Genomic DNA, 56751 nt, shown 5'->3' with positions numbered 1-56751 from the left:
GGCACGCTCGACAACTTCGAGCCGGGCCTCGACTGGTTCCGCAAGCTGAAGGCCAACGCGCCGATCGTGCCGAAGCAGACGGCCTACGCACGCGTGATGTCGGGCGAAATTCCAATCCTGCTCGACTACGACTTCGACGCCTATCGCGCGAAATACAAGGATCATGCGAACGTCGAGTTCGTGATCCCGACGGAAGGCACGATCTCGGTGCCGTACGTGATGAGCCTCGTGAAGGGTGCGCCGCATGAAGCGAACGGCAAGAAGGTGCTGGATTTCGTGCTGTCCGACGAAGGCCAGAAACTGTGGGCCGAAGCGTATCTGCGTCCGGTTCGCGCCAATGCGATGAGCCCGGAAACCGCGGCGAAGTTCCTGCCGGCGAGCGACTATGCGCGCGCCAAACCGGTCGACTTCAACAAGATGGCGGAAAAACAGTCGAGCTTCGGCGAGCGTTATCTACAGGTGATGCATTGAACGACATCACGTTCCCGCTGCGCTGGCGCATCGCATTGATCGCGCCAGCGCTGGCGGTTTTCATCGCGTTCTGGCTGCTGCCGATGGGCACGCTCGCGCAGATCAGCGGCGACGGCCACGCGTTCGCCACGTACCGCGCGATGCTGACGAATCCGCGCTACATGTCGAGTCTCGGCGCGACCGTGCTGCTGTCGGCGGCGGTCACGGCGGCGACGCTGGTGCTGTCGGTGATCGCGGGTCTGCTGCTCGCGCGCCGCGAGTTTCCGTTAAAGCGCACGCTGCTCGCGTTGCTGACGTTCCCGCTCGCGTTCCCCGGCGTGGTGGTCGGCTTCATGGTCATCATGCTCGCGGGTCGTCAGGGGCTGATCGGCGCGTTGTCGCTCAAGCTCACCGGCGACCGCTGGGTCTTCGCGTACTCGATGAGCGGCCTGTTTCTCGGCTACCTGTACTTCTCGATTCCGCGCGTGATCGTCACCGTGATGGCGTCGGCGACCAAGCTCGATGCATCGCTCGAAGAAGCCGCGCGTTCGCTCGGCGCGTCGCCGTGGCGCATCACTCGCGACATCGTGTTGCCGGCGTTGTCGCCGGGATTGATCGCGGCGGGCGCAGTGTGCTTCGCCACCGCGATGGGCGCGTTCGGCACGGCGTTCACGCTCGCCACCGACATCGACGTGTTGCCGATGACCATCTACACCGAGTTCACGCTGAACGCGAACATGGTGACGGCTGCGGGTCTTTCGATCGTGCTCGGCATCGTCACGTGGCTCGTGCTGGCGCTCGCGCGCAGCGTGAGCGGCTCGGCGGTCGCGGCGAGCGCATGAGCGGGAGCATGGAAATGAACGGTGCTCCCCGAACGGATGAAGAAACATCAATGAACTCCCTCACGGCGCCTTCACAACAGCCCGCACAATCGCGCGCGCGCTTCGGCAAACTCGCGAGTTCGCGCGCGTGGCTCGCGGCCGGCCAATGGGCCGTCACGCTGCTGCTGTGCGCATTCCTGATCGTACCGGTCGTGATGTCGATCATGGCCGGGCTGACGGTCAACTATTTCAAGGGCGTGTCGAGCGGACTCACGCTGCGCTGGGTCGTCGAAGTGTGGACGCAGTATCACGACTCGGTGTTCCTGTCGCTCGAAGTGGCGGCGGCCACCTTGCTGATCACGCTGCTGACCGGTGTGCCCGCCGGTTATGTGCTTGCGCGCAGCAAGACGCGCGTGTCGCGCATCATCGAGGAATTCCTCGTGCTGCCGATCGCACTGCCCGGCCTCGCGTCCGCGCTTGCGCTGCTGGTCGTGTACGGTGGCTTCACCGCATTCCGGATGAGCGTCGCGTTCATCGTCGTCGGCCATGTGGTGTTCACACTGCCGTTCATGGTGCGCGCGGTGGCCGCGGTATGCGCGAGCAGCGATCTGCGCACGCTCGAAGAAGGCGCGGCAAGCCTCGGCGCAAGCTTCCTGCAACGCTTCATGACGATCGTGCTGCCGAATGCGCGGCCTGGGATCGTCGCGGGTGCGCTGGCGGTACTGACGCTGTCCATCGGCGAATTCAATCTCACGTGGATGCTGCACACGCCCGATACGAAGACGCTGCCCGTCGGTCTCGCCGACACCTACGCGTCGTTGCGTATCGAGATCGGCAGCGCGTACACGATTCTGTTTTTCATCATGACGATGCCGCTGCTCGTCGCGATGCAATGGCTCGGCGTCGATGCGACGGGCCAGCGCAGCGCCGCGAACCCACGCAAAGGCGCGTCGTCTTCGAAATCGCACAAGCCGAAAAAGCCGAAAACGTCGGAAGCCACACCATGAAACTCGTCTCCGTTCCCATCACGCTCACGCAGTGCGCGAAAACATTTCGCGGCACACGTGTGCTCGAACCGCTCGATCTGCAGATCGGCGCCGGTGAAACGCTGGTTCTGCTCGGGCCGTCCGGTTGCGGCAAGACCACCACGTTGCGCATGATCGCCGGCCTCGAAACGCCGGACGCGGGCGGACGCATCGCATTCGGCGACGAAGACGTCACCGCGCTGCCGATCGAAAAACGCCAGGTCGGCATGGTGTTCCAGAGCTACGCGCTGTTCCCGAATCTCACGGTGCGCGGCAACATCGGCTACGGGCTGAAGATCAAACGCGTGCCCACCGACACCGCACGGCAACGCGTCGACGAACTGCTCGCGATGATGCGTCTCACCCAGCACGCCGACAAACCGATCGATCAGTTGTCGGGCGGCCAGCGTCAGCGCGTCGCGCTCGCGCGCGCACTCGCCGTGCAACCGCGCGTGCTGCTGCTCGACGAACCGTTGACCGCGCTCGACGCGCGTTTGCGCGACACGTTGCGCAGCGAAATGAACACGCTGCTGCGCGAGCTCGGCATCACCACGGTGTACGTGACGCACGATCAGGCCGAAGCGATGGAACTCGGCGACCGCATCGTCGTGATGAGCGCGGGACGCATCGAGCAGATCGGCTCGCCGCGCGACATCTACTATCGCCCGGCGAACCGCACGGTCGCGCAGTTCGTCGGCACCATCAACCGGCTCGCGGGCGAACAGCGCGACGGCCTGCTGACAACCAGCGGCGGCGCCGTGCCGTTGCCGCTCGGGCGCGCGCGCACCGGTCATCTGCAGGAATTTTTCTTCCGCCCCGAAGACGCGTATCTCGCCGACCCAGCCGTCGCGCATCTGCACGGCACGATCGAAAGCACCGCGTTTCTCGGCGAACGCACACGTCTGACGATTGGCGGCGCCGCACCGGACGCGTTGCTGATCGACGTCGCCGGCCGCGTCGAACTCGCGCGCGGCACGCCGGTCGGCATCTCGCTCGCGCAGGACGCGCTGATTGCGCTATCGTAATAACGGCGCGCCGCCTCTCCCCGGGCAACAACGGCGCGCAACAAGAAAGGACCTCCCGATGCTGCTAGCTCAAATCAGCGATCTGCATATCAAACGGCCCGGCGCGCTGGCTTATCGCCGTGTCGACACCGGCGCCTATCTGGCCCGCACGATCGCCGCGCTCAACGCACTGGTGCCGCGGCCCGACGCCGTGATCATGACCGGCGATCTCGTCGATCAAGGCACGCCCAAACAGTACGAGCATCTGAAAACGTTGCTCGCGCCGCTGGAAATCCCCTACTTTCTGCTGGTCGGCAATCACGACGAACGCGCCGCGTTGCGCGCCGCGTTCCCGGATCGCGCGGAATTGCGAAGCGGCGGCGAATTCGTGCATTACGCGGTCGACGTCGGCCCGTTGCGCGTGATCGCGCTCGATTCGATGGTGCCGGGCCAAAGCCCCGGCAATCTCTGCGACGCGCGCCTGACGTGGCTCGCCGCACAGCTCGACGCGGCGCAAGGCAAACCCACGGTGGTCGCATTGCATCATCCGCCGTTCGTATGCGGGATCGGACACATGGACGAACTGCGCCTCGACCCGGCCGCTGCCGACAAACTCGCCGCGCTGATCGCACGTCATCCGAATGTGGAGCGGGTGATCTGCGGACACGTGCATCGGCCGATGTTCGTGCGCTTCGGCGGCACGATCGCGTCGGCGGTGCCCGCACCCGCGCATCAGGTCGCACTCGATCTGCGCGACGATGCGCCGTCCGCGTTCGTGATGGAGCCACCCGCGTATGCGCTGCATCGCTACGAGCCGGCGACGGGCATCGTCACGCATCACGCGTATGTCGATGCCGCCGACGGGCCGTATCCGTTTTACGAGCCCGAAGGCGCGCTGATCGATTGATGCAACACCGGCGTGTAAGCGCGTTAGCGTAAGCACATAGCGTTAGCGCGCTTCAGCGCGCGATAAACGTGTCGCGCACGCGCCGCGCGTAGCGGAAGTACGGTATCCCGAGCGACGCGGCGAGCAGCGCCTCGCCGAAGCCGCCGAACGGAATCGCGATGGCAACGCCGATCGCGTCGCTCAGGTAGTCGCCCATCAGATAAGCGACGGCTCGCATCACGAGAATCGCCAGCAGCCACGCCTGAATCTGCCGCGAAAAACGCGCTGAGCGCCGCTGTGCGAGCAGCAAAAACCACCCCGCCCCGCCGACGATAAACACGCCGATCGCCACATCGAGCCCGTTCAGCAACAACACGGTGCGATACCAGTTGTGTGTGTCGGGCCGCATGAAGACCGCGAGCAGTTCCCATTCGAGCATCAGTTTCAGCGGATCGCGCAACGCGAGCGCGGTCGACAGCGCCCATCCGGCGACACAGGACAAAGCGAGAAGCAAGCAGCCGCGAATGGGCGGAAAACGGGAAGCGGCAATAAGAGTCATGAAGTCGGTCACGTGATGGGTCGGGTAGCGCGCGACGATTCTACGAACACAAACCGCACGACCATCTCATTTTTATCGGCCGGCGTTCGACGGAGGCGTTCGACGGAGGCGTTCGACGGAGGCGTTCGACGGAAGCATTCGACGGAGTCGGCCGTCAGCACGATCCGCGCTGCTCCGGTATGATCGGCACGCTCAAGGACCTCGCATGGGCCGGTCCGCCGATAGCTCCCTTCACATGTCCACTTCAGACGCTACTCCCGCTGCCACTCCACGGTCGCTGCGCGGCCTGCTGCTCCTGCTCGCTACGATCGCGGGCGTCTCGGTCGCGAACATTTACTTCAACCAGCCTCTCCTCGACAATTTCCGCGAGTCGTTTCCGAAGAGCGGGTCGTGGGTCGGCGCGGTGCCGGCCGTCACGCAACTCGGCTACGCGGCCGGCATGCTGCTGCTTGCGCCGCTCGGCGATCGCTTCGACCGGCGCCGGCTGATCCTGCTGCAAATTGCGGGCATTTGCGTCGCGTTGCTGGTGGCGGCCACCGCGCCGACGCTCGTCGTGCTGATCGTCGCGAGTCTCGCGATCGGTGTACTGGCAACGATCGCGCAACAGGCGGTGCCGTTCGCGGCCGAACTGGCGCCGCCGGCGCAGCGCGGCCACGCCGTAGGCACGGTGATGAGCGGTTTGTTGCTGGGGATTCTGCTGGCGCGAACCGCCTCCGGCGTGATCGCCGAATATTTCGGCTGGCGCGCGGTCTTCGGCGTTTCGGTGGTCGCGCTGCTGGTGCTCGCGGTGGTGATCATCCAGCGTTTGCCGAAAAGCCAGCCGACCTCCGCGTTGCCTTACGGCAAGCTGCTGGTGTCGATGTGGCATCTGCTGGTCGAGCATCGTGCGCTGCGGGAAGCCACGTTGACCGGCGCCGCGATGTTCGCCGCGTTCAGCGTGTTCTGGTCGGTGCTGGCGCTGTTGCTGGCCGGCGCACCGTTTCATCTCGGACCGCAGGCGGCGGGTCTGTTCGGCATCGTCGGCGCTGCGGGCGCAATGGCCGCGCCGCTCGCCGGCCGGTTTGCCGACAAGCGCGGACCGCACGCGATCATCAGCGTATCGATCGCGTTCGTGGCCGTCTCGTTCGTCGTGTTCGGTTTGTCGGCGACCAGCATTGCCGGCCTCGTGGTGGGCGTGATCGTGCTCGATATCGGCGTGCAGGCCGCGCAGATTTCGAATCAGTCGCGTATCTATGCGCTGAAGCCCGACGCGCGCAGCCGCGTCAATACCGTGTACATGGTGGGCTATTTCATCGGCGGTGCGCTGGGCTCCGGCGTCGGCGCCGTGGTGTGGCCGGCGTTCGGCTGGACCGGCGTCAGCATCGCCGGCCTCGCGTTCGCGGCGCTCGGCGGATGGAACCACTCACGCGGCAGACGCCGCGCGGTCACGGCAGCCTGAGCGGAAGACGCGCTACAACGCAAACGTAAGCGGCGGCGCTGAATCGCTCAGCACCGCGCTCAGCGCGTCGACGCATAATCGTGCAGCGCGTCGATCACGCGATCGAACTCGAACGATTTGTCGTAGAAATGGCGGACGCCATACTGTTCGCAGCGCTCGCGATACGCCGGCAACGCATGATTGGTCAGCACCGCGGCGAACACCGAATCGATCAGGCCTTCGCGCTGCAAATAAGCGAGCACCGGCACGCCGGAGCCCTGCTTCAACTGGAGGTCGACGATCACCGCGTCGAACGACTCGTCGCCCAGCAGCGCGATCGCCTGGTCCGCGGAATCCGCGTAGGCGGCCACTCGCAGCAAACCGGACGCGTCGATCGCTTCGACCAGGCTGCGGCGAATCAGCGGCGAATCCTCGATCAGCAACACGCGCAACGGAGCGCGGCGGGCTGGCTCGGCAACAGTGTTCGATTCGCTGTTCATCGGGATATCTCGATCGTTCATTATTCGATCAGACCGTTCTTGATCGCGTAATAAGTCAGATCGGCATTGTTCGCCAGCCGCATCTTCTCCAGCACGCGAGCCCGGTAAGTACTCACCGTCTTCACCGACAAATGCAGTTCTTCCGCGATGTCGGTCGGGATCTGCCCGGCCGCGAGCTTGCAGAAGATCTGGAATTCACGCTCGGAGAGCGCTTCGTGCGGCCGGCCCGCGGCCGGCTTGTCGAGGTTGTCGGCGAGCGTATCGGCCACCGCCTCCGACAGATAACGATGACCCCGCGCCACCGCGCGGATCGCCCGCACGATCTCGTCGGGCTCGCAGTCCTTGTTCAGATAGCCGTTGGCGCCCGCGCGCAGCAGGTTGATCGCGTATTGACTCTCCGGATAGCCGGACAGGATCAGCACACCCTGCTCCGGGCGCACCTGCTTGATCACGCGTAACGTGTCGATGCCGTTCTTGTCCGGCATCGCGATGTCGAGCAGCACCACGTCGAACGCCTGCTCGCGCACGAGGCTAATGGTTTCGTCGCCGGTGGCGGCTTCTGCCGCGACGCACATGTCCGGCTCGTCGGCGACGAACTGCCTGAAACCCCCTCGGACGATCGCATGGTCGTCAGCTATCAGCACTCGAATCATCGGTTTCGTGTCCGTGCAGTGGAATCGCTCCAAAGCACATATTGTAAAGACCTCTGCGTGCGGCGCGACGGCGGCGTTATATCTGCGTCACTTCGGCAGCGGGCATGGCGGTACGCACGCGTCGCGCAGGCCGCCAGGCCCCAAGGCCGGCGCGGGAGACTGCCGAAGCAGCCAGACCCTCCCGCGTTCGCTTGCCGCGCCGCCCGCGCTCCGCTTCACCAGACCGCGCTTACTCCCGTCCTTCGAGCAGGTCGGCCATATCGTCCGCATGCTCTTCTTCAACTGCAAGAATTTCCTCGAACAGACGCCGCGTGGTGACATCCTTCTCGCCGAGATAACGCACGATCTCGCGATACGTATCGATCGCAATGCGCTCGGCGATCAGGTTCTCGCGAATCATGTCAGTCAGGCTGTCGCCTTCCTGATATTCCGAGTGCGAGCGCGTGGCCAGCCCGTCCGGCGCGAAATCCGGCTCGCCGCCGAGCTGCACGATCCGCTCGGCGATGCGGTCCGCGTGTTCCTGCTCTTCGGCCGCATGCTCCGCGAACTCGGCCGCCACGGCTTCGGAGTTGATCCCCTTGGCCATGAAGTGATGCCGCTTGTAGCGCAACGTGCAGACGATCTCGGTTGCGAGCGAGTCGTTGAGCAACTTCAGCACGGTCTCGCGATCGGCGCCGTAGGACTGCGTGACGGGACCATCGGACATATGCTTGCGCGCGTCGTCACGAATTTTCTTGAGGTCCATCACGAACGGATCGCTCGACTTCGAAGCGTGGGCCTGAGTGTTGGATGAATTCGCCATTGAATTTCTCCTTTATCCGGTATTGGGGGAATCTGGCATCCCGCACGAATCGCGCCTGATGCGCCGGCGCAGGAACGTGCGGGACGGATGGATTCGTCTACGTTCGGAATACGCCGAGCAGCAGCGTGACCACGAACACGACGAGGAAGATGTAGAACAGGATCTTCGCGATTTCGGCCGCACCGGCCGCGATCCCGGTAAAGCCGAACACCGCGGCAATGATCGCGATCACGAAAAAGACGACGGCATAGTGAAGCATGACGATTCTCCTTGCTGTTGGCTTCTACTGATTACTGCGGGGCAACACGCACATGGCGCGAGCCGCACCCTGTCAAAACGCGCAACGGGCTTGCAAAGAAGCGCGACTCGCTTTGCTAATCGACGATTTTCTTCGTCACCACGAAGCCGAGCACGAGGAACACCACGCACAGAATCACGAACACGACGAACAGGAACTTCGCGATCGCCGCCGCGCCGGCCGCCACGCCGGTAAAACCGAGAAGCCCGGCGATCACCGCCACGACGGCAAAGAACAGTGCCCATTTCAGCATGATGGTTTCCTCCGGAAACAAGATTGAACGATCGGGTCCATGCTATCCATCGGCGCGCGTGAGCGCATTCCGACGCGCGCCGGTTTTCGTGTGAGAATCCGCTTACATTGGATTACGGTGGCGTTACGCGAGGCGGACGGTACACTGATGCCCCCGCCCTGGAGCCGAATGTGCAGAATGTGCCGAACATGCCGAAGCGGTCGAATGCATCGAACCCGCCGAGTGGGACGAACCCGCGCGCCGCGGCGCGTCTGAGCGACTGGATGCGCAACCGCAGTTGGGCGATCGCGATGACCGTGGCGATCGCGATGACCGTGGCGATCGTGATCACCGTCGGCGGCCTCGTGATTCTCGAAACCGCGCGCGAACGGATTGCGGCCGAATACGAAACCGCGCTCGAAGCGCGCGACGTCACCGTGCAGCTCAGCACGCTCGCGAACCAGTTGTCGCGCCTGAGCGCCTATCAAAACGACTATCTTCTGACGAAGCACGAAGTGTCGGCTCAGGGCTTCTGCGCGACCGCCGTGCGCATCCGTCAGAGCGAGCAGCCGTTGAGCCGCTTTTATCGCGGCGGCAAAGCGGACAGCGCGGAGCTCGCCAGCTTTACGCAGATCGTCGCGCTGATCGACGCGCGCATCGGCGCGGGCGCGGCCCGGCTGCAAAGCGCGGCGCAGCAACCACTCGACCTCTCCGCGTGCGGCGTCACGCCGGTCGCCAACGAGACCAGCACCGCCGACGCCACGCTGATAGACAGCACGCTCTCGCTGCTGCGCGACAACGAGGAGCGCCGCGCGCAGCACGCACTCGACGCGAGCCGCGCCGACCAGCGCATTTCCACGCTGTGCGCCGCGGGTCTGTCGGCGTTGAACATCGTGTTGTTCATCCTGCTGTTTCGCAATCTCGGCATCCAGATCGATCGCCAGGCGCGTGTGCAACGTCAGTTGATCACCCAGCAGGAAGAACTCGACCAGCTCGTCACCGAACGCACGCGCCAGCTCGAAGCGCTCGGCTGGCATTTGCAGGCGGTCAGCGAAAACGAGAAGACCCAGCTCGCGCGCGAACTGCACGACGAACTCGGCGCGATTCTGACCGCCAGCAAGATGGACGTGGCGTGGGCACGGCGCAAACTGAAGGACAGCGAGCCGGATATCTCGGAGAAGCTCAAGCGCGCGCTGGACAACCTCGATCAGGGCATCGCGCTGAAGCGCCGCATCATCGAGGACATGCGTCCTACGGTGCTGGCGAACTTCGGGCTCGTCACCGCGCTGCGCACGCTCGCCGACGAAGCCGCGCAACGCAACAACTGGACGCTCGACCTGCATCTGCCCGCCGACGACATCCAACTCGACGAGCAAACCGAGATCGCGCTGTTCCGCGTCGCGCAGGAATCGCTGACGAACGCGGCGAAATATGCGCGCGCATCGAAAGTGTCGATCGGCTTGCAGGTCGGCGACGATCAGGTCGCACTGCATATCGCCGACAACGGCGTCGGCATCATGCCGGCCGATCTGAAGCGCACGCACACGCACGGGCTGCTCGGCATGCGCCAGCGCGTCGCCGCTCACGGCGGGCGCTTCGACATCCGGCGCGGCACGCCGAACGGCACCGACATCCACGTCGTGATGCCGAGCGTGAGCACCGCCACGCCTTCGGTGGATCTGCCGTCCGCGACACGCTTGTAGGACTGCGCCGACGCAAACACCGGTGCGCGCCTACAACAAAATCGCGGCGCAGCCGACAGCGCAGCCCGCGCCCTTTTTTTAACATGCAATCAGACCGGTCGACTGGCGCAAGCCCCGGTCGGACGATAGCTAGCGCGTGCCCGCACCTTGCGGCACGTCAATCGATGCATTCTCGACAAGGAGAACTTTCATGAAACGACTGATCGCTTTGCTTCTCATTGCGGGGACGGCCATTGCAGGCACGGCTGCACTCTCAGGTTGCAACACGGTGGCAGGCGCAGGCCAGGACATTTCGAAGGGCGGCGACGCGATCTCGAACTCGGCGGAAAAAGCCAAGTAACTCGCCGGCGTTCATCGAAGCAGGATCTCCACAGCCCGTCGCGGGAAACCGCGGCGGGCTTTTTTTGCGTCGGCATGTTAGCGATCCTTCGGATCCCAAACAAAACGGCGATCCACTCGCGTGGATCGCCGCTCCGTCCTCCCCAGGACTGTTGCTTTTATCGATTGGCCTGATCGATCAGCCGCGCTCGAACCGTGCCGCCGCTTACTGCCCCGTCAGCGTATTCGTCAGTTCGATGCTCGGCGTACCCGTGTTGCCGTTCTGCGCGATCAGCAGATGAATTTGCCCCGGCAGGAGCTGGCTCAGCACGCCGCCGATCGGCACCGTCGTGACGATCCAGTCCGCGTTATTCGACAACGTGAACGCAGCCGACTGGAAGATCGGCGTCTTGCTGCCCGCAGCCGTCGCGATCAGCACGTAGTCGCCGCCGGACACATAGATCGAATCCTGGCCGCTTGCCGGCACCGCGTTCTTGAAGCTCACACCGGCCATCGTCGGACTGACGGCGCTAATGTTCGTGTTGCCCGACTGCACCAGATAAAGGTCGACGTTGCTCGCATTCGCCGACGCATTGAACGCACGCAGACGCGCGCTATTGGACAGCAGGCCCTTGTCGAACGGATCGTCGATCAGGCCGATGTCCGGCGCGGTCAGGCCGGGCAATGCCAGCACCGTGTATTCGTGGCCCTTCGCGACATCGGGAAAGCTGCCGCTTGCGAGCGCCGTCGTCGTGCCGGTTGCCGCATACGCGACCGTGGTCGCGCCCGTGTTGATATTGGTGAGGTTGGTCACGCCTTTATAACTGATGTTCGTCTGCCCCGACGGCGCAGCGCCGTTCACGAGGAAGTCGACGGCCGGGCCGCTCGGAATCGCGTGGATGAAATGGATTTCCGGATTGGTCAGCCCCAGTTCCTTGCCGACGTCGTCGGAGCCGCCGCCGCAAGCGGTCAGCACGGACGCCACGCCAATCACAGCCGCCATGGTTCGGATCATTTTCATTGTGTTCACCTATATCGATGTTGGGCACTCGGCCCATTGATTTCGAGCGTTCCGCTTCGGAGATCTCGCCGTCTGAAACCGGGTTCGTCGTCAGTCGAATGGTTTTAAATCGGCTCTCCGAAACGGCACGCACCCTCCTATCCCTGCCGCACATCGCGCCTTCTGGAAAAGCGGCGCGGTCCGTGTCGGTGGACGCTCGCATTCAGCAATGCGTGTGCCGCACGGGTGCAGTGGCCGCCATCGACTTGAAAAAGACTTATGGAGCAACGAGTTGCAGGGATTAGAATTTTTCCTCTGAGGGTTGGCACGTTTGGCGGTGTATTGTTCGAGCGCGCCCAATACTTACACGGTCCCCTCCATGTCTTACCAACACTTACTCGCCGAACTCGACCTCGGCTTCACCCGCTTGCGCAACCGCGTGGTGATGGGCTCGATGCACACCGGCATGGAAGATCGTTTCTGGAATTACCCGAAGCTCGCCGCGTATTTTCGTGAGCGGGCGCGAGGCGGCGTCGGCCTGATCGTCACGGGCGGCATTTCGCCGAACCGGCAAGGCTGGCTGTTGCCGTTCGGCGGCACGCTGAACTCGGTGTTCGACCTGCGCAATCACCGGCAACTGACCGCCGCCGTGCACGCGGAAGGCGGCAAGATTGCGTTGCAGATCCTGCATGCGGGCCGTTACGGCTATCAACCGTTCGTCGTGTCCGCTTCGGCGCTCAAGTCGCCGATCTCGAAGTTCAAACCACGCGCGCTCAGCGAGGCCGGCATCGCGAAGACCGTGCGCGACTACGCGCGTTGCGCACGTCTCGCGCAGCGTGCCGGTTACGACGGCATCGAGATCATGGGCAGCGAAGGCTATCTGCTCAACCAGTTTCTCTGCCCGCGCACCAATCGGCGCACCGACCGTTACGGCGGCAGCATCGAAAACCGTATGCGCATTGCGCGTGAGATCGTCGAACGCGTACGGGCAGTGTGCGGCGAGCGCTTCATCGTGATCTACCGTCTGTCGCTGATCGATCTGGTCGAAGGCGGCAACACGTGGGATGAAACCGTACAGGTCGCTCAGGCACTCGAGGCTGCCGGCGTGACGATGTTCAACACCGGCATCGGCTGGCACGAGGCGCGCGTGCCGACCATCGTGACCTCGGTGCCGCGCGCGGCGTTCGCGTCGTTGAGCGCGCGGCTGAAAGCAGCCGTCGACGTCCCGGTGATCGTATCGAACCGGATCAATACGCCCGAGGTGGCCGAACAGTTGCTCGCGGATGGAGCGGGCGATCTGGTTTCGATGGCGCGCCCCTTGCTCGCCGATCCCGAATTCGTGCTGAAGACCGTCGAAGGCCGCACACACGAAATCAACACCTGTATCGCCTGCAATCAGGCCTGCCTCGATCACACGTTCAAGAACCAGCGCGCGAGCTGCCTCGTCAATCCGCGCGCCGGGCGCGAAACCGAACTGCTGTACCGACCGGTGACGGCCCCCCAGGCGGCTCGCTCGGTCGCGGTGGTGGGCGCGGGTCCGGCCGGACTGTCCGCGGCGACGGTCGCCGCGTCGCGCGGCCATCGCGTGACGTTGTTCGATGCGAACGCAACGATCGGCGGCCAGTTCAATCTCGCGATGCGCGTGCCCGGCAAGGAAGAGTTCAGCGAAACGATCCGTTATTTTCAGAGCCAGTTGCTGCGCCATCGCGTCGACGTGCGGCTCGACACGCGCGTCGACCCGGCGCTGCTCGCCGCAGGTGCCTATGACGACGTGATCGTCGCGACCGGTATCGTGCCGCGCCGCCCGGCGATCGCGGGCATCGACGGGCCGAACGTGCTCTCGTATGTCGACGTGTTGCGCGGCGCGCCGGTCGGTCCGCGGGTCGCCGTGATCGGCGCGGGCGGGATCGGCTTCGACGTCAGCGAGTTCCTGCTGCATCGCGCGGGCGATCCGCTGCCGCAGCCGCGCGACGCGTGGCTCGACGAATGGGGCGTCGATCTGACAGTGCGAGATCGCGGCGGCCTGAAAGCGCCGGCGCCCGCGCAGCCGGTTCGCGAAATCTGGCTGCTGCAACGCAAGGCCGGCAAGCTCGGCACGGGTCTCGGCAAGACTTCGGGCTGGGTGCATCGCGCCACACTTGCGCGTAACGGCGTGACGATGCTGGGCGGCGTGTCGTACAAGGAGATCAGCGCACGGGGGCTGAAGATCGCGCGCGACGGTGTCGACGAATGGCTCGAAGTGGATACGATCGTCGTGTGCGCGGGGCAGGAATCGTTGCGCGATCTGCTTCCGGCCGATGCCGCTCACGCGGCGCAAAGAGACACAGCGGCCGATGGTCCGCGCTATCACGTGATCGGCGGCGCCAAGGTCGCGACCGAACTGGATGCGAAACGCGCGATCCGCGAAGGCGCGGAGCTGGCGGCGGCGCTTTGACGCCGCAGGCTCGCCAGCGAATTCAGGCGAGCCCCTTCTTCCGGTAATCGAACCAGAAAGACAGCCCCACGCTCGCGAGAATCACGACGGTCGCGATCACGGTGGAATGCGTGACCGGCTCGCCCAGCAGCAATGCGCCGAGCGCCACCGCGACCACCGGATTCACGTACATGCAACTGCTCGCGATGATCGGACTCGTGTGCCGGATCAGAAAACCGTACGCGACATAAGCGGCCATCGTGCCGATCAGCATCAGATAGAAGAACGCGAGCATCGGCAGGACATGCACTTCCATCATCCGCTCGCCCGACACCCACGCGACCATCGTCGACATCGCGCCGCCGAGTCCGATCTGCAACGAAGTCGACAGAAACAGATCGGACGGCAGCTTCAGACGTCCGGCCAGATGCGCGCCGCCGGCCCAGAAAAGCGCGCCGCACAGAATCGCGAGACTGCCGCCCGCGGACCCTGGCGCGCTGTCGCCATGACTCAGGATCGCGATCCCGACCAGCCCGAGCCCGACCGCGAACCACTCGCCACGGCCGATCTTGCGCCCCGCCACTGCGGCAATCACGGTTGCGAACAGCGGCACGGTCGCGACCATCACCGCCGCGGTGCCGGTGCCCACGGTGCGCATCCCGTAGGCCAGCATCCCGCTCGACAGCCCGACCAGCATCGTGCCGACCAGCCCGGCATTGCGGATTTCCGCGGCGCTCGGCCAGACCGGATTGCGGCGCGCCGCGAAGATGAAAAGCCCGATGCCGGCGAACAGATTGCGCAGCCCCGACATCAGCAACGGCGGAAACGAGCCGAGCGCGACGTGCACCGCCAGGTAGGTGGAGCCCCATACGATATAGACGACGGCAAGCGCGAGCGCTATCTGGCCGTTGCGCGACTGCGGCAAACGAATGGAGAAACCGCGGGAGAAACTGCGGGGAAAACCCAGAGGAAAGCCGCGCGGGAAAACCCGCGAAACGATCTGGGCCAGGCGGCTGGAAAGTTGCGACGACATGTGTTCAACCCGCCCACGCCGCTCGAAGTGATCGAGGTGCCGCAGCCCCGCTGAAAACCCGGTAGCGGGACGGCGGACACCGCATCGGCGATGCGGTCTGACGGGCGAGGCTGGCGGACATGTTGGTGGAACGGAAGGACGATAGATGGCCAATGGGGCCACAAAGCCGCGGCGCTCGAAGGAGATCGGTCCACGGCTGACACACGTCAAATGTTTGGCGCGCATCGCATTATGCAGTAAGCGCCCACCGCGTCGTCTGAAAGAATCGTAACTTTTTAGCGTGAGTGCAACAAAAATAGCCGGGACAGTGCCCGGCTTTCCGATTCACGCCTGAGCCGGCGCGCAAGCTATGCGGCCGGCATCGGTGGAAGCGTCAGTTAGCCATTGCGCCGGACGCTTCGTGCTTCATGCCCATCGCGTCGCCGCTCTTCTTCATCTTGTCGTGCTTCATTGCGTCTTTCTTCATGCTGTCCTTCGACATGCTGTCTTTCGACATCGAATCCTTGGACATCGAATCCTTCGACATCGCGTCGTTGGACATCGCGCCGCTAGCCTGCGCGAATGCGGCGCCGCCGCTGGTCAGGAGAGCGACGGCGACTGCTGCGATTGCGAACTTTTTCATGGGTAAACTCCGTTTCGTTATAGATAAAGCAGAACCGGCTCGTGATGTGTGCCGGGGTTATTCCGAAGCTTCTGCCGCCCGGGGCCGCGCATCCCGTCGCCGGAATGCGCCGGCCCACGCGCGTCAGGAGCCTCCGAACCAGTTGTAGCCCTGGTCGACCCAATAGCCGCCGGGATACGTGTTGGTGACGAACATCTCGACGATGTGTTTCGGATTCTTGTAGCCGAGCTTGGTCGGCATGCGCAGCTTCATCGGGAAGCCGTATTTCGCGGGCAGCCGCTCGCCGTCGAACGAGAACGTGAGCAGCGTCTGCGGATGCAGCGCGGTCTGCATGTCGATGCTTTCGTAGTAGTCGTCCGCGCATTTGAAGCCGACGTATTTCGCGCTGGTGTCCGCGCCGATGCGGCGCAGAAAATCCGCGAACGGCGTGCCGCCCCAGCGGCCGATCGCGCTCCAGCCTTCCACGCAGATATGCCGGGTGATCTGTTCGGCGTGCGGCAGCGCGTATAACTCGGGTAAGGTCCAGACGCGCTGGCCGGTCACGAGACCGCCGATCTTGAGCTTGTAATCGGAGCCGTCGACCGCCGGCACGTCATCGATCCCGTAGAACGCGTTGAACGGGAACGGCCGCGTGATCTGCGCTTCGGTGTAAGTCGGTGCGAGTTGCTTCGGATCGAACAACGCGGCCTGCGCACGGTCGTTCAGTCGCGACACCGCGGTCAGAAACGCGTTGACCGAGTCGTTGTCGGTGAGCGAGCAGCCGGTCAGCATCGACAAACCGCCCAGCGTCAACAGCCGTTTGCCGAACAGGCGCCGCGACGGCATCGCGAGTTCGCGCCGGGCATCGATCAGAATCGATTCACGGTCGAGCGTCTGGCCAGGGTTGCGCCCGGGTTTGGCGTTGGGCTTGTACATGATTCGAGATCCTTACTGTTCGTGTATCCGTATCGGGGCGCTTGAGTTCAGCGGCCGCGCAACATCGCCAGCAGCGAGCGCGGCACGAGCGCCACCATCGCCAGATGCACGACGATGAACGCCGCCATCAGCGACATCGCGCAGAAGTGGACGATGCGCGCGTTGTCGTAGCCGCCCATCAGTTCGCGCAGCAGTGGAAACTGCACCGACTTCCAGATCGCGAGCCCCGACAGCACCAGCACGATCAGATCGCAGACCACGAACAGGTACGCGAATTTCTGCACCGCGTTGTACACGCGCAGATCGGCGTGCGACAGCTTGCCGGTCAACGCGGCGATGAAATCGCGCAGCACCGCGCGCGGCGTCACCGGCAGAAATTTGCGCCGGAAGCGGCCGCTCGCCAGATTCAGCCCGAGATAGACGAGGCCGTTGAAAACCAGCAGCCACATCGCCGCAAAATGCCATTGCAGCGCGCCGCCGAGCCAGCCGCCGAGCGTGATCGCGGGCGCGAACCTGAAGCCGCTGAAGATCGGCGACGCGTCATAGATGCGCCAGCCCGACAGCATCATCAGGATCGCGGCGAGCGCGTTGAGCCAATGCGTGACGCGCACCCACACCGGATGAACGTTGCCGTTTCCGGGCGGAACGGGCGTAACCGGTGCGACCGGCGCGACGGGTTTGACAGGCGCCGCGGTATCGCGAAGTGCATGAGGCATTGCCATGAGAGTCTCCGGTGGATGACAGCGCGTTGTGCTCAACGGCAGGCGGCCAGTTCGGCCGCTTGCAGCACTTCGCCGGTCGCGTCGTTTTCGACGAAAGCGACCACGCCGAAGTTGTCGGCGGGCGCGTTGGCCGCAGCGGCATCGTCGAGATGGATCGCGCGGCGGATTTGCGCGCTGCCTGCGGTGAGCGGAACCGGGCCGATCCATTGCCGCACCACGCGTTCGTGATGCAGCGTCGCGCCGCGGTTTTCGCCCGCGCCGACCTGCGAGCTCAGCGCGTTTTCGTAGACGGCGAGATAGGCGCTCAGCGGGTGGGAAGCGTCGGCGGCCTGACTGGCGAACTGCGCGTCGACGGCGAATGCACCCGGTGCTTGCGGGCGCAATTCGAGCGCCACGTTCGCTTGCGCCGGTTCGGCGACGATCTGGCCAATGCGGCTCTGGAAGCTGTCGCGCTGCGACCAGCCGCGCAGTTCGCGGCCCGACACGAAGATCTCAGGCGTGTAGATCGTATGGCCGCCGGCCAGGTCGGTCAGCGTCTGCTGACGCTCGGTAAAGCGATGTTGCGAGAAGCGGTCGGTCCAGCCGAGGCTGTTCCAGTAATCGACGTGGAGCGCCAATGGGACGATGCCTTGCGCGCCGCCGCTGTTTTTCCATTGACTGAGCCAGTTGTCGGCAGGCGGGCAACTGTTGCAGCCCTCACTGCTGTAGAGCTCGACAAGCGCCACGCGATGGGCCGGGCTGTGCGACGTGCAAACGGCGGTGGCCGCCGCGGCGACGCCGCTCGCGGAAAGCGTGGCGAGCGCGAGTGCTAATGCGAGCGCTCTTGTGGCGGTGCGATAGTACGGCGCGTTGTGCGGCCGGTTGTGAGGCCGGTTGTGGCACCGGTCAGCTCGGTGATTCGGGGTGGTTCGCATGGCGTGCTCCGTCTGGATCTGCACGTTTGTCGAACCACCACGGCCGTTATGACAGCCGACGGCAAAATATTTTTTTATTCGCGCAACGCCGCACGAATAACCGCTGGCCCACCTGCGCAAGCAGCCCGCAAACCAAAGTCAGTCGAAATTCACGACCACCACCACCGGCGGGGTCGCGCTGGATGCATCGGCACGCGGCGACACCGCCAGCACGCCGCCATCCGCGCCGACGTGAAAGCTGCCATCCCGTGCCGCACCGACGAGCCGGCCCCGGCTATCCCGGAAGCGCGCATCCACGGCGCGCTGCATATCGGCGCCGTCCGCCGCCCGCAACGCAACATCGGCACCCGACGCCACCCCGGCCGGCGCGTTGAATGCCACCTGCACCGCAGACCCGGTACGGGTGACGCGGGCGCCGGGCGTACCGGCAGCCGCGGCGACCGGCGCCTGAATCTCCAGTTGCGGCGCGACGATCATGCCCGAAAAAGTGATCGTTCCGCCGCTCGCCGCCATCGCCGGAATCGACATGACGAACAACGCCGAGGATGCAACCACTGCGCAGTGCGTTCCGAACCTTCGTGTTCCCGTTGCCATTGCACTTCTCCTTTACGCGTCGAAAACCGCATCTCGCGGCAAGCAGCGTTGAGCAGGCGACGACGTCATTCACGCCGCAGCACAGCCCACCACCATGACAGCAATAACGGCATAAGCGAACGGAGCCTTGAACCAGCTAAAGGGAAGCGCGACCCGGCAAGCAACAACAGCAGAAGCGACACGACCGGCACACGGGCGCGACCCATCGGCGCAGCAAAAAGCCGACGTTCACCCCGTGCTAACATAGATCTTTCGATTTCAAACGATCAGCTAACACAAAGCTTTCTATTGCATCGATCCGGCTTCGTTCCGACGCTCGCCCCAACCCTTTTTTATATTTGCCGCCCACCCATGCGCGTTCCGCCATCCCGTGCTCATACCCGTTTGCGCCCACGCCGCGCAACCGGATGCACGCGCGCGGACCGGATAGCGCACGAGACCGGCCAGCTGTTCCGAACGCTCCCGCTCCTCGCCGCCCGGCGCCCGATCTGAACGTTGCCTCCTGTATCACCGGAGCCACGTCGTCGGGCTCCGGGCCGATCTCGTTCGCGCGCGTTGCCCTTATATGCAGATCCACTGGAGAAGCCGTCATGAAAAAGACGAAACCGTGTTACCTCACTGAACTCGACGTTGCCCGTCTCGAGAAACATGCGGCCGCGCCCGGCGCCGACGCGAAACTGCAGGACATGCTCGACGACGTGCTGGAGCGCGCCGTGATAGTCGAATCGCGTGAGATTCCCGCCAATATCGTCACGATGAATTCGCAAGCCACGCTCATCGACGAAGCGAGCGGTGAGCAGATGACGTGGACCGTGGTCTATCCGCCGAATGCGGACTTCGCGCACGGTCGTCTGAATGTGTTCTCGCCGGTCGGCCTCGCGCTGCTCGGCGCGAAGCGCGGCGAACGCATCCGCTTCACGCCGCCGAGCGGCACCGAGAAAGTGTTGAAGCTGGAAAAGATTCTGTTTCAGCCGGAAGCCGCCGACGACTTCACGCTGTAACCCCGCGTTGTAACCCCCAGCTGTCAATCCAGTCTCGCGCGCAACCCGAAACTGTTGCGCCGCACCATCCCCGGCAGCCCTTTCTCGACAGCGATCGTGCATGGCTGACCGGCGCGATTTCCCGCTTCGACGTTTTATCGGCAGGTTGCCAAGCGGCGGCCGCCCGGTGTATCGTGTGCGCTGCTAACGCGGGGGTCCTGCGTAGCACGGAGGTTGGAGGTCCGTGTTGCGTGGGTGAGAAATACCCTTTGAACCTGATCTGGATAATGCCAGCGCAGGGAAGCGTACGGATTTCGCACCCCAGCTCCACAGCCTCATCTCTCGCGATTTCCGACAACTTCCGTTTCGTCTCCTGCTTAGCCACCCCACATTGCCTGGCATAGGAGATGAACGCATGAACGCCAATCCGAAATTCCTTTCCGCCGACGCTCACGTCGACGAAGCCGCGGTCGCGCCGCTGCCGAATTCACGCAAGGTCTACGTGAGCGGCTCGCGCCCCGACATCCGCGTACCGATGCGCGAAATCTCGCAGGCCGACACGCCGGACAGCTTCGGCGGCGAAAAAAATCCGCCGGTGTATGTCTACGATACGTCGGGCCCCTACTCCGATCCGGATGCGAAGATCGACATTCGCGCCGGTCTGCCCGCGCTGCGTCAGGCATGGATCGAAGAGCGCGGCGACACCGAAGCGCTGACCGGCCTGTCGAGCGACTTCAGCCGCGAACGCGCCGCCGATAACGCGACCGCCGACCTGCGCTTCAAAGGCCTGCACCGCACGCCGCGCCGCGCGATCGCCGGCAAGAACGTGTCGCAGATGCACTACGCGCGTCAAGGCATCATCACGCCGGAAATGGAATACATCGCGATCCGCGAGAACCAGCGCCGCGCCGAATATCTGGAGAGCCTGAAGACGAGCGGCCCGAACGGCGAAAAGCTCGCCGCGATGATGGGCCGCCAGCATCCGGGCCAGGCGTTCGGCGCCAGCGCATTCGGCCCGAACGGGCTGACGGCGATCACGCCGGAATTCGTGCGCGAGGAAGTCGCGCGCGGCCGCGCGATCATCCCGAACAACATCAATCACCCGGAAAGCGAACCGATGATCATCGGCCGCAACTTCCTCGTGAAGGTGAACGCGAACATCGGCAACTCGGCGGTGACGTCCTCGATCGGCGAAGAAGTCGACAAGATGACGTGGGCGATCCGCTGGGGCGGCGACACGGTGATGGATCTGTCCACCGGCAAGCACATCCACGAAACGCGCGAGTGGATCATCCGCAATTCGCCGGTGCCGATCGGCACGGTGCCGATCTATCAGGCGCTCGAAAAGGTCAACGGCAAGGCCGAAGACCTGACGTGGGAAATCTTCCGCGACACGCTGATCGAACAGGCCGAGCAAGGCGTCGACTACTTCACGATCCACGCGGGCGTGCGCCTGCAATACGTGCCGCTCACAGCGAAGCGGATGACCGGCATCGTGTCGCGCGGCGGCTCGATCATGGCGAAGTGGTGCCTCGCTCACCACAAGGAAAGCTTCCTGTACGAGCATTTCGAAGACATCTGCGAAATCATGAAGGCGTATGACGTGGCCTTCTCGCTCGGCGACGGCCTGCGTCCCGGTTCGATCTACGATGCGAACGACGAAGCGCAACTGGGCGAACTGAAAACGCTCGGCGAGCTCACGCAGATCGCGTGGAAGCACGACGTGCAAACGATGATCGAAGGCCCGGGCCACGTGCCGATGCAGTTGATCAAGGAGAACATGGACCTGCAACTGGAATGGTGCGACGAAGCGCCGTTCTACACGCTCGGGCCGCTGACCACGGATATCGCGCCCGGCTACGACCACATCACGTCGGGCATCGGCGCGGCGATGATCGGCTGGTTCGGCACCGCGATGCTCTGCTATGTGACGCCGAAGGAACACCTCGGGCTGCCGAACAAGGACGACGTGAAGACCGGCATCATCACGTACAAGCTCGCCGCGCACGCGGCCGATCTGGCGAAGGGTCATCCGGGCGCGCAGGTGCGTGACAACGCGTTGTCGAAGGCGCGCTTCGAATTCCGCTGGGAAGACCAGTTCAATCTCGGTCTCGACCCGGACAAGGCACGCGAATTCCACGACGAAACGCTGCCGAAGGATTCAGCCAAGGTCGCGCATTTCTGTTCGATGTGCGGTCCGCACTTCTGCTCGATGAAGATCACCCAGGACGTGCGCGAGTTCGCCGCGCAACAAGGCGTGACCGACGACGAAGCGCTGAAGAAAGGCATGGAAGTGAAGTCGATCGAGTTCATGAAGAAAGGCGCCGAGATTTACCAGCGACAGTAAGGGTCGCATGCGTGCGCGGCTAGTTCGCGCACGCCACGCCCCATGCCGGGTTGTCCGGCGCAAAGCAGCCAAGCCCGCCACTGGTGGGCTTTTTCGTTTCCGCGTGGACGGGCACGCCGCGTGCTCATCGAAGGAAACATTTGATTACGAAGCCGACGATCTGCTGACAAGCGCATACATCCTGATACGGGTTGCGGCGATACCATCGAATGCAAGGACGGCGCAGTCCGTTCATTCCGAACGACAGTCTCCGGACTACCCACCCTTACTGGAGTGAGCATCATGAAATCGATTCGACAAATCGGCACGCTCGCGGCGATCGTCGCTGTGGTCGCGAGTCTCTCTGCGTGCGACGGCATGACCACGCGGCAACGCGATACCGCAATCGGCGCGGGCGTCGGCGGCGCCGCGGGCGCGGCGATCGGCGGCAATGCGCTGTCCACCCTTGGCGGCGCTGCGGCGGGCGGCATCATCGGCAATCAGGTCGGTAAATAGTGTGAGGCGTGCTGTCGCGGCGACGTGCTGCGGTGACGTGCGTCTGCCGCGCGAGGGGCTTTGCAATGAGGTGAAATAAGCCGTTACCGTTTTGCAATCCTGCTGGCGCGGCGTGAGGGTAAGCTCGATCTATTACGCCCACGATGGCGGCGTGCGATCACAACAGGAGCGCGTCATGAAGTCCCGCGTCAACAACACGGTCAGCGCGATCGGCCCACGGCCGCCGCGCGGTTTTCCTCGTCTCTCGCGAACCGGCCTCGCGCTCGTCGGCGCGCTCGGCATGCTGAGTTTGTCCGGCTGCTATTACCCATACGGTTACTATCCGGGCGCGTATTACCCGAGCGGCTATTCCCCGTACTACGCGACGGTGCCCGCCGGCGCGACGCAGCAGGACGTGCAGGTCGGTGCGCCCGATCCGTCATTGCAGCAGTCACAGCAGGCGCAGCAGCAGGCGGCGCAACAAGCCCAACAGGCACAGAACGCGCAGCAGAATCCGCCTACCTATGCAGTCGCCGCCGTTCCTGCGCCGGTGTATGTGGCGCCGGCCTATCCCGCTTACTATCCACCGCCGTATCCGGCCTATTACGGTTATCCGGGCTGGTATGGGCCGTCGGTGTCGATCGGCTTCGGGTTCGGCGGCTATTGGGGCGGTCGTGGTGGATGGGGCGGCCACGGTCACTATCATTGACATCCGGCTCGCGTTTCCGTTGATGTATCCGGCCGTTCATTATTCGCGACGGCCGGCCTCCCGTCTCTTCTTCCACTCACAGCCAGTTGCACCGTCCCTCTTCTCAAGCGCGACGCGTGCAATGCGTCTCGCTGACGCAAGCGGCACACGCCGTCGCCTCCGTCATGCTCCTCGCCCGTATTTTCCCTTCTTGACGCGCCGTACCCGGGTTCTATGCTTGGGAAAGCCACACACAGTACCTGCTTAAAAAAATAGGCGACCGGGGCATCTTTCATGCGCCGCCGCTCCGCTGTCCCGTATGAGCGACGCGCCCGCAGTGCGTAGTCCCGCGTCGAGTTCGAACAACAACGAAGGAGACGTGATGTTCCATCAACTGCTCACTCCAGTCGGCAATTCGCTCTTGCTGTCATTCCTCGTCGCCGTGCTACCGATCGTCGTCGTGTTGCTGCTGCTGGGCTGGGCCCGTCGGCCGGCCTGGCAGGCCTCGCTCGCGGGGCTGATCGTCGGGCTGATCGTGGCGATCCTCGTCTGGCATTTTCCGCTCGGGCTGGCGGTCAACTCGGTGTTCGCGGGTGCCGTATTCGCGTGCTGGCCGGTGATGTGGATCGTCTTCACCGCGATCCTGCTCTACAACATTTCGCAGCGCTCGGGCCGCTTCGCGGCGTTTCGCATGTGGATGATCGACAACCTGCCCAACGACCGGCGCGTTGTGCTGGTCGTGATCGGTTTTTCGTTCGGCGCGCTGCTCGAAGGGATTTCCGGCTTCGGCACGCCGGTCGCGATCACCAGTTCGCTGCTGATCCTGCTCGGCTTCCCGACGCTCGAAGCGCTCACCTTCACACTGATCTTCAACACAGCGCCGGTCGCGTTCGGCGCGCTCGGCGTGCCGATCACGGTGCTCGGCGCGGTCACGCACCTGCCTGCGGACTCGCTCGCGAAAATGGTCGGGCGGCAGTTGCCGTTCTTCGCGTTCCTGCTGCCGTTCTACGTGATCGGCGTGTATGCGGGCTTTCGCAACATGCTGCGCGTGTGGCCGGTGCTGCTGGTGTCGGGCGCGAGCTTCGCGCTCACGCAGTTCGTCGCGTCGAACTACATCAACTACAGCCTGACCGACGTGTTGTCGTCGATGGTGTCGCTGATCGTGACCATCGCGTTCCTGCGGGTCTGGAAGCCCGCGGCCGATCCGAAGTTCGCGATCAACATCGACCGGCTCGCCGAAGTGCGTGGCAAGATCGGCGGCGCCCAGGGCTGGTATCCGTGGATCATCGTCTCGGTGGTGGTGATCGTGTGGACCGTCGCGAAGATCTTCCTGATCGGCGACGTCAAGATTCCGTGGCCGGGACTCGACAAGGCCGTCTTCATCACGTTGTACAAAACGCCTTATGCCGCGATCTGGGACTTCCAGCCGCTCGCGACCGGCACCGCGATCCTCGTCGCCGCGATCATCACGGCGCTGCTGGTGAAGCTGAGCGCGCGCGAGTTCGGCGCGGCCATCGCCGACACGTGGGTGCAAACGCGTATCGCGATTCTGACGGTAGCGACCATCGTCGGGCTCGCGTATCTGATGAACTACTCCGGGTTGACGTACACGCTGGGGCTCGGCGTCGCGTCGGTCGGACCGTTCTTTCCGCTCGTCTCGGCGTTCCTCGGCTGGGTCGCGGTGTTCCTGTCGGGCAGCGATACGTCGGGCAATGCGCTGTTCGGCAACCTGCAGGTGGTGGCGGCCAATCAGTTGAACCTGAACCCGATCCTGATGGCGGCGACCAACTCGTCGGGCGGCGTGATGGGCAAGATGATCTCGCCGCAAAACATCTCGACCGGCGTGGCGACTACCGAACTGAAGGGCAAGGAAGGCGTCGTGTTCGCGAAAACCTTCAAGCACTCGATCCTGTTGACGGTGATCCTCGGCTTGCTGGTGTGGGCGCAGCAGAACTTCCTGCAAGGGATGATTCCACCGCATTGATCGACATTGCGGTTGGGTAGTGCGGCCTGCTTCGGGCGTGCCATTGCGGGCGCGCCCGTTCTCATTCGGGCGCACGCGCGCTGCTGCTCGCCGGCATTTGCGAGGCTGTCGCACAGGTGGTGCACAGGCGGTGCACAGGTGGTGCGCTGCCGCAAAATAATTCACCATTCGACCTGTGTGCCACCGCACAGGCTGCTCCACAGCGTTGCCTTCGCTCGTAGTCATCGCAATTTTTCTCACATTTAGCGTGAGAATTGCTCGTTTTGCGTCCGCGTCGCCGACGCTTACGATCACGGCTACAGACGCCTGTCATTTCCCGCATCTTGCTGTTTCATTCCGGCCTGAAACGTTTCGCGCAATCGCGCTGCTACGATGCGCGAATGTATCGACCCACCGCGCGGAAGCCACCACGATGAACACCAAAAACCTGCTGCAATTGCTGATTCTCGCCGCCCTATGGGGCGCGTCGTTCCTGTTCATTCGCGTCGGCGTGGCCGACTTCGGCGTCGCGCCGCTGATGGCGCTGCGCGTCGGCATCGGCGCCGCGTTCCTGATCGTCGTGCTGCTGACGCGACGACCGCTCCAGCAGTCCGCGACGATTCTGCGCAAGCATGCATTGCCGCTGCTGGTAGTCGGCATTCTGAATTCAGCAGCGCCGTTCTGCCTGTTCGCGTATGCCGAGTTGACGCTGACAGCGGGCGTCACGTCCGTAATCAACGCGACCACGCCGCTATGGGGCGGACTGGTCGCCTTTCTGTGGCTGCGCGACCGGCTGACCGCGTTGCGATCGCTCGGCCTCGTGGTCGGCTTTCTCGGCGTGTTGATGCTGGTCTGGGATCAGATCGCCGCGCCGCACGGTTCGGCCGCCACGCCGCTGTCCACCGCGCTCGCGGCTGGCGCGGCGCTCGGCGCGACGCTGCTGTACGGGATCGCCGCGACCTATACGAAACGGCATCTGACCGGCGTCGACGCGCTCACCGTCGCAACCGGCACGATGACCGGCGCGACGATCGTGCTGCTGCCGCTTGCCATCCTCTACTGGCCCGCCACGCCGATCTCGGCGCACGCGTGGGGCGCGGTGATCGGGCTCGGCGTCGCCTGTACCGGGATCGCTTATATGCTGTTCTTCCATCTGATCGCCGCGATCGGGCCGGCGCGCACGATCACCGTGACTTTCGTGATTCCGATTTTCGGCATTCTGTGGGGCGCACTGTTTCTCGGCGAAAGCGTGTCGGCGGGCATGCTGGAAGGCTGCGGCGTGATTCTCGTCGGCACCGCGCTCGCCACCGGCGTGATCAAACGCTTGCCGTGGGTCGGACCGCGCCGCGCCGACACCTGAAAATCTGGTTTGCCGAACACCGTCGCTCAATTCCGAGCGCACAAAAAATAGCCCGCACTCCAACGGAGTGCGGGCGAAACCGTCGCCCTACGAGGATAGGCGACGGGGCCACCGAGGCCGCGCACACGCGCAGGCCGTCATCGGGCTAGGCACCGGTTCATGGGCCGATGCCGGATAGTCGTGGGAAACACGTGATTGAAACTCACCGCCAACTCACGCCGGATGTTACGAATCCGTCCCCATGAGTCTTTAAAAGCAGCTTGTGTGCCAGTTGTGTCGATCGCCTAGAAATAGTTTGCAAAGCCTTGATTGTTATTGGAATTTTTTGCAAACGCGGTGTGCCGACGGAGTGTGGGGCGAGGCTTCTGGGGGTTACGTCACCGGGGTAACGTCACGTTACATGCGGCCGCGCCGGGCGGCCGCGAGGTCTGGAATCAGCTTTGATCGATGCGTTCAAAACGCGTCGACGCTCAGGGAGCACGCCACTTGCCGCGTTGCGAAACCGTATGCCGGACTCGCAGACCGGTCGGCCGCCGCGGTTCGCGCGGCGCCAGAGCCGCGCCGCACACCAGTGCCAGGACGAGCAAGCTCGCCGCCCACATCCAGTAAGGGATTACGTCGAACATGGCCTACTCCCGTTTGGTTTTCGCGTGGTTGTCTGCGTAGTTATCCGCGCAGTTGTCCGGTTCAGCACCGGTATTCCACATCGAAGCAAAACGCGTGCGCGAGGCCGCAGGCCCACCGTCGTCTGTTTCCTCTCACGACACCCATAAAAAAACCCGCCCGGCGCGGTGCCGGGCGGGTTTTCAGACAGCATTCCTACTCTGCTGCGATTTCGCTCAGTGCAACTGGTCGACCATCAGACTCATGATCTGCCTGGCCTGCGGGCTCTGATCGATCGCCCCCTTGTCGTCGACCACCGCGACACGGGTCTGATTCGGGGTAACCGCGCGCACATTCACCAGATACTGCTTGGCGACCTTTTCCTTCTTGCCGTGGAACACCTGGCTCCAGAAGCCCTGTTCCGCCGACGTCAGATCCTTCGGATCGACGTAACGCACGAAGTACAGCCCACGGTTCAGATCGCGATCGTCGACGGTGAAGTTGCTGCGGTCGAGCGCGAGGCCCACGCGCAGCCATGCACGGTCATACGGCTCGCCGAGCGTGAGTTCGGTCGACGAGAACTGCGCGGCCGTGTTGTTCGCGTCCTGATCCGGCATGGACGGTTGCTGCGCCGACAACGCGACGTTTTGCGCCGCCGTAGCCGCAGCCGCCGATTTCGCGCCCGCGGTAGCCGCGTTCGGCGCCGTTTGCGCGCCTGCCGGCGACAACTCGGCGTTCTGCGTATCGCCCTGTTTCGTACGCGAATCCGCCAGCGCGAGCGCTACCTGGAGCCGCTTCAGGTATTCCTGTTCGAGACCCGGGTCGTTCGGCTTGGGTTCCCACCTGGTCGACTCGTTGTTCGTGCCGGTGACCGCCTCGCGCATCCCCTTCTGGCTGATGAACACGTAAGTGCCGCCGTTCGGCGCCGCTTCCAGACGCGTACGGAACTTGTTGCGCTCCGAGCTCACGTAGCTGTTGCCCATTGCTTTCGACAGCGTGTCGCGGATCAGGCCGTCGTTGATCTGCGCGTGGGTTTCGTTCCAGTCCGTTTCCATCACGCCCTTGTCGCGCTGGTCGACCACCAGCAGGAAGCCCTGTTCCTGCCAGAACCGGCGGATCTGCGCCCATGCCTGCTGGGGCGCCTTGTTGTCGATCACCAGCCAGCTTTCCGTGCCGTCGCGCTGGATGTGCATGCCGTTGACCGGCGGCACCACCACGAGCGTATTGGCCGCGGGCGCTTGCGCCTGAACCTGCTGCAACGTGGACAACGAGGTTTCGCCGCCTTGCGGAGGCAACGAACGCTGATCGGCCGTCTCATCGATCATGTTCGGCGGGACGGCGAGTGACACCTGCTTGGACTTCGAGTCGCTCTTGTAGTCGATTTTGGACGGCGACGACGTGCCGCAGCCGGCGACCAGCCCGCCCGCCATCAGCATTACTGCAAACCGCTTGGTAAGACGAAGATCAGTCATGTTCGGGGAATCCTTCCGCTACGCCACGGCAAGTTTCCGTGGATCAACCCAACATTTTACCGATCCCGGCGAGACATGTGCAAAAACCCGGGTTTGCCTTCGAATTGAGCAGCCCGAATGCGCTCCGCCGAGGCCGCTGATTTAACCATTGGCGACACTTCCCAACGCCCTGTCAGATCTCCCCCACCGCGCTGTCAGAAGGTTGTTTTAAAAGACACTTTCCATCCGGTCGGCATCCCTTTTTGAGATTGGCCGAATCACCGAATTCCGCGCCTGGCAACGATCAGGAACCCTGAGTGTTATCTTGAATTCGCCATATCAATAAAAACCGACCGCCTCGAACGCGAGCCAGCCACCATGCCGAATTCCTGTTTTTCACCTGCCATTGCGTCCGCGTTGCTGGTCGGCGCGCTCACTGTCACGTTCGCTGCCGGACTCATCGCCAGCAGCGACGCCCGCGCCGAACTGGGCGGCACCATGCCGGTCCAGACCGGCCCGGCCGCCGATGCGCCCCGCGTGCTGCTGAACGGCGCACTGCGCATGCGCACGCTGACCGACGCGGGCCAGACCACCGTCAACGAATACGCGACGAGCACCGGCCAGATCGTCGCCTACGCGTGGCGAGGTCCGACGATGCCCGATCTGCACGCGCTGCTCGGACGCTATGCGGACTCGTACCGCGCGGGCGCCGCGTCGGCCGCCGACGGCAATCTGCACGCTTCACGGGTGCTGCGCCCGGACGTGATCGTCGAATCCGGCGGACCGATGCGCGGCTACGTGGGCCGCGCGTGGCTGCCGGCGGCACTGCCCGCCGGCGTCACCGTCGACGATTTGCGCTAGGCCGCGCCAGCGGACTATTCAGCACGCACAAACCATCCCGACGACCGATCCGGCAGCCCACCATGAAAACCTTCCCTTATCTTTCCGCGCTGCTGCTCGCCTGCGCGGCGCTCACCGGCTGCGGCGGCGGAGGCGGCAGCAACGCGCCGGCAAGCTCTTCAGGTGCAGGCTCGACAGCCGGTTCCGCGACCCCGGCAAGCGGCTCGGGCACGGCAACCGCGCCCAGCAGCACAAACGTTTCCAGCACATCCACCTCCGTGCCGCAGTCGACCGTACCGAACGTCCAGCCGATTGAGGTCAGCACCGCGCCGGGCCTGACGCGCAACATGCTCACCACCAGCGTCACCGTCTGCCAGCCCGGCACCGCGAACTGCGCGACCATCGACAACATTCAGGTCGACACCGGCTCGCACGGCTTACGGATTCTTGCCTCCGCATGGCCGGCGAGCCTGCCGCTCGCGGCGGTCGCGTCGGGCGCCGGCGTCACCGGCGAGTGCGCGGTGTTCGGCGGCGGCTTTGCATGGGGCGCCGTGCGCAGCGCGGATGTGCGGATGGCCGGTCAACTGGCCGCGTCGATTCCGATCCAGCTGATTGCCGATCCCGCGCTGCCCGCCGTCCCCACCGATTGCGCCGCGTCCGGTCCGGCAATGCTGAGCGTCGCGAGCCTGCGCGCCAACGGCATTCTCGGCGTCGGCCTGTTCGCCGCCGACTGCGGCAGCGGCTGTGTCAATGCCGCGCTGCCGCGCTGGTACTACACCTGCGACGCGAGCGGCGCGTGCACCGCGAGCACGCAGGCGCTCGCCCAGCAGGTCACCAATCCCGTCAGCCGCTTTGCGCTCGACAACAACGGCGTGGTGATCGACCTGCCCGCGATCCCCGACACGGGCGCCCCCACGGTCGCCGGGTCGATGATTTTCGGCATCGGCACCCAGGCGAACAACACGCTCGATGGCGCGGCCGTCGTCAGGGCGAATTCGCAGACCGGCTACGTGGCCACCGCGAGCGGCGGCCAGACCTATTCGCAAAGCTATATCGACAGCGGCTCGAACGGGCTGTTCTTCAGCAATAGCCAGTTGCCGCAATGCGGTTACTGGTACTGCCCGGCCGCGACACAAAGCGCGAGCGCCGCGATCGTCGGCACCGACGGCGCGACGAACCCGGTGTCGTTTTCGATCGGCAATTCGCGGACGCTGTTCGCGTCGTCGAACAATGCGTTCGACAACCTGGCCGGCGTGGCCGGCAGCAGCTTCGGCTGGGGCCTGCCGTTCTTTTTCGGCCGACGTGTGTTCACGGCGATCGCGTCGCGGGTGACCTCGGCGGGACCTGGTCCGTACTACGCGTTCTGATTCCTATCGCGATCAAACCTACAGATGCAGCGGATTCTCCGGACGGAAAATTCCGGAATGCGCGCGACGCCGCAATTTGGTACAGGCTGGCTGCGAAAATTCGATTCTGGACTGTGGAGCGCGCCCGAATTCGGCTTATTCCTGCCGTTTATTCCTGCCGCTCATTGCAGTCACTCATTGCAGTCACTTAGCCCTACCTGGTTAGCCCGGCCAACAAGAATCGAATCCATGTCACACACTTTTTCGCTCGACGAGTTCGAGCAGCTCGTCTATACGCAAGACCATGTCCGCGCGTCGATCCAGCTCATCGCCGCGTTGGCGCTGCTGCAACACACGCGCGGCGAACTGAACGAGAACTTCAGCGCCTCGGACATCGAGCATCTCGCCCCGCGGGAACAGCGTGAGCGTTTCTGCGCGCGCATGACCGCCGCCGTCTCGACGCTATTCGCCGATCCGGCTTATCAGCCGCCGCCCGAGTGCTTCCGGCTGCTTCTCACGCTGCACGAGTGGATCGGCGTGCTGTTCTCCGCCACGCCGCTCGGCCATGCGGATCACGTCGCCCGTTATCTGAATCCGCGCGGCGCAGCGGACATGCAGTTTCTGCCCGGCGATGTCTTCATCGAAAAGCTCTGCGCACTCTACTCGAGCGAGTCCGAACTGGAACTCGACTTTTCCGCGCTCTGGGCGTACGACAAAACCATCGCCGCCTGTCTCGCGCTCGTGCTGCTGGCGCCCGCGTTCAAAGGCTCGGCGAACGCCCACGGCAAGCGCGAGGCGCTGCTTGAATGGCTGCCCGGCAAACTGCAACAGATCGACGACCTCGACGACTTGCCATCGGCCGTGCTGCACAACGCGTATATGTTCTGCAGCTATGCGGACACGCCGCGGCGGCATGCGATCAAGCGGGACATCAACGTGCTGGTGCGGCGCAAGCTGGATCAATTGGGGCTGACCGATCTGCCCAATCTGGCTCATCCGCCCGTTCAGTCGAAGGCCGCCGCGAAGAAAGGCGCGCGGCGCGGCAAGAAGCCGTTGATGATCGTCGTGCTGGAATGGTTCAGCGGCGCGCATTCGATCTATCGCACGCACTCGCGCACACTCGAAGCGGCGCGCGAACATTTCGAAGTGGTGGGCTTCGGCTTCGGCTACGCACTCGACGACGCAGGGCGCCATATCTTCGACCGTTTCATCGAACTGGAAGAGCCGGAATACATCGGCCAGTGCCTGAAAACGATCCGTGATTTCGCCGCTGCCGAGCGGCCCGACGTGCTGTACATGCCGAGCGTCGGCATGTTCGTGCTGACCGTTTTCATGTCCAACCTGCGGGTCGCGCCACTGCAGATCGCGGCGCTCGGCCACCCCGCCACCACGCATTCGGACAAGATCGACTACATCAGCGTCGAGGAGGATTACGTCGGCGACCCGGCCTGTTTCAGCGAACGTCTGCTGAAGCTGCCGAAAGACGGCCAGCCCTACCGGGCGTCGATCGCGCTGCCTGACATCGTCGCGCGCAGGCCGGCGCCGCGCGACACGCTGCAGGTGATCATCACCGCCAGCGCAATGAAGCTCAATCCCCGCTTTCTCGACGCGTGCCGCGAAATCGGCGCGCGCGCCGCGACACCGGTCGAGTTTCATTTCATGAGCGGCATGCCGGGCGGTTTGCCGTTCGAGCGTGTGCGCGAAGTCGTCGAGCAGGCGGTGCCGCGCGCGATCGTGCATGACTTTCACGAGTACTCGGCCTATCTGGATCGGATCAATCAGGCCGATCTGTTCCTTAGCCCGTTTCCGTTCGGCAATACCAATGGCATCGTCGACGCCCTCACGCTCGGGCTGCCGGGCATCTGCAAACGCGGACCGGAAGTGTTCGAGCAGATCGACGGCGCGCTGTTCGCGCGCGTGGGCATGCCGTCGTGGGTCGTCGCGGAGAGTGCCGACGCGTACATCGAAGCGGCCGTGCGCATGATCGACCAGCATGACGAGCGCACGGCGCTGCATCGGCAGTTGATCGATACGAAGGCGGTCGAGCGCTGTTTCGAAGGCCGACCGCAGGCGTTCGGCGAAAGCGTGCGCAAACTGGTGCGCGAAAACAAAAGCCGCCACGCGATGGTGACGGCCTGAGGTGGGTATTGGGTCAGGTTCCAGCGGGCAATTTGCTGGCGTCCGAGGTGAGCGGCGATTAGTTTCGCGCGGGCGAGGTGCGCGACGGGTCAGTTTCCCGCAAGACCTTCGCTCGCGCGTGGCGTGCATTCAGCGTTATTCGGCAGCTTCACTGGAAGGTTCGTCAGGCGGAGCCGCAAACTTCGCCGGGGCCAACCAGTTGAATACGTCCAATACCGAGCCGTGATAGGTACACTCCGCGGCTGCGGCCGTGACGAACTTCTTCGGCTTGGCCGGCTTGCGCGCGGATTCTGCGGCGCTTGATGCCGCGAGGCTGGTTGAAGCAGCGGAAGCGGCGGAAGCGCCGAATGCAGCGGAAGCCGCCGAAACCCCGGAAGCCGAACTCACACCCGAAGCAGCACCAGCCGCACCAGCCACACTCGCCACTTGCGCCGCCGAAGCCGCCGCCGCCGAAGCAGAAGCCGCCGCCGCATCGCTCGCCGCCAACTCCGCGGCCGTCTGCGTATGCTCGATCGCCCCTTCCACAACCACCCGCGAGCCGTCGATCCCAACGCCCGTGTGATCGATCTTCAACGTATCCGATGACTTGTCCGCGAGTTTGCTTCGCATCAACTGCTCGCATGCATCCGCGTTTTTATAGACAGCCGTGCAGGCTGCCAGCAGCGTGGCAGCAGTCGCGACGCAGGCGATGGAGAGAATCCGAATCTTCATTGATATTCCGTTTTTCAAGCCGTCGGCAATTGTAGCTTACGGTCTACGGCCATCGCGTGAAACAGACTGCGGCTTGACCGCGGCGGCCCGCACCGGCATCGTGTCGGGCGGCCGCGCCGGTTCAGACGCGCCGCTTCCTCGGCCTCGCGCGGCTTGATCGGCGACGGTTCGGTTTTTCACTTTGCATCGAGGCCTCGTCTTTCCGCATGTTCACCGTTGCCCTGCTCGCGATCGCGGCTTACGCGGCCACCAATATCGACAATCTTTTCGTGCTGCTCGCGTTCCTCGCGGAGGCGGGCAGCCAGCGGCGCAGCGTGATTGCCGGGCAGTACGCCGGCTCACTGGCGCTGATCGTGGCCGCGCTCGTACTCGCCGCGTTGCTGACGCGCCTGCCCGCCGGCTATGTCGGATTGCTCGGCGTGCTGCCGATCGGCGTGGGCCTCGGCAAAGCATGGACGCGTTTCCGGCCCGGCCATGCACACGACAACGACCCGGTGCCGGACGCGAGGAGCATCGGCAGTTCGTCCTGGTGGACGGTGGCGTGCGTGGCCGTCGCCAATGGCTCGGACAATATCGCCGTCTATGTGCCGCTGTACGCGAGCCATTCGCATGGCGAAGGCGTGTTGATCTCGTTGATCTTCATCGCGATGATCGGCGTCTGGTGCGCGGGTGCCGTGTGGCTCGTCGAGCATCCGTTGCTGGGCGCGCCGATCCGGCGCTACGGCACCGCGTTATTGCCGCTGATTCTGCTCGTGATCGGCGTGTCGGTGATCGCACAGAACGACACGCTGCGGATCGTGTTCGGCACCTGAATGACGCAAATGAAGCAAATGACGCAAATGAAGCAAAACCACACGGTCCGTGCAGGATGCGCCGCACCTCGCGCGCGATACAGCACGACCGCCGTCCAAAGGCGCGTCTAGTTCGACGGCATTTGCGGCTGCACGTAAGTACGCACTCCGGCGAGCGGCGAGCCGTAGCCGCCCGAATTCGTGTGATTCGGCAAACCGTTGACCAGTTGTGCGCGCGGATCGGTCGGATTCAGATTCATCTCGCCCGCCTGCTGATTGCCGTGCGTCGGATATTCGCTGCCGAGCGCCGCGTTTGGCATCAGACGCGTGCTGTTCTGCGGTGCGTTGACGTCGTCCTGCACGCTCAGGCCCTGCGCGCCCGCGTGCGCGGCCAGCCCGCAAGCCCCCGCGTACAGCACTGCCCGCACTACCGTCGACATCCTCGATGTTCGTTTCATACCTGCCTCCAGCAAAGTGATTGAAAGGCGCTCATGTCCGCGGATACCGCAAAGACGGCCCGGCGCGCGGCAAACGCGGATCACACCCGTAATACGCGATGCCGCGCGCTTCGGATTCGACGATATCCGCCATCCCTCGGCAAACGGCCCTGTCGATATATCGTTATGCGGATTGCGGCTTTCTTTACGCGTGGATCGCGCCCGATAATAGGCGCCATGAACGCACACCCCACTCCCAAGTCCCGCGCGCTGCGTTATTCGCTCGCGGCACTCAGCGCGGCGCTCCTCGTGGCATGCGCTGTCCCGCCGGCGTCGACGGCTTCCGCCCGCGCCGATTCCGCCGCACTCGACGCCGCAATTTCCGGACCGCAGCGCGCCGACAAGGCCCGCGCGCGCGACGACTACCGTCATCCGAAGGAAACGCTCACGTTCTTCGACATCGCGCCGTCGCAGAGCGTGCTGGAGATCGCGCCGGGTGGCGGCTGGTACACCGACATCCTCGCGCCTTACCTGCGTGACCACGGCAAGCTGTTCGAAGCGCAGTACGACAGCCCGAATGCGGGATTGGCGGCGGAAGAGCAGTCCGGGCGCGCGTCGTTCGCGCACCGGCTGGCGGCGGCGCCCGCCGTCTACGGCAATGTGACGATCGGCACGCTGCGGGACGGCCGGTTCAGCGGCTTTCCGGCCGACGGCAGCGTCGACCGGGTTCTGACGTTCCGCAACATCCACAACTGGATCAAGGACGGCCAGATCGACGCGAACCTGCGCGCGTTCTACGCCGCGCTCAAGCCGGGCGGCATACTCGGCGTGGAAGAGCACCGCGCGGCGCCGGGCACGTCGCTGCAACAAATCATCGATAGCGGCTACGTCACCGAGGCTTATGTGATCGAACACGCGCGCGCCGCGGGCTTCGAACTGGCCGGCGAAAGCGAAGTGAACGCCAATCCGCGCGACACGAAAAATTACCCGCACGGCGTGTGGTCGCTGCCGCCCACGTACGAGGGCGGCGACCTCGACCGGGCGCGCTATGCGGCGATCGGCGAATCCGACCGCATGACCTTGCGCTTCGTGAAACCAGCCCATTGATGTCAGACAATTGAAGCCAGTGGACGCGGACGGCGCTTGACGCCGTCCCAATAATATGGTCCTATTGCGCCCTATGTACCGCGCCCAGACCACCCTATCGCTACTACTAGCCCGCTCTACCGGGCTAGGTCTGCTGTTGCGCGCTTCTGTCTGAATTACACGAAGCACCGCTGAATTCCCCAGTAACTGACCCAGCCCCGGTTTCCGACCGGCGGCCCAGCTTTTGCGTTTTCGTCGTCCGGTCGACTCCCAAACTTGTCGAATCCAAGGATGATGAAAATGTTGAAGAACCCCGCTTCCAAATACCGATCGTTCAATCCCGTCCAGTTGCCGGACCGCCAGTGGCCTTCGCGCACCATCACGCGCGCGCCGATCTGGATGAGCACCGACTTGCGCGACGGCAATCAGGCGCTGTTCGAGCCGATGAACGCGCAACGCAAGATGCGCATGTTCAAGACGCTGGTGCAAATCGGTTTCAAGGAAATCGAAGTCGCGTTTCCATCCGCATCGCAGACCGACTTCAATTTCGTGCGTGAGCTGATCGAAGGCGGTCATATCCCCGACGACGTCACCATTGAAGTCCTCACCCAGGCCCGCGACGATCTGATCGAGCGCACGTTCGAATCGTTGCGCGGCGTGCCGCGCGCGATCGTCCACTTGTACAACGCGACCGCGCCGGAATTCCGCCGCATCGTGTTCGGTCTGGACAAGAACGGCGTGAAGGAACTCGCACAGAACGCCGCGCGCACGATGAAGCGTCTCGCCGATGCCGCGCCGGACACGCACTTCACGTTGCAGTACAGCCCTGAAGTTTTCAGCGGCACCGAGATCGAATTCGCGAAGGAAGTATGCGACGCAGTGTTCGATATCTGGCAACCGACGCCCAATCACAAGGCGATCGTCAACTTGCCGGCAACCGTCGAAATGGCGACGCCGAATGTCTACGCCGATCAGATCGAATGGATGCACCGCCATCTCGCGCGACGCGATGCGTTGGTCTTGTCCGTGCATCCGCATAACGATCGCGGTACCGCGGTCGCGGCTGCGGAACTGGCTGTGATGGCCGGTGCGGATCGTATCGAAGGTTGCCTGTTCGGCAATGGCGAGCGCACCGGGAATGTCGATCTCGTGACGCTTGCTTTGAATCTTTATACGCAAGGTGTCGATCCGGAATTGGACTTCTCGAATATCAACGAAGTCGCTCGCACTGCGGAGGAATGCACGCAGTTGCCGGTGCATCCGCGTCATCCGTATGTCGGCGATCTGGTGTTCACCGCGTTCTCCGGGTCGCATCAGGATGCGATCAAGAAGGGCTTCGCCGTGCAGAAGCCGGATGCGATGTGGGAAGTGCCCTATATGCCGATCGATCCTAGCGATCTTGGGCGGACTTATGACTCTGTGATTCGCGTTAATAGCCAGTCTGGGAAGGGTGGGATTGCTTATTTGCTCGAGCAGAGTTACGGGGTTGTGTTGCCGCGCCGTTTGCAAGTTGACTTCTCTTCGGCTGTGCAGCGGTTTACCGATGAGAGTGGGCAGGAAGTTACACCGACTCAGATCTGGGAATTGTTTCAACAGGAATATGTGGAGAGTCATGCGCCTGTGCGGTATGTGGGACATAGTCTTTCCGAACAGGGCGATGGCGCGCGGATCAAGTTGACCGTTGAGATTGGCGGCGAGCGGCGTGTGCTGAACGGTGAAGGGAATGGGCCGCTCGATGCGTTGATGCATGCTATGGGGGTTCCGGTGCGCATTCAGCACTATGAAGAGCGTGCTTTGACGCAAGGGGCCGATGCCAAGGCTATTGCTGTTGCTGAGATGGCGGGTGCGGATGTCGCGGGGAGCGCTTTTGGGGTTGGGGTTGATGCCAATCTTGTGACTGCTTCTATTCGAGCCGTGATCAGTGGGGTGAATCGCGCTTACGCACGAGCGGGTACTGCTGCGCAGGGGCGGTTCTTTGATGTCGCTCTGAATGGCCACGCCGAGCGGGTGGCTGTTTGAGGTTTATGGGTTTTTAGTTCTTTGCGGTTTATATCGGTTCCGGCGGCGCTTTGCGCGCCGAGCGGTTTGCTCGGGACACCGCGTGGTTCTGGTTGTTTTCTTTGGCCTTTCTCGCTTTAATGCAAATGGCCCTGCAAGTCTGCGACTTGCAGGGCCATTTGTATTTCTCGCTGTTCTCTTTTTTAGTTTGTCCAGCTTTCTGGCAGGCTGTGCGTAAGCGTCGAGACGAATTGCGCCGTCTCCGCTTCGCGTGGTGTCATGAAGACGTCTTTCGAAGGGCCCGACTCTACAATTACCCCATTCTTCAAAAAGACTACGTCTCGGGCGATCGTTGCCGCTAGCCGCAAATCGTGGGTCGCCATCAGCATCGTCATGCCTTCATTCGCCAATTGCTTCAGGACGTCCACTACCTCGGCGGCCAAGCCAGGGTCGAGTGCCGATGTCGGTTCGTCGCACAGCAGGACTTCAGGAGACGGGGCCAACGCTCGTGCAATCGCTACTCGCTGTTGTTGCCCGCCAGATAGTGTCGATGGCCAGGCGTCCGCCTTTTGAGCAATGCCTACTTTCTCCAGTAGTTCGTCTGCACGCGCTGCCGCTCTTTCCTTGTTCCACTTCTGTACTGTTAACAATCCTTCCATTACGTTCTGTCGTACCGTCAAATGTGGAAACAACTGGAAGTTCTGGAATACCATGCCCGTGCGGCGGCGTATCGTCAGCACCGTCTCGCGCAATGGCTTACGCTCACGGCTGAATTCCAGGCGTTGATCACCCAGTTCAAGAGAACCCGACTCCGGAATCTCCAGCAGATTTACGCAGCGCAGCAATGTACTTTTGCCGCTCCCCGATGGGCCGATCAGTGCAGTGACGTTGCCGGTCGCGAGCTGCAAATCGACCGAGCTCAACACCCGGTTCTCGCCGAAGTACTTGTCGATTTTTTCCAGTCGAATCATCAGTTGCCTGCCTGGAAAAGTGCATGCCGCCCAAACTTGCGCTCGAGTCTCACCTGCGCCGACGACAACACCGAACTGAACACCAGGTACACCAGCGCCGCTTCCGTGTACAGAATCAACGGTTCGTAGGTCACCGACGCAATCCGTTGCGCCGCCTGAAACACCTCAGGCACGGTCAGCACCGCCGCGAGCGATGTGTCCTTCACCAGCGCAATGAACGAGTTCGACAGCGGCGGCAACGCGACTCGCGCCGCCTGCGGCAGAATCGCGCGACGCAGCGCCTGCTCGCGCGTCATTCCCATCGAATACGCGGCCTCCCACTGCCCCTTCGGAATCGATTCGATCACGCCACGAATCACCTCGGAGTTGTACGCACCGACGTTCAGCGAAAAGCCGATGATCGCCGCAGTCAACGGATCGAGCACGATGCCGACATTCGGCAAGCCATAGAAGATCACGAATAGTTGCACCAGCAACGGCGATCCGCGAAACAGCCACACGTAAAAACGTACGATCGCTATCGCCCACTTCGGTCCGAACAAACGGACCAGCGCGACAACGAACGCCAACGCAATGCCGATCGCGAACGACGCCAGCGTAAGCGGCACAGTAAAAACAAGCCCCGCATACAGCAGGGGCCACAACGACTGCGCCATCAAGTGCAACCATGCCGGCATGATTCAGACTCGCAGTTGACGCTTATTGGGAAACGTCTTTACCAAAGTACTTCTGCGAAATCTTCGCGTAAGTGCCGTCTTTCTTGATGTCGGCCAACGCCTTGTCGATCGCCGCGACCAGTTCCGGATTGCCCTTGCGCACCAGCACCGCGGATTTGTCGCTGCTGTCAGCCGACGTATCGATCGCGGCAATCTTCACCTTCGCATCCGGCTTGTGCTTCTTGAAGTCGAGGAACGACAGCGAATCGTTGACCGTCGCGTCGACTCGGCCCGACGTCAACAGGTCGATCGACTCGTTGAAGCCCTGCACCGGGATCACGTTCGCGCCGTGCGCGGCCGCGATCTTGCCGAAGTTGCTGGTCAACGTATTCGCCGACTTCTTGCCTTTCAGGTCGTCGAACGTCTTCAGCGTGTTGTTGTCCGACGCGACGATCAACGCCGCGTGCGACGTAATGTACGGCTCCGAGAAATCGTACTTCACCTTGCGTGCGTCGGTGATCGCGACTTCATTGATCACCGCGTCGTAGCGGTTCACGTCGAGACCGGCGATCAGACCGTCCCATTTGCCCTCGACGAATTGCGGCTTCACGCCGAGCCGTTGCGCAATCGCGGTGCCGATCTCGACGTCGAAGCCAGTCAGCTTGCCGGATTCGTCGTGGTACGTGAACGGTGCATAGGTGCCTTCCGTGCCGATCTTCAACACGCCGGCCGATTTGATCTGCGCGAGTTCGTCGGCGGCAAATGCCGGGCTCAGGGTCACCGCTTGCAGCAGTGCGATCAGCAGAATGGAACGAATCGACTTCATGAGGTGGCTCCGTAATGTTTGCGACGTCGGATTGCTGGGAGTATCTGTTCTTCGGCGCCGGCCGGCACTTTTGGCCAGGCAGAGTGGGCGGACTGTAACAAACGAGCCGCCTTTTTACAAAGGATCAGCTTTCCGATCAATATGCGCGTTCATGCTAAGTGGACAGCCGAAGCATCCGGTAACGCATTAAAACCGACTTTATAGCAGATGCCACAAGGACGCGGCATGCATCGCATCACGGAAGCGCGCCGGATACCATCGGGGAAAACACGGGAGGAAACCGCCGCGCGAAGAATGCGCAGGGCTCAAAGGACAGAGAAGGCAGGCGGACGGGCGACACCAGAGCGCCCGCCGCGCACTGCAAACGGCTTTACCGCTCCACCGGATGCGGTTCTTTCAATTTGTTGGCCACGCGGATCGCGTCGAAGTAGGCGGGGTTCGGCGGTCGCTTCAGATAACGCCCCGCGCCGCGCACCGCACGCAATTCGCCATCGGTCCACGCGAGCGCGCCGCGCGTGAGCGTATGCATCGCCACGCCCTGCACCGTCATCCCTTCGAAGACGTTGAAGTCGACCTTCTGATGATGCGTGTTCACCGAGATCGTGCGGCTCGCTTGCGGGTCCCACACGACGAGATCGGCATCCGCGCCAACCTGCACCGCCCCCTTGCGCGGATACAGATTGAAGATCTGCGCGGCATTGGTCGACGTGATCTTCACGAATTCGTTCGGCGTCAGACGTCCGGAGTTCACGCCGTGATGCCACAGAACGGCCATGCGATCCTCCACTCCGCCGCAGCCGTTCGGGATCTTCGTGAAGTCTTCGCGCCCCATCGCTTTCTGCGACGCGCAGAACACGCAGTGATCGGTCGCGGTGGTATGCAACTGCCCCGCCTGCAAGCCGCGCCACAGCGCCTCGCGATGCTCGGCGGAACGGAACGGCGGGCTCATCACGTGCGCCGCCGCTCGCGTCCAGTCAGGATCGCGATACACCGCTTCGTCGATCACCAGATGACCCGGCAGCACTTCGCCGAATACCCGCAGGCCTTCGCTGCGCGCACGCGCGATCGCGTCGACCGCATCTTTCGCCGATACGTGCACGATATACACCGGCACGCCGAGCACCTGCGCAATACGGATCGCGCGATTGGCGGCCTCGCCCTCCACTTCGGGCGGCCGCGACAACGGATGCGCCTCGGGACCCGTGAAGCCTTTAGCGAGCAACTGCCGCTGCAACTGGAACACCAGTTCGCCGTTTTCCGCATGCACGGTCGGCAACGCGCCGAGTTCGAGCGAACGCGAGAAGCTGTTCACGAGGACTTCGTCGTCGGCCATGATCGCGTTCTTGTAGGCCATGAAGTGCTTGAAACTCGACACCCCGTGTTCATGTACGAGCGTGCCCATGTCGCGATACACGGAATCGTCCCACCACGTCACCGCGACGTGGAAGCCGTAATCCGCCGACGCTTTCTCCGCCCAGCCGCGCCATTCCCTGAACGCCTCCATCAGCGGCTGCTTCGGACTCGGGATCACGAAGTCGATGATGCTGGTCGTACCGCCCGACAAACCAGCGGCGGTGCCCGTATAGAAATCGTCGCTCGCGGTGGTGCCCATGAACGGCAATTCCATGTGCGTGTGCGGATCGATGCCGCCGGGCATCACATACTGGCCGCCCGCGTCGACGAGCGTCGCGCCCGCGGGCGCCTCGAGGTCCACGCCGATCTGCAGGATCGTGCCGCCATCCTGCGGGTCCGCGCACAATACGTCCGCGCGATACGTGTTCTCCGCGTCGATAATCGTGCCGCCGCGAATCAGGGTCGTCATGGTGCCGCCTCCTTGTGAACTGCTGGTTTCGGTGCTGCGTACGACTTGCGCGACGTGCTTCGAGCTCAGGCGCTCGCCACGCTCGCGCTCGTTCCTTTGCTCAACTTCATCCACGCGCTGTATACGATCGACGCCAACGCGAGACCGACAAACCACGCATACGTATAGAGCGTATTGAAGATCGCGGGCACATTCGGGAACGACGCGGGAAACGCGGTGTGCAGAAAGCCCGGCAGATTCGGCAGCACGCCGATTACCAGTGCGACCACCGCGCCGATATTCCAGCCGCCGGTATAGCTGTACTCGCCGTGCTCGTCGAACAGTTCGCGCGGATCGAGGCGTGTGCCGCGAATCAGGAAGTAATCGACCATCAGAATGCCGGCCACCGGACCGAGCAGCGCCGAGTAGCCGACCAGCCACGTGAAGATATAGCCCTGCGTGGTGGCGAGAATCTTCCACGGCATCATCACGATCGCGATGGTCGCGGTAATCATGCCGCCGATGCGATACGAAATGCCCTTCGGCCACAGGCTCGAAAAATCATAAGCGGGACCGACAAGATTCGCCGCGAGATTGCAGCACATCGTATCGAGCGTGAGGATGATCAGCGCGAGACCCACACCGATGCCGGTCATGCGGCTCGTCAGATCGATCGGGTCCCAGATCGCCTTGCCGTAGATCACCACGGTCGCCGACGTCACCACCACCGAGATCACGGAGAGCAAGGCCATCGGCACTGGCAAGCCGATCGACTGCCCAATGATCTGATCGCGCTGCGTTTTTGCAAAGCGCGTGAAATCCGGAATGTTCAATGCGAGCGTCGCCCAGAACCCGACCATCGCGGTGAGGCCGGGCCAGAACGTCGCCCAGAACATCCCCTCCTTCTTGCCGCCCGGCACGAATTGCGACGGCGCCGACAGCATCGAGCCGAGACCGCCCGCTTTCGACGTCGCCCACCACACGAGCGCGATACACATCACGATCTTGATCGGCGCGGACCAGCTTTCGAGCCAGCGGATCGAATCGGTGCCGTGCACGATGAAGTAGATCTGCAATGCCCAGAACGCGAGGAAACACGCGAGTTGGGCGAGCGAGATGTCGAGAAACGGCAGTACCGCGCCATGCAGCGCGTTGCCGGTCAGGATGTTCAGCAACGTGTAGATCGCGCTGCCGCCGAGCCACGTCTGAATGCCGTACCAGCCGCACGCGACGATCGCACGCAGCATCGCCGGCAATTTCGCGCCCTGCACGCCGAACGAGGAGCGCACGAGCACCGCATACGGAATGCCGTGCTTCGCGCCCGCGTGGCCGATCAGCAGCATCGGCACCAGCACGATCAGGTTGCCGAGCAGCACGGTCGCCACCGCCTGCCACGGCGACATGCCCTCTTCCGTCAAGCCGGCGGCGAGCATGTAAGACGCGATATTCATCACCATGCCGACCCACAGCGCGGCGAAGTGATACCACCGCCACGTGCGCTGCGCGACGCCGGTCGGTGCAAGGTCGTCGTTGTAAAGACTGCTGCTCTGCGCGCCGGCCATGGACTGCGGATCGACGGGTTGCGCTGTCTGCTTCATCGAAAGATCTCCACTTGATCGTTGAAACCCGCGCGGCTTCTTCCGGCGCGTCGGGCCTTGGGGACAACACAGGTTCATTCAGCCCAGGCGCTTTTCCATTTGCGTTGGGCGTTTTTCAGGCCGCTTTCGCCGTGTGCCCATGCGCATGGGCCGACGCCTCGGCAGTTTCAGCCGCGCCCGCTGTTTCACTTTCACCCGCATTCACGCGCGACGGATTGTTCGGATGCGTGGTCCAGTTTGCGTACCCACCCTGGTCCACGCGCTCCATCGAGATGCACTGCTCGACCGGACACACATGCATGCACAGATTGCAGCCCACACATTCGGAGTCCATCACTTCAAAATGCCGGACGCCATCTTTTTCTTTCATGATCGCCTGGTGAGCGGTGTCTTCGCAGGCGATATGACACAGGCCGCACTGAATGCACTTGTCCTGATCGATGCGCGCCTTGATGTCGTATTTGAGGTTCAGGTACTTCCAGTCGGTGACGTTCGGCACCGCGCGGCCGCGAATGTCGTCGAGCGTCGCGTAGCCTTTCTCGTCCATCCAGTTCGACAAACCATCGGCAAGATCGGAGACGATCCGGAAGCCGTAGTGCATCGCCGCCGTGCAAACCTGCACGCTGCCCGCGCCCAGCACCATGAATTCGGCGGCATCGCGCCACGTCGAAATGCCACCGATGCCGGAGATCGGCAGATTCGGCGTTTCCACGTCGCGCGCGATTTCGGCGACCATGTTCAGCGCGATCGGCTTCACTGCCGGACCGCAGTAGCCGCCGTGCGTGCCTTTCCCGTCGACCATCGGCAGCGGCGACATCGCGTCGAGATCCACCGCGACGATCGAGTTGATCGTGTTGATCAGCGACACGCCGTCCGCGCCGCCCTTGAATGCCGCGCGCGAGCCGAGCCGGATGTCGCTGATGTTCGGCGTGAGCTTCACGAGACACGGCAGCTTCGTGCCCTCCTTGACCCAGCGCGTGACCATCTCCACGTACTCGGGCACCTGGCCCACCGCCGCGCCCATGCCGCGCTCACTCATTCCGTGCGGGCAACCGAAATTCAACTCGACCGCATCGGCGCCGGTGTCTTCGACGAGCGGCAGGATCCATTTCCAGTCGCGTTCGTTGCACGGCACCATCAGCGAGACGATCATCGCGCGGTCCGGCCAGTCGCGTTTGACTTGAGCGATTTCCTTCAGGTTGACGTCGAGCGGACGGTCGGTAATCAGTTCGATGTTGTTCAACCCGGCGATCCGCTGGCCGTTCCATTGCACCGCACCGTAGCGCGAACTCACGTTCACCACGTGCGGGTCGAGGCCGAGCGTCTTCCACACGACGCCGCCCCAGCCCGCTTCGAATGCGCGGTTCACGTTATAGGCTTTGTCGGTCGGCGGCGCGGAGGCGAGCCAGAAAGGATTCGGCGAGGTAATGCCGGCAATCGTACAACGCAAATCGGCCATGTTCGGCTCCTTGGGGACTGCTGATTTTTATCTGGTGTACTGCATGTTTTTTAGGGCACGTGACGCGTTACGCTCACGCCGCCCTGGCGGCGGTGCGGGCAAACTGCGCGTCGATTGCGGCGGCGGCGAGCTTGCCGTCCTGCACCGCCTGCACCGTCAGATCGATTCCGCCGGTCGCCGCGCAATCGCCGCCGGCCCATACGCCCGCCAGCGACGTTTGTCCGTTCGCATCGACTTCGATCCGCGTGCCGTCGAGCGTCAGCAATTCGCGTTCGATGCCCACCGGCACCAACGTTTGCCCAATCGCCTTCAGCACCATGTCGGCTTCGACCACGAAACGCTCCTGGCTTCCTTCACGCGATGTCCGTTCGAACTCGACGCCGATGACCGCGCCGTCCGCGCCGATCAGACGCATCGGCGTCGCGTGCGTAATCAGCGTGACGCCGTTGGTCTGCGCGAAGTCGCGCTCGGCCCACGTCGCGCTCATCGATTCGACACCGCGCCGGTACACCATCGTCACCGCTGTCGCGCCGAGCTTGTGGCTTTGTACCGCCGCGTCCACCGCGGTATTGCCGCCGCCGATCACGACGACACGCCGGCCAACGGCCACCGTGCCGAGATCCGCCGCGCTGCGGATCTGTTCGATGAAGTCGACGGCATTCGTCACGCCGCGCAGTTCTTCGCCTTCCATTGCCAGCGCTCTCACGCCGGTGAGACCGATCGCGAGAAAGACGGCATCGTGCGTGTTGCGCAACTCGTCGAGGCTGACGTCCTGGCCTAACGCGACGCCGTGTTTGATCTCGATGCCGCCGACCGAGCACAACCACGCCACCTCGCGCTGCGCGAAGTCGTCGACGGTCTTATAGGCGGCGATTCCATACTCGTTCAGACCGCCCGCTTTCGGATGCGCGTCGTACACGGTCACGCGATGTCCCGCCAACGCCAGCCGATGTGCGCACGCGAGTCCGGCCGGCCCCGCGCCGACCACCGCGACATGCCGCCCGGTGTCCGCCGCGCGTTTGAACAACGCTTCGCCGCGCGCCATCGCCCAATCGGTTGCATGGCGTTGCAGCGCACCGATCGCGACCGGCTTCGCGTCCTGATGGTTGCGCACGCAAGCGCCCTCGCAAAGAATCTCCGTCGGACAAACGCGCGCGCACATGCCGCCAAGCGGATTCGCCGACAGGATGTCGAGCGCCGCGCCTTTCAGATTGCCGTTGCCGATCTTGCGAATGAAACTCGGAATATCGATTTGCGTGGGACACGCATTCACGCAGGGCGCGTCGTAACAGTAGTGACAGCGACTCGCCGCTGCGGCCGCGGCGCTTGCGTCGAGCAGCGGCGCGATGTCGGCGAACTCGCACGAGAGCTGTTCGGGCGACAGCCGCTGGGCGGCAATGTCGCCGGTTTGTTTGATGGCCATAACGCATTCCTTCTTCGATGTGAGGACGTAGCCGTTCCCGCCGGTTGCGCTGAAGCGGAACCGGGACGGCTTGTTTTATAGGTACTGCGGTGAAGCGGGTGAAGCGACCTTTAGCGCCGCTGCCGGAATGCAGTAAGTGTCATGAGACCGGCTCGCATGCGCGTCCGAGCATTGCGTGCAGCAACACGTTCGCGCCCGCTTCGATCCATTCGAAGGTCGCGTCCTCGATCTCGTTGTGGCTGATCCCATCGACGCACGGCACGAACACCATCGAAGTCGGTGCAACCTGAGACAGATAGCACGCGTCGTGTCCCGCGCCGGAGACCATGTTGCGATGCGGATAGCCGAAACGTTCGGCCGCGGCGCGCACGGAGTTCACGCACGCTTCGTCGAAAGCGACCGGCGCGTAATAGAAAATCTGTTCGAGCTCAGTCTCGAGACCGATGCCGCCCGCGATCTCCGCCACGCCTTTGCGCAGTGCGTCGTCCATTTTCGCCAGCACCGCGTCGTCGGGATGACGGAAGTCGACGGTGAAAAATACGCGGCCCGGAATCACGTTGCGTGAGTTCGGATAGACCTGCATCATGCCGACCGTCGCGCAACCGAACGGCGCGTTGTCGAGCCCGATGCGATTGACCAGATCGACCACGCGAGCGGCGCCGAGCAGCGCGTCGCGACGGCGCGGCATCGGCGTCGGACCTGCATGCGCCTCCTGCCCTGTCAGGGTGATTTCGTACCAGCGTTGACCTTGCGCATCGGTCACCACGCCGATGGTCTTCTGCTCGGCTTCGAGAATCGGGCCTTGCTCAATATGCAATTCGAACGCCGCGTGCAACGGGCGGCCGCCACATGGCAAATCGCCCGCATAGCCGATGCGCTCGAGCTCTTCACCGATCGTCTTACCGTCCACGTCCTTACGCGAAAGGCCGTATTCCAGCGTGAAAACGCCGGCGAATACGCCGGAGGCCACCATCGCAGGCGCGAAACGCGAGCCCTCTTCATTGGTCCAGATCACCACTTCGACCGGATGCTCGGTCTCGATACCGTGATCGTTCAGACTGCGGATCACTTCGAGGCCGCCGAGCACGCCGTAGATACCGTCGAAGCGGCCGCCGGTCGGTTGCGAGTCCGCGTGCGAACCGGTCATGACCGGCAACGCGTCCGGGTTGCGTCCCGCGCGGCGCATGAACACATTGCCCATCCGATCGACGCTGACCGTGCAACCTGCCTGCTTCGCCCAACTAACTATAAGGTCGCGGCCTTCCTTGTCCAGATCGGTCAGTGCGAGGCGGCACACACCGCCTTTGGGCGTCGCGCCGATTTTTGCCATCGTCATCAGGCTGTCCCACAGGCGCCGGCCGTCGACCTTGATCGACGTAGTGGGCTCAGCGCTTTTCAGTGCTTCGGATACCGCATTCATTCGTCTCGCTCCTTTCGGTGAATCGACATGAAACTGGTGCATCGGCGGCGGTTTTTGGGGCGTGTCCGCACGGCGGCGGTGCACACTCGATGCGCTGGATCGTCTCCTGTGGAGAGGGCAAACCCTGGGGCATCGCCCGCTCTCCCAATCCTGTCCAGTTGGACAGGTTGTAGACGATTAAGCTCGCCAAATCAATGCCTTTCGTGCGCTGAGAAACATAGCGAGAAGCGTGCCATTGCAATGCAGCACGGTTTTTTTCAACGCGCCGATTGCGCGTGTCGATTGGCGCTCAAACGACTAGAATGAAGCGCGACGCGGCACACATGCCGATGAAGGCCAACATGAGAGACGACAACGTGGCTGCCGACATCACGGAAAACGACGAAACCCAAGTTCCTTTGCGGCGGCGCAAGGCGCACATTCGCGAGTCGAATGAAGCGCATCTGCTCGCGTGTGCGGAAGCGGTTTTCGCCGAGCGCGGCCTCGACGGCGCGAGTACTGCGATGATCGCGGAGCGTGCCGGCTTACCGAAAGCCAACTTGCATTACTACTTCCCGACAAAGCTCGCGCTTTACCGCCGCGTGCTCGAAGATCTGTTCGAAGACTGGCATCGCGCGGCTGATACGTTCGAGTGCAGCGACGATCCGGTCGAAGCGATCGGCGGCTATGTCCGCGCGAAAATGGAGTTGTCGCGCCGCCGGCCGCTCGGCTCGAAAGTGTGGGCAAGCGAAATCATTCATGGCGCCGGGCATATGGAAGACATTCTCACGGGCAGCGTGAAGCCGTGGCTCGAGAGCCGCGTGAAAGTGATCGACGAATGGATCGCGCGCGGCCTGCTTGCGCCGGTCAATGCACAAACGCTGATGTATATGATCTGGGCGACCACGCAGCACTACGCCGACTTCGATGCGCAGATTCGCGCGCTCAAGGGCAAACGGGCACTGACGCAGAAGGCGTTCGATGCGACCACGGAGGAGGTGGTGCAGTTGGTGATTCGGGCGTGTGGGGCGGTGTCGCCGGCGCAGCAAGAAAGCAGCGTCTCTGCGGCGCGATAAAAAAAGCTACGCTGCCTGGCTTGGCAGCGTAGCCGTTTGAAGTTCCATGATGCCCTGACTTCACGACAAGCCGAAACGCGCTTGACCCACGTCAATACGTCTCGAGATGCAAACGCCCTTCCCGCTTCAGCTTTGCCCACAGCGCATCCCAATCCAATTGATGCTGCTCGCCGATGTCCTTCAACGCCTGCAGCACGCCGTCTTCCATCCCTTTCAAACCGCACACGTAGATATGCGTGTTGTCGTCCTTGAGCATTTGAGCGACATCCACCGCGCGTTCACGCATCGCATCCTGCACATAACGTTTGGGCTGCCCGAGCGTGCGCGAAAACGCGAGGTTGGTATCGATGAAATCTTTCGGCAGATTCGTGAGCGGGCCGAAGTACGGTAGTTCCTCTTTCGTGCGTGCGCCGAAGAACAGCATCAGCTTGCCAGTTGCGCCTTTCAAACGACGACGCCGGCGATACTCGGTCATCGCGCGCATCGGCGCCGAACCCGTGCCGGTGCAGATCATCAGCAGATGCGAGTTCGGATGATTCGGCATCAGGAACGTACCGCCGAATGGGCCGATCACATTCACGACATCGCCCTTCTTCAGATCGCACAGGTAGTTCGAACACACGCCGTCGATCGTATCGCCGTGCTGTCGGCTCACGCGTTTGACGGTCAGCGAAACGTTGTTGTAGCCGGGCCGTTCGCCGTCGCGCGGACTGGCAATCGAGTACTGCCGCGCGTGATGCGAGCGGCCATCGCCGGTCGCGCCCGGCGGCAGAATGCCGATCGATTGCCCTTCCAGCACCGGAAACGGCATTGAACCAAAATCGAGCACGATATGATGAATGTCGCTTTCGGTCGAAGCATCGGTCAACCTGTAATTGCCGACGACCGTCGCCGTGGTCGGCTCCTTGTGCGTGTAGAGATTCACATACGGCTTGGCCGCGGACCACGGCGGCACTACCGAACCACGCACGGTATCCACGTCGATTCCGCTCGCGCCCGTCGGCGCATCGCCTGACGCATCGCCCGACGACGCGCTTTCATCAGCAGCCGGCACAGCCATCGTGTTCTGCTCGGGCAGTACGTCCCACGTGAATTGCTCGTCAACCGGATAGGCGTCGCTCTTCAACACGGTGCGCCAGTTATCGATCGCGCCGGTCGGACACGGCGGCACGCACGCCATGCAGCCGTTGCAGATCTCCGCCTTGACGACATAGTTGTTCCCGTCGTGTGTGATCGCATCGACCGGGCAAGTCTCTTCGCAGGTATTGCAGCGAATGCAGATTTCCGGATCGATCAGATGCTGCCTGAGAACTTCGATCGATACTGGAGCGTTCATGACTTCCTCCACCTTATATTCGAGCGAATACGACGCTGCCCTTCCACGCACTTCCGTACCCGAGTCAACCTCAATTGAAGCGCACGTACTCGAACTCCACCGGCTGACGATTCACACCCATCGCCGGCGGTGCAATCCAGTTCGCGAACTTGCCGGGCTCGGTCACGCGTCCCATCAGCGAGGCCACATACGCGCGGTCTTCCGGCGTCGCGAGCCATTTCGCTTCGTTAGCGGCCCATTCGGTTTCGCTGACCACACGGCCATCCGGCGACACGCGCGTGCCCGCGAACGTGCCGATCTGACGATTGAACGCTTTATGCGGTACCGTCATGCGGAAATCGATGCCGGCTTTTTCGAGCACCTTGTTCCAGCGTCCCACGCCCGCAACCGAATCCTTGATGTAGTCGTCGCGCAGGACCTCATTCATCGCGTTGAGCATCGGCACTTCACGCTCGACCAGCTTGCCGTCCTGCACGTCCAGCAGTTTGTAGCTCTGCCCGTTCAGTTGATGGTCGTCGTCGCGTTTGTTTTCTTCGTAGCGGCCTTTCAGACCCGAGCTATAGAACGTCGCCGCATTCGACGAATGATCCGCACCGAACAGATCGATCGTGACCGAGTAGTGGAAGTTCAGATAGCGCTGGATCGTCGGCAGATCGATCACGCCGGCCGCGCGAATCTTCGCGACGTCGTCGGTGCCGAGTTCGTTCATCACCTGCGCGGTACGTTGAATCACGCGCGACACACCGGATTCGCCGACGAACATGTGATGCGCTTCTTCGGTCAGCATGAACTTCGTGGTGCGAGCGAGCGGATCGAAGCCCGACTCCGCGAGCGCGGACAACTGGAACTTGCCGTCGCGGTCGGTGAAGTACGTGAACATGTAGAACGCGAGCCAGTCCGGCGTTTTCTCGTTGAACGCGCCGAGAATGCGCGGGTTGTCGTCGTCGCCCGAACGGCGGCCGAGCAGCGCTTCGGCTTCTTCACGGCCGTCGCGGCCGAAATAGCGATGCAGCAGGTACACCATCGCCCACAGATGCCGGCCTTCTTCGACGTTCACCTGAAACAGGTTGCGCAAGTCGTACATCGACGGCGCGGTCAAACCCAGATGCCGTTGCTGTTCGACCGAAGCCGGTTCCGTATCGCCCTGCGTGACGATGATGCGACGCAGATTCGCACGATGTTCGCCGGGCACGTCCTGCCAGGCGGCCTCGCCCTTGTGCTCGCCGAAATGGATCTTGCGGTCCGGCTCGCCGGGCGTGAGGAAAATGCCCCAGCGATAGTCCGGCATCTTCACGTGATCGAAATGCGCCCAGCCGCCCGCGTCGACGCTCACCGCGGTGCGCAGATATACGTCGTAGCCGTGCGAGCCTTCCGGGCCCATGTCGCCCCACCACGACAGAAAATTCGGCTGCCATTGTTCGAGCGCACGTTGCAGTGCGCGGTCGCCGGCGAGGTTCACATTGTTCGGAATCTTGTCGCTGTAGTTGATCGTTGACATGGTCGTTTTCCTGATCGGAGACAACAGTGCTTCGTATGGAATGACAGGCGTCGTATCGGTGCGGTGGGCATCGGCTTCGATGCCGTCGAGCTCACACCCGCGAGACGTCGAATTGCGCCTTGCTGCCCTTGCCATACACCTTCAGCGCGCCCTTCTCGCCTACCGCGTTCGGCCGGTTGAAAATCCAGTTCTGCCACGCGGTGAGACGGCCGAAGATGCGCGTCTCCATCGTCTCGGGACCGTTGAAGCGCAGATTCGCTTCGAGCCCGGTCAACGCATCCGGCGACATCGCCGCGCGTTCCTCGAGCGCGATGCGGACTTCGTCGGCCCAATCGATATCATCCGGCGACGCGGTCACGAGACCGAGACGCTCGGCTTCGACCGGCTTGACCGCTTGACCGATCTTCGAACGCACTGCATCGAGCGGCGCGGTTTCTTCATAGAAGCGCCGCGCCAGCCGCGATTGATGCGTGACCATCGGATACAGACCGAAGTTGACTTCCGACAGCGTGAGCGCCGGCTCTTCGTCCTCGTTGCTCGGCAGCGCGGCCATATACGTGCGATCGGCCGCGAATGCGAGTTCGGCGAATGTGCCGGCGAAACACGAACCCGGTTCGATCAGTGCGAACAGCGAGCGCGACGACACGTCGATACGCGCAAGCGTGCGGCGCAGCAGGCCGATGGTCTCGCGCACGAACCAGTGATCCTGGTGTTGCATCAGCGAGGCATCGGCGGCGAGCAGGTTGCGCGCATCGCCTTCGGTTTTGAAGAGCCACGTGCCGATCTCGAGTTCGTTGGTGCGCATCGACAGAATGGCGTCGTCGAGTTCGCGGGCGAATTGCAGCGGCCACCAGTTCGTGCCGGCCGCCACGATCGAATCGATATCCGCGGGGGGCACCGTTTGCGGCGCTTTGGCCGTGAACGTCGCGATACGCTTTGCGCGATCGATCGTGACGTCGAGCGTTTTATAGGTGAGGCCGTCATCGCGATCGGTGCGTTCGATACGCGTGAGCATTACGCCTTTCGCCTCGGCGGGACGGTCGCTTTGCTGCGCGAGTTCGAGCGCACGCGCCTGAATCGCCTGATCGAACTGGTTGGGTTTCACCACTTCATCCACCAGGCGCCATTCCTTCGCGCGTTCGCCGCGAATCCCTTCGACCACCGTGCAGAAGATATCGGCGCGATCGTGACGGACGCGGCGCTTGTCGGTAACGCGGGTCAGGCCGCCGGTACCCGGCAGCACGCCGAGCAGCGGCACTTCCGGCAGCGATACCGACGAAGAGCGGTCGTCCACCAGATAGATCTCGTCACAAGCCAGCGCGAGTTCATAACCGCCGCCGGCGCACGCGCCGTTCACGGCCGCGAGAAACTTGAGCCCCGAATGACGCGACGAATCTTCGAGACCGTTGCGCGTCTCGTTGGTGAACTTGCAGAAGTTGACCTTCCACGCGTGGCTCGACAACCCCAGCATGAAGATGTTGGCGCCCGAGCAGAACACGCGGTCCTTCAGACTCGTCAGCACGACCGTCCTGACCTCGGGATGCTCGAAGCGGACCCGTTGTATCGCGTCGTGCAGTTCGATGTCGACGCCGAGGTCGTATGAATTCAGCTTCAGCTTGTAGCCGTCGCGGATCCCGCCTTCCTCGGCGATATCGATACCGAGCGTCGCGACCGGGCCGTTGAAGCTCAGCTTCCAGTGTTTGTACTGCGAGGGATCGGTCCGGTAGTCGACCGGCGCAATAGCGGTTTCTGCTGTGGACATGGGGCGTCTCCTGACTGGACGAAGCAAAACTGTTTTTTGAACAATAGTGCATCGTCATACCCATGTAAAGCATTTTAATTCATGTTTTCTAGTAAACCCTGGCAGTGGACTGCATGTCAGCCTGCCCCCACCTCGTCCGGGGATTCCGCCGCCAGCCGTGCGGCAAGCCGGTCGCGCAGTTGCAGATAGGCGTCGGCCAAGGTTTTCTCGCTGGTGTCGAAACTCATGTCGGCACGTCCGTACAACTCGCCGCGGCCGGCCAGAATGCGCTTCAGGTCGTCCATCGCTTCCTTGTTGCCGGACATCGGCCGCAGATCGCCTTGCGCGACGACGCGGCGCATGTGCTCCTCCGGCGTGGCCTGCAACCACACGGTGAAACAGTGCGACAACAACGCATTGAAAGTGCCCGACTCGGACACGAGGCCGCCGGGCGATGCAATCACTGCCCGCTCATGCTCCCGAATCACAGCCTCGAGCGCGCGGTGTTCGTAGCGCCGATAAGCCGCCGCCCCGTACAGCGAATGAATCTCCGACGGCGGACAGCCCGCCATCTGCTCGATCACCCGCGTCAACTCGACGAACGGCACCTTGCGCTCCTGCGCGAGCATTCGTCCGAGCGTCGATTTGCCTGCGCCGCGCAGACCGATCAACGCGATCCGGTCCTTGCGATGCGGATCGCACGGCGCCTGCGCGAACATTTCGGCCAGTGCCACGCGCGCGCGTTGCAGCGCAGCCTGGTCGCGCCCGTGCAGCAGTTCGCGAATCAGCAGCCATTCGGCGGACGCGGTGGTTTCGTCGCCGATTACTTCGGCCAACGCACAATTGAGCGTGGTCGCAATCTGCCGCAGCACCAGCACCGACGCATTGCCCACGCCCGATTCCAGATTCGCCAGATGCCGCTCAGACAACCCTGTCTCGGTCGCCAGCGTCTTGCGCGTCATGCCGCGCCGCGCGCGCAGCAGACGTACGCGTTCGCCCATAGCGGTCAGAAACGGATCGCGCTCCTCGCGCTCACCGCTTCGTTCCGCTGCACGGTCAGGCAGGCCGGCGCGGTTGCCGTCGTCTTCGGCGGAATCGTCCAGTGGCGCGGGAGTGTAATTCTGGTTCATGTTTAAATGCCTCTTAACTTCTATACATGTACTATAGTGCTTGACACGCACCCAGTGAACGGTTAATTTTCGCCAAATATTGATCCAATAACAAACGCTGTCGAGATAATTCGGCGCGTATCGGAGACGGCATCGCGCATCGTCCGACTGTCGCGAACGGTCAGGCGCTGGTGCTGTATCTGCTGCCGCACGGCGCGATCGAATTCACTGTTGCCACGCCTTCTGCGTGAGCGCCGCCATGGCCGAACTTCTGCAGAACTGGACGCCGGACCGCCCCCACCCGCTGGAGGAGACATATGGAAGCCCTGCTGGAACCGGCTGCGAGTCAGCCCAACCCAACCGTCGAGCCGCCGCCTGCGCAATTCAATTTCGCGGCCTACCTGTTCGGCCTGAACGAAACACGCGCCGCCAAAACCGCGTATATCGACGACGCCTCCCGCACCTCATACGGCGAGCTCGAAGACCGCGCGCGCCGTTTCGCGAGCGCGCTGCGTACGCTCGGCGTGCATACGGAAGAACGCGTGCTGCTGGTGATGCTCGATACGATCGAGTTGCCGGTCGCGTTTCTCGGCGCACTGTATGCGGGCGTCGTGCCGGTCGTCGCGAATACGCTGTTGAGCGCCGCGGACTACGTGTACATGCTCACGCATAGCCACGCGCGGGCCGTGGTCGCATCCGGCGCGCTATTGCCGAACGTGACCGCAGCGATGGCTACGGCCGAACATGACGGTTGCCAGTTGATCGTCTCGCAGCCTCTGCCGGACGAGCGCTCAACAACGCACGTGCTCAAAGACCTCATCGACGCTGCGACACCCGCCGCGAAAAATGCCGCGACGGGCTGCGACGACATTGCGTTCTGGCTGTATTCGTCGGGCTCCACCGGCAAACCGAAGGGCACGGTCCACACGCACGCAAACCTCTACTGGACCGCCGAGCTTTACGCGAAGCCGATTCTCGGCATCGTCGAAAGCGATGTGGTGTTCTCGGCGGCCAAACTGTTCTTTGCATATGGTCTCGGCAACGGCCTCACGTTCCCGCTGTCAGTCGGCGCGACCGCTGTACTGATGGCGGAACGCCCCACCGCCGACGCGATTTTTACTCGCCTCGTGCGGCATCGTCCGACGATTTTCTACGGCGTGCCGACGCTCTACGCGAGCATGCTGGTGTCGCCCAATCTGCCGCCGCGCGCCGACGTCGCGATGCGCGTTTGCACGTCGGCCGGCGAAGCATTGCCGCGCGAAATCGGCGAACGTTTCACCGCGCATTTCGGCTGCGAGATTCTCGACGGAATCGGCTCGACCGAGATGCTGCACATCTTCCTGTCGAATCGCGCGGGCGCGGTCGAATACGGCACCACGGGCCGCCCGGTGCCAGGTTATGAAGTCGAGTTGCGCGACGAAGCGGGCCACGCGGTACCGGACGGCGAGGTCGGCGATCTGTACATCAAAGGACCCAGCGCCGCGCTCATGTACTGGAGCAATCGCGAGAAATCGCGTGCGACTTTTCTCGGCGAATGGATCCGCAGCGGCGACAAGTATTGCCGGCTCGCGAACGGCTGCTACGTTTATGCAGGCCGCAGCGACGACATGCTGAAGGTCAGCGGCCAGTATGTATCGCCGGTAGAAGTGGAGATGGTGCTCGTGCAGCACGATGCGGTACTCGAAGCGGCCGTGGTCGGCGTGGATCACGGCGGACTCGTGAAGACCCGTGCGTTCGTCGTGCTGAAACGCGAGTTCGCGCCG

At 63.2% G+C, this 56751-nt stretch carries 53 protein-coding genes, 1 pseudogene and 1 riboswitch (2 of these 55 only partly in view); of the genes and pseudogenes, 24 read left to right on the top strand and 30 right to left on the bottom strand.

Annotated features, from left to right (window positions below):
* The 5 genes in view from PQQ51_RS08400 to PQQ51_RS08380 are tightly spaced (at most 58 nt apart) and all read left to right on the top strand, a layout consistent with a single transcriptional unit that may run on beyond the window.
* Positions 1–471: the end of an ABC transporter substrate-binding protein gene (locus PQQ51_RS08400; protein WP_408496300.1), read on the top strand. 618 nt of this gene lie to the left of the window's left edge; 471 of the gene's 1089 nt are visible here — the last part of the coding sequence; its start codon lies off the left edge, out of view; it ends in the stop codon at positions 469–471.
* Complete coding sequence (locus tag PQQ51_RS08395) at positions 468–1292, top strand: ABC transporter permease (RefSeq protein ID WP_408496299.1); 825 nt, start codon at positions 468–470, stop codon at positions 1290–1292. Before PQQ51_RS08400 ends, PQQ51_RS08395 begins: the two co-directional genes overlap by 4 nt.
* 50 nt (positions 1293–1342) lie before the next feature.
* Complete coding sequence (locus tag PQQ51_RS08390) at positions 1343–2278, top strand: ABC transporter permease (protein WP_408496298.1); 936 nt, start codon at positions 1343–1345, stop codon at positions 2276–2278.
* Positions 2275–3321: an ABC transporter ATP-binding protein gene (locus tag PQQ51_RS08385; RefSeq protein WP_408496297.1), complete on the top strand. Its 1047-nt coding sequence runs from the start codon at positions 2275–2277 to the stop codon at positions 3319–3321. The genes PQQ51_RS08390 and PQQ51_RS08385 overlap by 4 nt, the downstream gene beginning before the upstream one ends.
* A gap of 58 nt (positions 3322–3379) precedes the next feature.
* Positions 3380–4207, top strand: coding sequence for a phosphodiesterase (locus PQQ51_RS08380; protein WP_408496296.1), 828 nt, complete (start codon positions 3380–3382; stop codon positions 4205–4207).
* A gap of 52 nt (positions 4208–4259) precedes the next feature.
* On the opposite strand, the gene PQQ51_RS08375 is transcribed toward PQQ51_RS08380, so the two are convergent.
* Complete coding sequence (locus tag PQQ51_RS08375) at positions 4260–4745, bottom strand: DUF2569 domain-containing protein (RefSeq protein WP_408496295.1); 486 nt, start codon at positions 4743–4745, stop codon at positions 4260–4262.
* Positions 4746–4980: 235 nt separating this feature from the next.
* Here PQQ51_RS08375 and PQQ51_RS08370 point away from each other — a divergent pair, with 235 nt between their 5' ends.
* Positions 4981–6183: an MFS transporter gene (locus PQQ51_RS08370; RefSeq protein ID WP_408496294.1), complete on the top strand. Its 1203-nt coding sequence runs from the start codon at positions 4981–4983 to the stop codon at positions 6181–6183.
* A gap of 59 nt (positions 6184–6242) precedes the next feature.
* Here PQQ51_RS08370 and PQQ51_RS08365 read toward each other — a convergent pair whose 3' ends face one another.
* From PQQ51_RS08365 to PQQ51_RS08345, 5 genes are all read right to left on the bottom strand, one after another.
* A complete protein-coding gene (locus PQQ51_RS08365; protein ID WP_408496293.1) occupies positions 6243–6662 on the bottom strand; it encodes a response regulator in 420 nt (139 codons plus the stop codon).
* A 20-nt stretch (positions 6663–6682) separates the two neighbouring features.
* Positions 6683–7315: a response regulator gene (locus tag PQQ51_RS08360; RefSeq protein WP_408496292.1), complete on the bottom strand. Its 633-nt coding sequence runs from the start codon at positions 7313–7315 to the stop codon at positions 6683–6685.
* 229 nt (positions 7316–7544) lie between these two features.
* Entirely contained in the window at positions 7545–8117 is a 573-nt protein-coding gene (locus tag PQQ51_RS08355; RefSeq protein ID WP_408496291.1) for a ferritin-like domain-containing protein, read from the bottom strand.
* A 97-nt stretch (positions 8118–8214) separates the two neighbouring features.
* Positions 8215–8376: a DUF1328 domain-containing protein gene (locus PQQ51_RS08350; RefSeq protein WP_075643714.1), complete on the bottom strand. Its 162-nt coding sequence runs from the start codon at positions 8374–8376 to the stop codon at positions 8215–8217.
* Between the two features lie 115 nt (positions 8377–8491).
* Positions 8492–8668: a DUF1328 domain-containing protein gene (locus tag PQQ51_RS08345; protein ID WP_095418798.1), complete on the bottom strand. Its 177-nt coding sequence runs from the start codon at positions 8666–8668 to the stop codon at positions 8492–8494.
* A gap of 188 nt (positions 8669–8856) precedes the next feature.
* On the opposite strand from PQQ51_RS08345, the gene PQQ51_RS08340 reads away from it, so the two are divergent.
* Together PQQ51_RS08340 and PQQ51_RS08335 are read left to right on the top strand one after the other, a co-directional pair.
* Positions 8857–10350 carry a sensor histidine kinase gene (locus tag PQQ51_RS08340; protein ID WP_408496290.1) on the top strand — a complete coding sequence of 498 codons (1494 nt, stop codon included), beginning with the start codon at positions 8857–8859 and terminating at the stop codon, positions 10348–10350.
* 190 nt (positions 10351–10540) lie between these two features.
* Positions 10541–10690 carry an entericidin A/B family lipoprotein gene (locus PQQ51_RS08335; protein ID WP_408496289.1) on the top strand — a complete coding sequence of 50 codons (150 nt, stop codon included), beginning with the start codon at positions 10541–10543 and terminating at the stop codon, positions 10688–10690.
* Between the two features lie 204 nt (positions 10691–10894).
* Here the strand turns inward: PQQ51_RS08335 and PQQ51_RS08330 are convergent, their stop codons facing one another.
* Positions 10895–11689, bottom strand: a complete 795-nt coding sequence (locus PQQ51_RS08330) for a DUF4397 domain-containing protein (protein ID WP_408496288.1) — start codon at positions 11687–11689, stop codon at positions 10895–10897.
* Between the two features lie 358 nt (positions 11690–12047).
* Between PQQ51_RS08330 and PQQ51_RS08325 the strand changes: the two genes are divergently transcribed.
* The gene (locus PQQ51_RS08325; protein ID WP_408496287.1) at positions 12048–14102 is read left to right on the top strand and encodes an oxidoreductase; all 2055 of its coding nucleotides are present in this window, start codon (positions 12048–12050) and stop codon (positions 14100–14102) included.
* A 22-nt stretch (positions 14103–14124) separates the two neighbouring features.
* Here the strand turns inward: PQQ51_RS08325 and PQQ51_RS08320 are convergent, their stop codons facing one another.
* From PQQ51_RS08320 to PQQ51_RS08295, 6 genes are all read right to left on the bottom strand, one after another.
* Positions 14125–15114: an EamA family transporter gene (locus PQQ51_RS08320; RefSeq protein ID WP_408496286.1), complete on the bottom strand. Its 990-nt coding sequence runs from the start codon at positions 15112–15114 to the stop codon at positions 14125–14127.
* A 373-nt stretch (positions 15115–15487) separates the two neighbouring features.
* Positions 15488–15736 (bottom strand): pentapeptide MXKDX repeat protein, encoded by a 249-nt coding sequence (locus PQQ51_RS08315; protein WP_408496285.1) that lies wholly within the window; start codon positions 15734–15736, stop codon positions 15488–15490.
* A 123-nt stretch (positions 15737–15859) separates the two neighbouring features.
* Positions 15860–16651, bottom strand: coding sequence for a molybdopterin-dependent oxidoreductase (locus PQQ51_RS08310; RefSeq protein ID WP_408496284.1), 792 nt, complete (start codon positions 16649–16651; stop codon positions 15860–15862).
* A 47-nt stretch (positions 16652–16698) separates the two neighbouring features.
* A complete protein-coding gene (locus PQQ51_RS08305) occupies positions 16699–17373 on the bottom strand; it encodes a cytochrome b/b6 domain-containing protein (protein WP_408496283.1) in 675 nt (224 codons plus the stop codon).
* A 32-nt stretch (positions 17374–17405) separates the two neighbouring features.
* Entirely contained in the window at positions 17406–18287 is an 882-nt protein-coding gene (locus PQQ51_RS08300; protein WP_408496282.1) for a DUF1223 domain-containing protein, read from the bottom strand.
* A gap of 138 nt (positions 18288–18425) precedes the next feature.
* Positions 18426–18842 (bottom strand): hypothetical protein, encoded by a 417-nt coding sequence (locus PQQ51_RS08295; protein ID WP_408496281.1) that lies wholly within the window; start codon positions 18840–18842, stop codon positions 18426–18428.
* 629 nt (positions 18843–19471) lie between these two features.
* Here PQQ51_RS08295 and PQQ51_RS08290 point away from each other — a divergent pair.
* From PQQ51_RS08290 to PQQ51_RS08265, 6 genes are all read left to right on the top strand, one after another.
* On the top strand, positions 19472–19882 hold the full coding sequence (locus tag PQQ51_RS08290) for a GreA/GreB family elongation factor (protein WP_408496280.1): 411 nt from the start codon (positions 19472–19474) through the stop codon (positions 19880–19882).
* Between the two features lie 180 nt (positions 19883–20062).
* A riboswitch (TPP riboswitch) is annotated at positions 20063–20181 on the top strand.
* A 95-nt stretch (positions 20182–20276) separates the two neighbouring features.
* Positions 20277–22208, top strand: coding sequence for a phosphomethylpyrimidine synthase ThiC (gene thiC / locus PQQ51_RS08285; RefSeq protein WP_408496279.1), 1932 nt, complete (start codon positions 20277–20279; stop codon positions 22206–22208).
* Between the two features lie 282 nt (positions 22209–22490).
* Entirely contained in the window at positions 22491–22703 is a 213-nt protein-coding gene (locus tag PQQ51_RS08280) for a YMGG-like glycine zipper-containing protein (protein WP_408496278.1), read from the top strand.
* Positions 22704–22878: 175 nt separating this feature from the next.
* On the top strand, positions 22879–23391 hold the full coding sequence (locus PQQ51_RS08275) for a hypothetical protein (RefSeq protein ID WP_408496277.1): 513 nt from the start codon (positions 22879–22881) through the stop codon (positions 23389–23391).
* A 361-nt stretch (positions 23392–23752) separates the two neighbouring features.
* On the top strand, positions 23753–25354 hold the full coding sequence (locus PQQ51_RS08270) for an L-lactate permease (RefSeq protein WP_408496347.1): 1602 nt from the start codon (positions 23753–23755) through the stop codon (positions 25352–25354).
* 412 nt (positions 25355–25766) lie between these two features.
* The gene (locus PQQ51_RS08265; protein ID WP_408496276.1) at positions 25767–26693 is read left to right on the top strand and encodes a DMT family transporter; all 927 of its coding nucleotides are present in this window, start codon (positions 25767–25769) and stop codon (positions 26691–26693) included.
* A gap of 470 nt (positions 26694–27163) precedes the next feature.
* Here the strand turns inward: PQQ51_RS08265 and PQQ51_RS08260 are convergent, their stop codons facing one another.
* On the bottom strand, positions 27164–27319 hold the full coding sequence (locus PQQ51_RS08260; protein ID WP_408496275.1) for a hypothetical protein: 156 nt from the start codon (positions 27317–27319) through the stop codon (positions 27164–27166).
* A gap of 213 nt (positions 27320–27532) precedes the next feature.
* Positions 27533–28768, bottom strand: a complete 1236-nt coding sequence (locus PQQ51_RS08255; protein ID WP_408496274.1) for an outer membrane protein assembly factor BamC — start codon at positions 28766–28768, stop codon at positions 27533–27535.
* Between the two features lie 357 nt (positions 28769–29125).
* Here PQQ51_RS08255 and PQQ51_RS08250 point away from each other — a divergent pair, with 357 nt between their 5' ends.
* A complete protein-coding gene (locus PQQ51_RS08250; RefSeq protein ID WP_408496273.1) occupies positions 29126–29608 on the top strand; it encodes a DUF2844 domain-containing protein in 483 nt (160 codons plus the stop codon).
* A gap of 76 nt (positions 29609–29684) precedes the next feature.
* On the opposite strand, the gene PQQ51_RS08245 is transcribed toward PQQ51_RS08250, so the two are convergent.
* Positions 29685–29936 (bottom strand): hypothetical protein, encoded by a 252-nt coding sequence (locus PQQ51_RS08245; protein WP_408496272.1) that lies wholly within the window; start codon positions 29934–29936, stop codon positions 29685–29687.
* On the opposite strand from PQQ51_RS08245, the gene PQQ51_RS08240 reads away from it, so the two are divergent.
* Together PQQ51_RS08240 and PQQ51_RS08235 are read left to right on the top strand one after the other, a co-directional pair.
* On the top strand, positions 29935–30954 hold the full coding sequence (locus tag PQQ51_RS08240) for a DUF3443 domain-containing protein (RefSeq protein WP_408496271.1): 1020 nt from the start codon (positions 29935–29937) through the stop codon (positions 30952–30954). The genes PQQ51_RS08245 and PQQ51_RS08240 overlap by 2 nt on opposite strands.
* A gap of 228 nt (positions 30955–31182) precedes the next feature.
* The gene (locus tag PQQ51_RS08235) at positions 31183–33072 is read left to right on the top strand and encodes a glycosyl transferase family 1 (protein WP_408496270.1); all 1890 of its coding nucleotides are present in this window, start codon (positions 31183–31185) and stop codon (positions 33070–33072) included.
* A gap of 135 nt (positions 33073–33207) precedes the next feature.
* Here PQQ51_RS08235 and PQQ51_RS08230 read toward each other — a convergent pair whose 3' ends face one another.
* A complete protein-coding gene (locus PQQ51_RS08230; RefSeq protein ID WP_408496269.1) occupies positions 33208–33783 on the bottom strand; it encodes a hypothetical protein in 576 nt (191 codons plus the stop codon).
* A 206-nt stretch (positions 33784–33989) separates the two neighbouring features.
* On the opposite strand from PQQ51_RS08230, the gene PQQ51_RS08225 reads away from it, so the two are divergent.
* A complete protein-coding gene (locus PQQ51_RS08225; protein ID WP_408496268.1) occupies positions 33990–34595 on the top strand; it encodes a cadmium resistance transporter in 606 nt (201 codons plus the stop codon).
* A gap of 107 nt (positions 34596–34702) precedes the next feature.
* Here PQQ51_RS08225 and PQQ51_RS08220 read toward each other — a convergent pair whose 3' ends face one another.
* A complete protein-coding gene (locus tag PQQ51_RS08220) occupies positions 34703–35032 on the bottom strand; it encodes a hypothetical protein (RefSeq protein WP_408496267.1) in 330 nt (109 codons plus the stop codon).
* 216 nt (positions 35033–35248) lie between these two features.
* Here PQQ51_RS08220 and PQQ51_RS08215 point away from each other — a divergent pair, with 216 nt between their 5' ends.
* Both PQQ51_RS08215 and leuA read left to right on the top strand, forming a co-directional pair.
* Entirely contained in the window at positions 35249–36118 is an 870-nt protein-coding gene (locus PQQ51_RS08215) for a class I SAM-dependent methyltransferase (RefSeq protein WP_408496266.1), read from the top strand.
* 279 nt (positions 36119–36397) lie between these two features.
* Positions 36398–38116, top strand: coding sequence for a 2-isopropylmalate synthase (leuA, locus tag PQQ51_RS08210; RefSeq protein ID WP_408496265.1), 1719 nt, complete (start codon positions 36398–36400; stop codon positions 38114–38116).
* Between the two features lie 182 nt (positions 38117–38298).
* Here the strand turns inward: leuA and PQQ51_RS08205 are convergent, their stop codons facing one another.
* The 8 genes from PQQ51_RS08205 to PQQ51_RS08170 all read right to left on the bottom strand — a co-directional run bounded on the left by PQQ51_RS08205 (position 38299) and on the right by PQQ51_RS08170 (position 48249).
* Positions 38299–39066, bottom strand: coding sequence for an amino acid ABC transporter ATP-binding protein (locus PQQ51_RS08205; RefSeq protein WP_408496264.1), 768 nt, complete (start codon positions 39064–39066; stop codon positions 38299–38301).
* Positions 39066–39743 carry an amino acid ABC transporter permease gene (locus PQQ51_RS08200; protein ID WP_408496263.1) on the bottom strand — a complete coding sequence of 226 codons (678 nt, stop codon included), beginning with the start codon at positions 39741–39743 and terminating at the stop codon, positions 39066–39068. The genes PQQ51_RS08205 and PQQ51_RS08200 overlap by 1 nt, the downstream gene beginning before the upstream one ends.
* Before the next feature lie 22 nt (positions 39744–39765).
* The gene (locus PQQ51_RS08195) at positions 39766–40548 is read right to left on the bottom strand and encodes an amino acid ABC transporter substrate-binding protein (protein ID WP_408496262.1); all 783 of its coding nucleotides are present in this window, start codon (positions 40546–40548) and stop codon (positions 39766–39768) included.
* A gap of 370 nt (positions 40549–40918) precedes the next feature.
* Positions 40919–42370 carry a dihydropyrimidinase gene (gene hydA, locus PQQ51_RS08190; RefSeq protein WP_408496261.1) on the bottom strand — a complete coding sequence of 484 codons (1452 nt, stop codon included), beginning with the start codon at positions 42368–42370 and terminating at the stop codon, positions 40919–40921.
* A 65-nt stretch (positions 42371–42435) separates the two neighbouring features.
* Positions 42436–43947 carry an NCS1 family nucleobase:cation symporter-1 gene (locus PQQ51_RS08185; RefSeq protein WP_408496260.1) on the bottom strand — a complete coding sequence of 504 codons (1512 nt, stop codon included), beginning with the start codon at positions 43945–43947 and terminating at the stop codon, positions 42436–42438.
* Between the two features lie 115 nt (positions 43948–44062).
* A complete protein-coding gene (gene preA / locus PQQ51_RS08180) occupies positions 44063–45406 on the bottom strand; it encodes an NAD-dependent dihydropyrimidine dehydrogenase subunit PreA (protein ID WP_408496259.1) in 1344 nt (447 codons plus the stop codon).
* A gap of 73 nt (positions 45407–45479) precedes the next feature.
* Positions 45480–46829: an NAD(P)-dependent oxidoreductase gene (locus PQQ51_RS08175; protein WP_408496258.1), complete on the bottom strand. Its 1350-nt coding sequence runs from the start codon at positions 46827–46829 to the stop codon at positions 45480–45482.
* A gap of 139 nt (positions 46830–46968) precedes the next feature.
* The gene (locus PQQ51_RS08170; protein WP_408496257.1) at positions 46969–48249 is read right to left on the bottom strand and encodes a Zn-dependent hydrolase; all 1281 of its coding nucleotides are present in this window, start codon (positions 48247–48249) and stop codon (positions 46969–46971) included.
* Between the two features lie 302 nt (positions 48250–48551).
* On the opposite strand from PQQ51_RS08170, the gene PQQ51_RS08165 reads away from it, so the two are divergent.
* Positions 48552–49304, top strand: a complete 753-nt coding sequence (locus tag PQQ51_RS08165; RefSeq protein WP_408496346.1) for a TetR/AcrR family transcriptional regulator — start codon at positions 48552–48554, stop codon at positions 49302–49304.
* A gap of 91 nt (positions 49305–49395) precedes the next feature.
* Here PQQ51_RS08165 and boxA read toward each other — a convergent pair whose 3' ends face one another.
* The 4 genes from boxA to PQQ51_RS08145 all read right to left on the bottom strand — a co-directional run bounded on the left by boxA (position 49396) and on the right by PQQ51_RS08145 (position 55009).
* On the bottom strand, positions 49396–50640 hold the full coding sequence (boxA, locus tag PQQ51_RS08160) for a benzoyl-CoA 2,3-epoxidase subunit BoxA (RefSeq protein ID WP_408496256.1): 1245 nt from the start codon (positions 50638–50640) through the stop codon (positions 49396–49398).
* Between the two features lie 70 nt (positions 50641–50710).
* Complete coding sequence (gene boxB, locus PQQ51_RS08155) at positions 50711–52138, bottom strand: benzoyl-CoA 2,3-epoxidase subunit BoxB (RefSeq protein WP_408496255.1); 1428 nt, start codon at positions 52136–52138, stop codon at positions 50711–50713.
* Positions 52139–52229: 91 nt separating this feature from the next.
* Complete coding sequence (gene boxC / locus PQQ51_RS08150) at positions 52230–53900, bottom strand: 2,3-epoxybenzoyl-CoA dihydrolase (RefSeq protein ID WP_408496254.1); 1671 nt, start codon at positions 53898–53900, stop codon at positions 52230–52232.
* A 116-nt stretch (positions 53901–54016) separates the two neighbouring features.
* Positions 54017–55009 carry a helix-turn-helix transcriptional regulator gene (locus PQQ51_RS08145; RefSeq protein WP_408496253.1) on the bottom strand — a complete coding sequence of 331 codons (993 nt, stop codon included), beginning with the start codon at positions 55007–55009 and terminating at the stop codon, positions 54017–54019.
* Positions 55010–55131: 122 nt separating this feature from the next.
* On the opposite strand from PQQ51_RS08145, the pseudogene PQQ51_RS08140 reads away from it, so the two are divergent.
* Positions 55132–55239: pseudogene (locus tag PQQ51_RS08140) on the top strand (4-hydroxylaminobenzoate lyase); the annotation flags it as partial.
* A gap of 66 nt (positions 55240–55305) precedes the next feature.
* A protein-coding gene (locus PQQ51_RS08135; protein ID WP_408496252.1) for a benzoate-CoA ligase family protein crosses the window boundary here: on the top strand, positions 55306–56751 show its 5' portion. The gene runs 171 nt beyond the window's last position; 1446 of the gene's 1617 nt are visible here — the first part of the coding sequence; the start codon lies at positions 55306–55308; its stop codon lies beyond the right edge, outside the window.

Origin of the sequence: Paraburkholderia xenovorans (genome assembly GCF_046030735.1) — a bacterium.
Taxonomy (GTDB): Bacteria; Pseudomonadota; Gammaproteobacteria; order Burkholderiales; family Burkholderiaceae; genus Paraburkholderia; species Paraburkholderia xenovorans_A.
The sequence above is the reverse complement of the archived record's forward strand: the minus strand, read 5'-3'. Positions and strand labels throughout refer to the sequence as shown.

Bases quoted from the DNA above. Each gene is read 5' to 3' on its own strand.
- PQQ51_RS08390 (WP_408496298.1), top strand. From the start codon at position 1,343: ATGAACTCCCTCACGGCGCCTTCACAACAGCCCGCACAATCGCGCGCG.
- PQQ51_RS08385 (WP_408496297.1), top strand. From the start codon at position 2,275: ATGAAACTCGTCTCCGTTCCCATCACGCTCACGCAGTGCGCGAAAACA.
- PQQ51_RS08380 (WP_408496296.1), top strand. From the start codon at position 3,380: ATGCTGCTAGCTCAAATCAGCGATCTGCATATCAAACGGCCCGGCGCG.
- PQQ51_RS08375 (WP_408496295.1), bottom strand. From the start codon at position 4,745: ATGACTCTTATTGCCGCTTCCCGTTTTCCGCCCATTCGCGGCTGCTTG.
- PQQ51_RS08370 (WP_408496294.1), top strand. From the start codon at position 4,981: ATGTCCACTTCAGACGCTACTCCCGCTGCCACTCCACGGTCGCTGCGC.
- PQQ51_RS08365 (WP_408496293.1), bottom strand. From the start codon at position 6,662: ATGAACAGCGAATCGAACACTGTTGCCGAGCCAGCCCGCCGCGCTCCG.
- PQQ51_RS08360 (WP_408496292.1), bottom strand. From the start codon at position 7,315: ATGATTCGAGTGCTGATAGCTGACGACCATGCGATCGTCCGAGGGGGT.
- PQQ51_RS08355 (WP_408496291.1), bottom strand. From the start codon at position 8,117: ATGGCGAATTCATCCAACACTCAGGCCCACGCTTCGAAGTCGAGCGAT.
- PQQ51_RS08350 (WP_075643714.1), bottom strand. From the start codon at position 8,376: ATGCTTCACTATGCCGTCGTCTTTTTCGTGATCGCGATCATTGCCGCG.
- PQQ51_RS08345 (WP_095418798.1), bottom strand. From the start codon at position 8,668: ATGCTGAAATGGGCACTGTTCTTTGCCGTCGTGGCGGTGATCGCCGGG.
- PQQ51_RS08340 (WP_408496290.1), top strand. From the start codon at position 8,857: ATGCCGAAGCGGTCGAATGCATCGAACCCGCCGAGTGGGACGAACCCG.
- PQQ51_RS08335 (WP_408496289.1), top strand. From the start codon at position 10,541: ATGAAACGACTGATCGCTTTGCTTCTCATTGCGGGGACGGCCATTGCA.
- PQQ51_RS08330 (WP_408496288.1), bottom strand. From the start codon at position 11,689: ATGAAAATGATCCGAACCATGGCGGCTGTGATTGGCGTGGCGTCCGTG.
- PQQ51_RS08325 (WP_408496287.1), top strand. From the start codon at position 12,048: ATGTCTTACCAACACTTACTCGCCGAACTCGACCTCGGCTTCACCCGC.
- PQQ51_RS08320 (WP_408496286.1), bottom strand. From the start codon at position 15,114: ATGTCGTCGCAACTTTCCAGCCGCCTGGCCCAGATCGTTTCGCGGGTT.
- PQQ51_RS08315 (WP_408496285.1), bottom strand. From the start codon at position 15,736: ATGAAAAAGTTCGCAATCGCAGCAGTCGCCGTCGCTCTCCTGACCAGC.
- PQQ51_RS08310 (WP_408496284.1), bottom strand. From the start codon at position 16,651: ATGTACAAGCCCAACGCCAAACCCGGGCGCAACCCTGGCCAGACGCTC.
- PQQ51_RS08305 (WP_408496283.1), bottom strand. From the start codon at position 17,373: ATGGCAATGCCTCATGCACTTCGCGATACCGCGGCGCCTGTCAAACCC.
- PQQ51_RS08300 (WP_408496282.1), bottom strand. From the start codon at position 18,287: ATGCGAACCACCCCGAATCACCGAGCTGACCGGTGCCACAACCGGCCT.
- PQQ51_RS08290 (WP_408496280.1), top strand. From the start codon at position 19,472: ATGAAAAAGACGAAACCGTGTTACCTCACTGAACTCGACGTTGCCCGT.
- thiC (WP_408496279.1), top strand. From the start codon at position 20,277: ATGAACGCCAATCCGAAATTCCTTTCCGCCGACGCTCACGTCGACGAA.
- PQQ51_RS08280 (WP_408496278.1), top strand. From the start codon at position 22,491: ATGAAATCGATTCGACAAATCGGCACGCTCGCGGCGATCGTCGCTGTG.
- PQQ51_RS08275 (WP_408496277.1), top strand. From the start codon at position 22,879: ATGAAGTCCCGCGTCAACAACACGGTCAGCGCGATCGGCCCACGGCCG.
- PQQ51_RS08270 (WP_408496347.1), top strand. From the start codon at position 23,753: ATGTTCCATCAACTGCTCACTCCAGTCGGCAATTCGCTCTTGCTGTCA.
- PQQ51_RS08265 (WP_408496276.1), top strand. From the start codon at position 25,767: ATGAACACCAAAAACCTGCTGCAATTGCTGATTCTCGCCGCCCTATGG.
- PQQ51_RS08260 (WP_408496275.1), bottom strand. From the start codon at position 27,319: ATGTTCGACGTAATCCCTTACTGGATGTGGGCGGCGAGCTTGCTCGTC.
- PQQ51_RS08255 (WP_408496274.1), bottom strand. From the start codon at position 28,768: ATGACTGATCTTCGTCTTACCAAGCGGTTTGCAGTAATGCTGATGGCG.
- PQQ51_RS08250 (WP_408496273.1), top strand. From the start codon at position 29,126: ATGCCGAATTCCTGTTTTTCACCTGCCATTGCGTCCGCGTTGCTGGTC.
- PQQ51_RS08240 (WP_408496271.1), top strand. From the start codon at position 29,935: ATGCTCACCACCAGCGTCACCGTCTGCCAGCCCGGCACCGCGAACTGC.
- PQQ51_RS08245 (WP_408496272.1), bottom strand. From the start codon at position 29,936: ATGTTGCGCGTCAGGCCCGGCGCGGTGCTGACCTCAATCGGCTGGACG.
- PQQ51_RS08235 (WP_408496270.1), top strand. From the start codon at position 31,183: ATGTCACACACTTTTTCGCTCGACGAGTTCGAGCAGCTCGTCTATACG.
- PQQ51_RS08230 (WP_408496269.1), bottom strand. From the start codon at position 33,783: ATGAAGATTCGGATTCTCTCCATCGCCTGCGTCGCGACTGCTGCCACG.
- PQQ51_RS08225 (WP_408496268.1), top strand. From the start codon at position 33,990: ATGTTCACCGTTGCCCTGCTCGCGATCGCGGCTTACGCGGCCACCAAT.
- PQQ51_RS08220 (WP_408496267.1), bottom strand. From the start codon at position 35,032: ATGAAACGAACATCGAGGATGTCGACGGTAGTGCGGGCAGTGCTGTAC.
- PQQ51_RS08215 (WP_408496266.1), top strand. From the start codon at position 35,249: ATGAACGCACACCCCACTCCCAAGTCCCGCGCGCTGCGTTATTCGCTC.
- leuA (WP_408496265.1), top strand. From the start codon at position 36,398: ATGTTGAAGAACCCCGCTTCCAAATACCGATCGTTCAATCCCGTCCAG.
- PQQ51_RS08205 (WP_408496264.1), bottom strand. From the start codon at position 39,066: ATGATTCGACTGGAAAAAATCGACAAGTACTTCGGCGAGAACCGGGTG.
- PQQ51_RS08200 (WP_408496263.1), bottom strand. From the start codon at position 39,743: ATGCCGGCATGGTTGCACTTGATGGCGCAGTCGTTGTGGCCCCTGCTG.
- PQQ51_RS08195 (WP_408496262.1), bottom strand. From the start codon at position 40,548: ATGAAGTCGATTCGTTCCATTCTGCTGATCGCACTGCTGCAAGCGGTG.
- hydA (WP_408496261.1), bottom strand. From the start codon at position 42,370: ATGACGACCCTGATTCGCGGCGGCACGATTATCGACGCGGAGAACACG.
- PQQ51_RS08185 (WP_408496260.1), bottom strand. From the start codon at position 43,947: ATGAAGCAGACAGCGCAACCCGTCGATCCGCAGTCCATGGCCGGCGCG.
- preA (WP_408496259.1), bottom strand. From the start codon at position 45,406: ATGGCCGATTTGCGTTGTACGATTGCCGGCATTACCTCGCCGAATCCT.
- PQQ51_RS08175 (WP_408496258.1), bottom strand. From the start codon at position 46,829: ATGGCCATCAAACAAACCGGCGACATTGCCGCCCAGCGGCTGTCGCCC.
- PQQ51_RS08170 (WP_408496257.1), bottom strand. From the start codon at position 48,249: ATGAATGCGGTATCCGAAGCACTGAAAAGCGCTGAGCCCACTACGTCG.
- PQQ51_RS08165 (WP_408496346.1), top strand. From the start codon at position 48,552: ATGAAGCGCGACGCGGCACACATGCCGATGAAGGCCAACATGAGAGAC.
- boxA (WP_408496256.1), bottom strand. From the start codon at position 50,640: ATGAACGCTCCAGTATCGATCGAAGTTCTCAGGCAGCATCTGATCGAT.
- boxB (WP_408496255.1), bottom strand. From the start codon at position 52,138: ATGTCAACGATCAACTACAGCGACAAGATTCCGAACAATGTGAACCTC.
- boxC (WP_408496254.1), bottom strand. From the start codon at position 53,900: ATGTCCACAGCAGAAACCGCTATTGCGCCGGTCGACTACCGGACCGAT.
- PQQ51_RS08145 (WP_408496253.1), bottom strand. From the start codon at position 55,009: ATGAACCAGAATTACACTCCCGCGCCACTGGACGATTCCGCCGAAGAC.